The sequence below is a fragment of the Streptomyces sp. NPDC090021 genome (assembly GCF_044748225.1).
Lineage (GTDB): Bacteria > Actinomycetota > Actinomycetes > Streptomycetales > Streptomycetaceae > Streptomyces.
On sequence record NZ_JBIVFO010000001.1, the window covers coordinates 111,158 to 168,026 of the forward strand.

47 protein-coding genes (2 of these 47 cut by a window edge) are annotated in these 56,869 nt (G+C 72.9%); 19 read left to right on the top strand and 28 right to left on the bottom strand.

The window, feature by feature from the left end; translation table 11 throughout:
* From zwf to pgl, 3 genes are all read left to right on the top strand, one after another.
* A protein-coding gene (gene zwf / locus ACIPXC_RS00560; RefSeq protein ID WP_030766695.1) for a glucose-6-phosphate dehydrogenase crosses the window boundary here: on the top strand, window positions 1-1,177 show its 3' portion. It extends 350 nt beyond the left edge of the window; only the last 1,177 of its 1,527 coding nucleotides appear in the window; its start codon lies beyond the left edge, outside the window; the stop codon is at window positions 1,175-1,177.
* Window positions 1,174-2,190 (top strand): glucose-6-phosphate dehydrogenase assembly protein OpcA, encoded by a 1,017-nt coding sequence (gene opcA, locus ACIPXC_RS00565; protein WP_401611744.1) that lies wholly within the window; start codon window positions 1,174-1,176, stop codon window positions 2,188-2,190. Before zwf ends, opcA begins: the two co-directional genes overlap by 4 nt.
* A 244-nt stretch (window positions 2,191-2,434) precedes the next feature.
* Window positions 2,435-3,217: a 6-phosphogluconolactonase gene (gene pgl, locus ACIPXC_RS00570; protein ID WP_401611746.1), complete on the top strand. Its 783-nt coding sequence runs from the start codon at window positions 2,435-2,437 to the stop codon at window positions 3,215-3,217.
* A gap of 70 nt (window positions 3,218-3,287) precedes the next feature.
* Here pgl and pgi read toward each other — a convergent pair whose 3' ends face one another.
* The 12 genes from pgi to ACIPXC_RS00630 form a co-directional block, all read right to left on the bottom strand.
* Entirely contained in the window at window positions 3,288-4,943 is a 1,656-nt protein-coding gene (pgi, locus tag ACIPXC_RS00575) for a glucose-6-phosphate isomerase (protein ID WP_401612014.1), read from the bottom strand.
* A gap of 150 nt (window positions 4,944-5,093) precedes the next feature.
* Entirely contained in the window at window positions 5,094-5,429 is a 336-nt protein-coding gene (locus tag ACIPXC_RS00580) for an RNA polymerase-binding protein RbpA (protein ID WP_010352468.1), read from the bottom strand.
* A 181-nt stretch (window positions 5,430-5,610) separates the two neighbouring features.
* Window positions 5,611-5,841: a preprotein translocase subunit SecG gene (gene secG, locus ACIPXC_RS00585; protein ID WP_030831296.1), complete on the bottom strand. Its 231-nt coding sequence runs from the start codon at window positions 5,839-5,841 to the stop codon at window positions 5,611-5,613.
* Between the two features lie 128 nt (window positions 5,842-5,969).
* Window positions 5,970-6,746: a triose-phosphate isomerase gene (tpiA, locus tag ACIPXC_RS00590; protein WP_401611748.1), complete on the bottom strand. Its 777-nt coding sequence runs from the start codon at window positions 6,744-6,746 to the stop codon at window positions 5,970-5,972.
* Between the two features lie 5 nt (window positions 6,747-6,751).
* Window positions 6,752-7,963 carry a phosphoglycerate kinase gene (locus ACIPXC_RS00595; RefSeq protein ID WP_401611750.1) on the bottom strand — a complete coding sequence of 404 codons (1,212 nt, stop codon included), beginning with the start codon at window positions 7,961-7,963 and terminating at the stop codon, window positions 6,752-6,754.
* Between the two features lie 126 nt (window positions 7,964-8,089).
* The gene (gene gap, locus ACIPXC_RS00600) at window positions 8,090-9,094 is read right to left on the bottom strand and encodes a type I glyceraldehyde-3-phosphate dehydrogenase (RefSeq protein ID WP_401611752.1); all 1,005 of its coding nucleotides are present in this window, start codon (window positions 9,092-9,094) and stop codon (window positions 8,090-8,092) included.
* Window positions 9,095-9,327: 233 nt separating this feature from the next.
* Window positions 9,328-12,288: a M14 family zinc carboxypeptidase gene (locus tag ACIPXC_RS00605; protein WP_401611754.1), complete on the bottom strand. Its 2,961-nt coding sequence runs from the start codon at window positions 12,286-12,288 to the stop codon at window positions 9,328-9,330.
* Between the two features lie 146 nt (window positions 12,289-12,434).
* On the bottom strand, window positions 12,435-13,430 hold the full coding sequence (whiA, locus tag ACIPXC_RS00610; protein WP_030009075.1) for a DNA-binding protein WhiA: 996 nt from the start codon (window positions 13,428-13,430) through the stop codon (window positions 12,435-12,437).
* Window positions 13,421-14,476 carry a uridine diphosphate-N-acetylglucosamine-binding protein YvcK gene (gene yvcK / locus ACIPXC_RS00615; protein ID WP_401611756.1) on the bottom strand — a complete coding sequence of 352 codons (1,056 nt, stop codon included), beginning with the start codon at window positions 14,474-14,476 and terminating at the stop codon, window positions 13,421-13,423. Before yvcK ends, whiA begins: the two co-directional genes overlap by 10 nt.
* On the bottom strand, window positions 14,473-15,420 hold the full coding sequence (rapZ, locus tag ACIPXC_RS00620; protein ID WP_386527314.1) for an RNase adapter RapZ: 948 nt from the start codon (window positions 15,418-15,420) through the stop codon (window positions 14,473-14,475). The genes yvcK and rapZ overlap by 4 nt, the downstream gene beginning before the upstream one ends.
* The gene (gene uvrC, locus ACIPXC_RS00625; RefSeq protein ID WP_401611759.1) at window positions 15,417-17,453 is read right to left on the bottom strand and encodes an excinuclease ABC subunit UvrC; all 2,037 of its coding nucleotides are present in this window, start codon (window positions 17,451-17,453) and stop codon (window positions 15,417-15,419) included. The genes rapZ and uvrC overlap by 4 nt, the downstream gene beginning before the upstream one ends.
* A gap of 249 nt (window positions 17,454-17,702) precedes the next feature.
* A complete protein-coding gene (locus tag ACIPXC_RS00630; RefSeq protein WP_401611761.1) occupies window positions 17,703-18,134 on the bottom strand; it encodes a Rieske (2Fe-2S) protein in 432 nt (143 codons plus the stop codon).
* Window positions 18,135-18,279: 145 nt separating this feature from the next.
* On the opposite strand from ACIPXC_RS00630, the gene ACIPXC_RS00635 reads away from it, so the two are divergent.
* Entirely contained in the window at window positions 18,280-19,161 is an 882-nt protein-coding gene (locus ACIPXC_RS00635) for a carbohydrate kinase (RefSeq protein ID WP_401611763.1), read from the top strand.
* A gap of 409 nt (window positions 19,162-19,570) precedes the next feature.
* Here the strand turns inward: ACIPXC_RS00635 and uvrA are convergent, their stop codons facing one another.
* Window positions 19,571-22,552, bottom strand: a complete 2,982-nt coding sequence (uvrA, locus tag ACIPXC_RS00640) for an excinuclease ABC subunit UvrA (protein ID WP_401611765.1) — start codon at window positions 22,550-22,552, stop codon at window positions 19,571-19,573.
* A 186-nt stretch (window positions 22,553-22,738) separates the two neighbouring features.
* On the opposite strand from uvrA, the gene ACIPXC_RS00645 reads away from it, so the two are divergent.
* The 3 genes from ACIPXC_RS00645 (at window position 22,739) to ACIPXC_RS00655 (ending at window position 25,629) form a co-directional block, all read left to right on the top strand.
* Entirely contained in the window at window positions 22,739-23,428 is a 690-nt protein-coding gene (locus ACIPXC_RS00645) for a maleylpyruvate isomerase family mycothiol-dependent enzyme (protein ID WP_401611767.1), read from the top strand.
* Window positions 23,429-23,451: 23 nt separating this feature from the next.
* A complete protein-coding gene (locus ACIPXC_RS00650; RefSeq protein ID WP_030963993.1) occupies window positions 23,452-24,108 on the top strand; it encodes an MBL fold metallo-hydrolase in 657 nt (218 codons plus the stop codon).
* Window positions 24,109-24,303: 195 nt separating this feature from the next.
* Window positions 24,304-25,629 carry an MFS transporter gene (locus ACIPXC_RS00655; protein WP_401611769.1) on the top strand — a complete coding sequence of 442 codons (1,326 nt, stop codon included), beginning with the start codon at window positions 24,304-24,306 and terminating at the stop codon, window positions 25,627-25,629.
* Window positions 25,630-25,656: 27 nt separating this feature from the next.
* On the opposite strand, the gene ACIPXC_RS00660 is transcribed toward ACIPXC_RS00655, so the two are convergent.
* The 4 genes from ACIPXC_RS00660 to uvrB all read right to left on the bottom strand — a co-directional run bounded on the left by ACIPXC_RS00660 (window position 25,657) and on the right by uvrB (window position 31,733).
* Entirely contained in the window at window positions 25,657-26,640 is a 984-nt protein-coding gene (locus ACIPXC_RS00660; protein WP_401611772.1) for a TerC family protein, read from the bottom strand.
* Window positions 26,641-26,879: 239 nt separating this feature from the next.
* Window positions 26,880-28,838: a TerD family protein gene (locus tag ACIPXC_RS00665; protein WP_401611774.1), complete on the bottom strand. Its 1,959-nt coding sequence runs from the start codon at window positions 28,836-28,838 to the stop codon at window positions 26,880-26,882.
* 44 nt (window positions 28,839-28,882) lie between these two features.
* Window positions 28,883-29,461, bottom strand: a complete 579-nt coding sequence (locus ACIPXC_RS00670) for a TerD family protein (RefSeq protein WP_030963805.1) — start codon at window positions 29,459-29,461, stop codon at window positions 28,883-28,885.
* Window positions 29,462-29,549: 88 nt separating this feature from the next.
* Complete coding sequence (uvrB, locus tag ACIPXC_RS00675) at window positions 29,550-31,733, bottom strand: excinuclease ABC subunit UvrB (protein ID WP_401611776.1); 2,184 nt, start codon at window positions 31,731-31,733, stop codon at window positions 29,550-29,552.
* A 234-nt stretch (window positions 31,734-31,967) separates the two neighbouring features.
* Here uvrB and ACIPXC_RS00680 point away from each other — a divergent pair, with 234 nt between their 5' ends.
* The 3 genes from ACIPXC_RS00680 to ACIPXC_RS00690 all read left to right on the top strand — a co-directional run bounded on the left by ACIPXC_RS00680 (window position 31,968) and on the right by ACIPXC_RS00690 (window position 34,943).
* Window positions 31,968-32,870 carry a glycerophosphodiester phosphodiesterase gene (locus ACIPXC_RS00680; RefSeq protein ID WP_401611779.1) on the top strand — a complete coding sequence of 301 codons (903 nt, stop codon included), beginning with the start codon at window positions 31,968-31,970 and terminating at the stop codon, window positions 32,868-32,870.
* Window positions 32,871-32,918: 48 nt separating this feature from the next.
* The gene (locus ACIPXC_RS00685) at window positions 32,919-33,482 is read left to right on the top strand and encodes a methylated-DNA--[protein]-cysteine S-methyltransferase (protein ID WP_401611782.1); all 564 of its coding nucleotides are present in this window, start codon (window positions 32,919-32,921) and stop codon (window positions 33,480-33,482) included.
* A 255-nt stretch (window positions 33,483-33,737) separates the two neighbouring features.
* Window positions 33,738-34,943 (top strand): MFS transporter, encoded by a 1,206-nt coding sequence (locus ACIPXC_RS00690; RefSeq protein WP_401612017.1) that lies wholly within the window; start codon window positions 33,738-33,740, stop codon window positions 34,941-34,943.
* Here ACIPXC_RS00690 and ACIPXC_RS00695 read toward each other — a convergent pair.
* Entirely contained in the window at window positions 34,933-35,313 is a 381-nt protein-coding gene (locus ACIPXC_RS00695; RefSeq protein WP_401612019.1) for a cupin domain-containing protein, read from the bottom strand. The genes ACIPXC_RS00690 and ACIPXC_RS00695 overlap by 11 nt on opposite strands.
* A 727-nt stretch (window positions 35,314-36,040) precedes the next feature.
* Here ACIPXC_RS00695 and ACIPXC_RS00700 point away from each other — a divergent pair.
* Both ACIPXC_RS00700 and ACIPXC_RS00705 read left to right on the top strand, forming a co-directional pair.
* Complete coding sequence (locus ACIPXC_RS00700) at window positions 36,041-36,985, top strand: pseudouridine-5'-phosphate glycosidase (RefSeq protein ID WP_401611785.1); 945 nt, start codon at window positions 36,041-36,043, stop codon at window positions 36,983-36,985.
* Window positions 36,982-37,887, top strand: coding sequence for a carbohydrate kinase family protein (locus tag ACIPXC_RS00705; RefSeq protein WP_401611788.1), 906 nt, complete (start codon window positions 36,982-36,984; stop codon window positions 37,885-37,887). The genes ACIPXC_RS00700 and ACIPXC_RS00705 overlap by 4 nt, the downstream gene beginning before the upstream one ends.
* A gap of 500 nt (window positions 37,888-38,387) precedes the next feature.
* On the opposite strand, the gene ACIPXC_RS00710 is transcribed toward ACIPXC_RS00705, so the two are convergent.
* On the bottom strand, window positions 38,388-39,035 hold the full coding sequence (locus tag ACIPXC_RS00710) for a uridine kinase (protein ID WP_401611791.1): 648 nt from the start codon (window positions 39,033-39,035) through the stop codon (window positions 38,388-38,390).
* 92 nt (window positions 39,036-39,127) lie between these two features.
* Here ACIPXC_RS00710 and ACIPXC_RS00715 point away from each other — a divergent pair, with 92 nt between their 5' ends.
* Window positions 39,128-40,582 (top strand): WGR domain-containing protein, encoded by a 1,455-nt coding sequence (locus ACIPXC_RS00715; RefSeq protein ID WP_401611793.1) that lies wholly within the window; start codon window positions 39,128-39,130, stop codon window positions 40,580-40,582.
* 28 nt (window positions 40,583-40,610) lie between these two features.
* Here ACIPXC_RS00715 and ACIPXC_RS00720 read toward each other — a convergent pair whose 3' ends face one another.
* A complete protein-coding gene (locus ACIPXC_RS00720) occupies window positions 40,611-41,009 on the bottom strand; it encodes a cupin domain-containing protein (protein WP_401611795.1) in 399 nt (132 codons plus the stop codon).
* A 148-nt stretch (window positions 41,010-41,157) separates the two neighbouring features.
* Between ACIPXC_RS00720 and ACIPXC_RS00725 the strand changes: the two genes are divergently transcribed.
* Window positions 41,158-41,826, top strand: coding sequence for a DUF2293 domain-containing protein (locus ACIPXC_RS00725; protein ID WP_401611797.1), 669 nt, complete (start codon window positions 41,158-41,160; stop codon window positions 41,824-41,826).
* Here the strand turns inward: ACIPXC_RS00725 and ACIPXC_RS00730 are convergent.
* Entirely contained in the window at window positions 41,819-42,499 is a 681-nt protein-coding gene (locus tag ACIPXC_RS00730) for a chaplin (RefSeq protein ID WP_401611799.1), read from the bottom strand. The two genes, ACIPXC_RS00725 and ACIPXC_RS00730, sit on opposite strands and share 8 nt — an antisense overlap.
* A 126-nt stretch (window positions 42,500-42,625) precedes the next feature.
* Between ACIPXC_RS00730 and ACIPXC_RS00735 the strand changes: the two genes are divergently transcribed.
* Window positions 42,626-43,174 (top strand): hypothetical protein, encoded by a 549-nt coding sequence (locus ACIPXC_RS00735; protein WP_401611801.1) that lies wholly within the window; start codon window positions 42,626-42,628, stop codon window positions 43,172-43,174.
* Here ACIPXC_RS00735 and ACIPXC_RS00740 read toward each other — a convergent pair.
* The 3 genes from ACIPXC_RS00740 to ACIPXC_RS00750 all read right to left on the bottom strand — a co-directional run bounded on the left by ACIPXC_RS00740 (window position 43,155) and on the right by ACIPXC_RS00750 (window position 48,705).
* The gene (locus ACIPXC_RS00740) at window positions 43,155-44,360 is read right to left on the bottom strand and encodes an SWIM zinc finger family protein (protein WP_401611803.1); all 1,206 of its coding nucleotides are present in this window, start codon (window positions 44,358-44,360) and stop codon (window positions 43,155-43,157) included. The two genes, ACIPXC_RS00735 and ACIPXC_RS00740, sit on opposite strands and share 20 nt — an antisense overlap.
* Window positions 44,357-47,176: a DEAD/DEAH box helicase gene (locus ACIPXC_RS00745; protein WP_401612022.1), complete on the bottom strand. Its 2,820-nt coding sequence runs from the start codon at window positions 47,174-47,176 to the stop codon at window positions 44,357-44,359. The genes ACIPXC_RS00740 and ACIPXC_RS00745 overlap by 4 nt, the downstream gene beginning before the upstream one ends.
* A gap of 209 nt (window positions 47,177-47,385) precedes the next feature.
* Entirely contained in the window at window positions 47,386-48,705 is a 1,320-nt protein-coding gene (locus tag ACIPXC_RS00750) for a helix-turn-helix domain-containing protein (protein WP_401611805.1), read from the bottom strand.
* A 170-nt stretch (window positions 48,706-48,875) separates the two neighbouring features.
* On the opposite strand from ACIPXC_RS00750, the gene ACIPXC_RS00755 reads away from it, so the two are divergent.
* Window positions 48,876-49,493 carry a hypothetical protein gene (locus ACIPXC_RS00755; RefSeq protein WP_401611808.1) on the top strand — a complete coding sequence of 206 codons (618 nt, stop codon included), beginning with the start codon at window positions 48,876-48,878 and terminating at the stop codon, window positions 49,491-49,493.
* A gap of 55 nt (window positions 49,494-49,548) precedes the next feature.
* Window positions 49,549-49,809: a DUF6343 family protein gene (locus ACIPXC_RS00760; protein ID WP_401611811.1), complete on the top strand. Its 261-nt coding sequence runs from the start codon at window positions 49,549-49,551 to the stop codon at window positions 49,807-49,809.
* 151 nt (window positions 49,810-49,960) lie between these two features.
* Here the strand turns inward: ACIPXC_RS00760 and ACIPXC_RS00765 are convergent, their stop codons facing one another.
* The 4 genes from ACIPXC_RS00765 to rpsA form a co-directional block, all read right to left on the bottom strand.
* Window positions 49,961-50,347: a tetratricopeptide repeat protein gene (locus ACIPXC_RS00765; protein WP_401611813.1), complete on the bottom strand. Its 387-nt coding sequence runs from the start codon at window positions 50,345-50,347 to the stop codon at window positions 49,961-49,963.
* Between the two features lie 66 nt (window positions 50,348-50,413).
* Window positions 50,414-51,025, bottom strand: coding sequence for a dephospho-CoA kinase (gene coaE / locus ACIPXC_RS00770; protein ID WP_401611815.1), 612 nt, complete (start codon window positions 51,023-51,025; stop codon window positions 50,414-50,416).
* 37 nt (window positions 51,026-51,062) lie between these two features.
* Entirely contained in the window at window positions 51,063-52,001 is a 939-nt protein-coding gene (locus tag ACIPXC_RS00775; RefSeq protein WP_401611816.1) for a PAC2 family protein, read from the bottom strand.
* Between the two features lie 232 nt (window positions 52,002-52,233).
* Window positions 52,234-53,742, bottom strand: a complete 1,509-nt coding sequence (rpsA, locus tag ACIPXC_RS00780; RefSeq protein ID WP_030666059.1) for a 30S ribosomal protein S1 — start codon at window positions 53,740-53,742, stop codon at window positions 52,234-52,236.
* Between the two features lie 352 nt (window positions 53,743-54,094).
* Between rpsA and ACIPXC_RS00785 the strand changes: the two genes are divergently transcribed.
* Window positions 54,095-54,943, top strand: a complete 849-nt coding sequence (locus ACIPXC_RS00785) for a class I SAM-dependent methyltransferase (RefSeq protein ID WP_401611818.1) — start codon at window positions 54,095-54,097, stop codon at window positions 54,941-54,943.
* Between the two features lie 4 nt (window positions 54,944-54,947).
* Window positions 54,948-56,869, top strand: partial view of an ATP-dependent RNA helicase gene (locus ACIPXC_RS00790; RefSeq protein ID WP_401611820.1) — the 5' portion only. It continues 1,039 nt past the right edge of the window; 1,922 of the gene's 2,961 nt are visible here — the first part of the coding sequence; its start codon is at window positions 54,948-54,950; the stop codon falls past the right edge of the window.

The following is a 56,869-nucleotide window of genomic DNA, read 5'->3' on the forward strand; positions in this document are numbered from 1 at the left end:
GGCGACGATCGACGAGCTCGACAAGGCGCAGGGCACGGGGGGCAACTTCGCCTTCTACCTGTCCGTCCCGCCGAAGTTCTTCCCCAAGGTGGTCCAGCAGCTCAAGGACCACGGTCTGGCTCAGAAGGAGGGCTCCTGGCGGCGTGCCGTCATCGAGAAGCCCTTCGGCCACGACCTGAAGAGCGCCGAGGAGCTCAACAAGGTCGTCCACGAGGTCTTCCCTCGTGACGAGGTCTTCCGGATCGACCACTACCTCGGCAAGGAGACCGTCCAGAACATCCTGGCGCTCCGCTTCGCCAACACGATGTTCGAGCCGATCTGGAACCGGTCGTACGTCGACCACGTGCAGATCACCATGGCCGAGGACATCGGCATCGGCGGCCGGGCGGGCTACTACGACGGCATCGGCGCGGCCCGTGACGTCATCCAGAACCACCTGCTCCAGCTGCTCGCGCTGACCGCGATGGAGGAGCCCGGCTCCTTCCACCCCAAGGCGCTGGTGGCGGAGAAGCTCAAGGTGCTGACGGCGGTGCAGCTGCCGGAGGACCTGGGCAAGCACACTGTGCGCGGCCAGTACGCGGCGGCGTGGCAGGGCGGCGAGAAGGTCGTCGGGTACCTCGAAGAGGACGGCATCGACCCCAAGTCGAAGACCGACACCTACGCGGCCATCCGCCTGGAGATCAACAACCGCCGCTGGGCGGGCGTCCCCTTCTACCTGCGGACGGGCAAGCGCCTGGGCCGCCGGGTGACGGAGATCGCGGTGGTCTTCAAGCGGGCCCCCTACCTGCCCTTCGAGTCGGGCGCGACCGAGGAGCTCGGGCAGAACGCCCTGGTCATCCGGGTCCAGCCGGACGAGGGCGTGACCGTCCGCTTCGGCTCCAAGGTTCCGGGCACCTCCATGGAGGTCCGGGACGTCACGATGGACTTCGCCTACGGCGAGTCCTTCACGGAGTCGAGCCCCGAGGCGTACGAGCGGCTCATCCTCGACGTGCTCCTCGGCGACGCGAACCTCTTCCCGCGCCACCAGGAGGTCGAACTGTCCTGGAACATCCTCGACCCGATCGAGGAGTACTGGGACAAGCACGGCAAGCCCGCGCAGTACCCGGCGGGCACCTGGGGGCCGGTCGAGGCGGACGAGATGCTCGCACGAGACGGACGGAGCTGGCGCCGGCCATGAAGATCGACCTCACGGAGACCAACTCCAGCAAGATCAACGCCGCGATGGTGCAGGCACGCCGGGACATCGGCACGCCGGCCGTCGGCATGGTCCTCACGCTGGTGATCGTGACCGACGAGGAGAACGCGTACGACGCGCTCAAGTCGGCGAACGACGCGTCCCACGAGCACCCCTCGCGGATCGTCGTCGTCATCAAGCGGGCCAGCCGCTCGCCCCGCAGCCGCCGTGACGCCCGGCTCGACGCGGAAGTCCGCGTCGGGGCGGACGCGGGCAGCGGCGAGACGGTCGTGCTGCGCCTTCACGGCGAACTGGTCGACCACGCCCAGTCGGTGGTTCTCCCGCTGCTCCTTCCGGATGCGCCTGTGGTCGTCTGGTGGCCGGACGGTGCTCCCACGGACCTGGCGGGCGATCCGCTGGGTGCGCTCGGGCAGCGCCGCATCACGGACACGTACTCCTGCGAGGACCCGGTCGGGACGCTCGGCTCCCGGGCCGGGGCGTACGCCCCCGGGGACACGGACCTGTCGTGGACCCGGATCACCCCGTGGCGCTCCATGCTGGCGGCGGCACTGGACCAGCAGGCCCTGACGGTCGTCTCGGCGACCGTGGAGGGCGAGGGCGACAACCCCAGCTGCGAACTGCTGGCCATGTGGCTGGCGGACCGGCTCCAGGTCCCCGTCCGCCGCACGCTGTCGGGGGGGCCGGGTCTGACGGCCGTACGTCTGGCGACCAAGGACGGCGACATCGTCCTGAACCGGGCGGACGGCGGGCTGGCCACGCTGTGCATGCCGGGACAGCCCGACCGGAACGTGGCGCTCAAGCGCCGCGACACGGCCGAGCTCCTGGCGGAGGAGCTGCGCCGGCTGGACCCGGACAACACCTACGAGGCCTCGCTGAAGTACGGAGTGTCCCAGCTGGCGGCGTCCTCGCCGAAGCCCGAGGCCGAGGCTGCGGCAGAGGGGGCTCCGGCCGAGAAGCCGGCCGCCAAGCCGGCGAAGAAGGCGACGGCCAAGTAGCCGGGAACCGCTGCGCGGAGCCGCTCCCCGCCCCGCCCTTTCGCCGTTTCCTGGGGCTCCGCCCCAGACCCCGCGCCTCAAACGCCGGCGAGGCTGGATCTTCCAGCCCGTCCGGCGTTTGAGGACCGGGGTCCGGGGCGGAGAGCCCCGGTTTCGGGAAGGGGCGGGGTGGGGGAAGGGCACCGCGCAGCGCACCCGCGGAACCGCACCCCCGGAACTACCAAGAAGGCGGCAGCACATGGGTATGACGACTCCTCAGGTCGTCGTCCACCGGGACAAGGAACTGATGGCCCAGGCCACCGCGGCCCGGCTCATCACGAAGATCGTGGACGCCCAGACGGCGCGCGGCAGCGCGTCCGTGGTCCTCACGGGCGGGCGCAACGGCAACGGCCTCCTCGCCGCGCTGGCCACCGCCCCGGCCCGCGACGCGATCGACTGGCACCGGCTCGACCTGTGGTGGGGCGACGAGCGGTACCTGCCCGCCGACGACCCCGAGCGCAATCACACGCAGGCCCGGGAGGCCCTCCTGGACTCCGTCCCGGTCGACCCCGCCCGCGTGCACGCCATGCCGGCCTCGGACGGCCCGTACGGCGTCGACGTGGACGCGGCGGCCGCGGCCTACGCGGCCGAGCTGGCGCAGGCGGCCGGACCGGAGGACCACGGTGCGGTGCCCACCTTCGACGTGCTGATGCTGGGCGTCGGCCCGGACACGCACGTGGCCTCGCTCTTCCCCGAGCACCCGGCGACCCGGGAGACCGACCGCACGGTGGTCGGCGTGCACGGCGCACCGAAGCCCCCGCCCACCCGGATCTCGCTGACCCTCCCGGCCATCCGGGCGGCCCGCGAGGTCTGGCTGCTGGCGGCCGGCGAGGACAAGGCCGGAGCGGTCTCCATCGCCCTCGGCGGGGCCGGCGGGGTGCAGGCGCCGGCCGCGGAGGCGTACGGGCGCTCGCGCACCCTGTGGCTGCTGGACCGCGCGGCGGCGGCCAAGCTGCCGTCCGGGATGTACCCCCCGGCCTCCTCCTGACGGTCCGCCCGGCACCGGCCGACGCGAAGGGCCCGCTCTCCCGGGGGAGAGCGGGCCCTTCGCGCGGGCGTCAGCTGCGGCCGCGCAGCTTGCGGTAGGTGTCGACCAGGGCCTTCGTCGAGGCGTCCAGTCCGGGCACGTCCACGCCCTCGGTCAGCGCGGGCTCGACGCGCTTGGCGAGCACCTTGCCGAGCTCGACGCCCCACTGGTCGAAGGAGTCGATGTTCCAGACGGCACCCTGGACGAACACCTTGTGCTCGTACAGCGCGATCAGCTGGCCCAGCACCCCGGGGGTGAGTTCCGTGGCCAGGATGGTGGTCGTCGGGTGGTTGCCGTGGAAGGTCTTGTGCGGGACGAGCGACTCCGGCGCGCCCTCCGCGCGGACCTCGTCGGCCGTCTTGCCGAACGCCAGGGCCTGGGTCTGCGCGAAGAAGTTGGCCATCAGCAGGTCGTGCTGGGCGGCAGGCGCCGCTTCGAGCTCGGCCACCGGGTTCGCGAAGCCGATGAAGTCCGCGGGGATCACCTTCGTCCCCTGGTGGATCAGCTGGTAGTAGGCGTGCTGGCCGTTGGTGCCGGGCGTGCCCCAGACCACCGGGCCGGTCTGCCACTCCACCGGATTGCCGTCGCGGTCCACGGACTTTCCGTTGGACTCCATGTCCAGCTGCTGCAAGTACGCGGTGAAGCGCGAGAGGTAGTGGCTGTACGGGAGCACCGCGTGCGACTGCGCGTCGAAGAACGCGCCGTACCAGATGCCCAACAGGCCCATCAGGAGCGGGGCGTTCTCCTCGGCGGGCGCCGTGCGGAAGTGCTGGTCCATCAGGTGGAAGCCGGCCAGCAGGTCGCGGAAGGCGTCCGGGCCGATCGCGATCATCAGGGAGAGCCCGATGGCGGAGTCGAAGGAGTAGCGCCCGCCGACCCAGTCCCAGAACCCGAACATGTTGGCCGGGTCGATGCCGAACTCGGTGACCTTCTCGGCGTTGGTCGACAGCGCGACGAAGTGCCGTGCCACGGCGGCCTGGTCGCCGCCCAGTCCCGCGAGCAGCCAGCCGCGCGCCGACGTGGCGTTGGTGATGGTCTCGATGGTGGTGAAGGTCTTGGAGGCGATGATGAACAGCGTCTCGGAGGGGTCGAGGTCGCGCACGGCCTCGTGCAGGTCCGCGCCGTCCACGTTGGACACGAAGCGCACGGTCAGGTCGCGGTCGGCGAAGGCGCGCAGGGCCTCGTAGGCCATCGCGGGACCCAGGTCGGAGCCGCCGATGCCGATGTTGACGACGTTCTTGATGCGCTTGCCGGTGAAGCCGGTCCACTTCCCCGACCGGATCTGCTCGGAGAAGGCCGCCATCTTGTCCAGGACCGCGTGCACGCCGGGGACGACGTCCTCGCCGTCCACCTCGACGACGGTGTCCGCCGGTGCCCGCAGCGCGGTGTGCAGGACCGCCCGGTCCTCGGTCGTGTTGATCTTCTCGCCGCGGAACATGGCCTCGCGCAGCTCGGCCACGCCCGTCGCCGCCGCCAGTTCGCGCAGCAGCTCCAGCGTCTCGTCGGTGACGAGGTGCTTGGAGTAGTCGATGTGCAGGTCCCCGACCTGCAGGGTGTAGCCGGCGCCGCGGCCGGGGTTCTTCTCGAACAGCTGCCGCAGGTGCGTGTGCCCGAACTCCTCCCGGTGCTTGCCGAGTGCCAGCCACTGCGGCGTCCGGTTGAGCTTCGTCCTGCTCTCTGCGTTCATCTCGGACATCAACCCGTTTCTTCCGTCCTGTCGTGCCCCGCCGTTGACCAACCTAAGGGATCACAAGCGGCGCAACGCACACAAAGAGGCCCGGCCCCGCAGGAGAGATTCCTGCGGGGCCGGGCCTCACGTCCCTTTGCCCGGGCGGTGTCAGATCTCGCCCCGGAGCTTGGCGAGCGCCTCGGCGAGGATCGCCTCGCCGTCGGCGTCCGAGCGCCGCTCACGCACGTACGCCAGGTGCGTCTTGTACGGCTCGGTGCGCGGCGGTGCGGGCGGGTTGTCCCGGTCCTGGCCGGCCGGGAACCCGCAGCGCGGGCAGTCCCAGGTGTCCGGCACCTGCGCGTCGCTGGCGAAGCTCGGCTGCGTCTCGTGCCCGTTCGAGCACCAGAAGGAGATGCGCAGGCGGGGCGCGGACTCGCCGCGCTCTGCCTCGCCCATCGGCCCCGCTCCGACCCGGCTACCACGGATCGCGTTGCCACTTGCCACGGTCGTAACTCCCTGCGTGAAGGTGCCGCGGAGTGTGAGTGGAGATCCCGCCGCGGAGCGCCCAAGTCTACGTAAGGCCCAACGCACGTCCAGCGAGCGGAGTTACTGATTCCGCGTCGTGAACGCCAGCCTCATGATAGGCCGGGCGATGCCGACCGGACCGCCGGAATGGCGAGAACGGTCAGCTGCCCGACTTCATCACCAGGCCGAGCGCGACGATGCACGCGAACCAGAGCAGACCCACCACGACGGTGATGCGGTCCAGGTTCCGCTCCGCGACGGAGGAACCGCCGACCGACGACTGCATGCCGCCGCCGAACATGTCGGAGAGGCCGCCGCCCTTGCCCTTGTGCATCAGCACGAGCAGCATCAGCAGGGCGCTGAAGACGATCAGGGCGATCGAGAACCCCATAATCACGGCTGATTCCTACTTTCTGGCTTTTCAGGCTTTCCGGCTTGCGGGATGTGCGCGGGGGCCAGTGGCTGGTGGTGCAGCCTCTGGCCCCCGCAAGGGTACGACGGATCGGCCCTACCGCATACTCACTGGTCGCGGAAGCGGACGATCTTGACGAACTCGTCCGCGTCGAGCGCCGCGCCGCCGATCAGGGCGCCGTCGACGTCGGGCTGGGCCATGATCGCCGCGATGTTCCCGGACTTCACGGAGCCGCCGTACTGGATGCGGACCTTGTCGGCCAGCTCCTGCGAGTACAGCTCGGCCAGGCGGCCGCGGATCGCCCCGCAGACCTCCTGGGCGTCCTCGGGGGTGGCGACCTCGCCGGTCCCGATGGCCCAGACGGGCTCGTAGGCGATCACGATGGACTCGACCTGCTCGGCCGGGACACCGGCCAGGCCGCCGTCGAGCTGGGCGAGCGTGTACGGGACCTGCTCGCCGGCCTTGCGGACGTCCAGGCCCTCGCCGACGCACAGGATCGGGGTGATCCCGTGCTTGAAGGCAGCCTTGACCTTGGCGTTGCAGACCTCGTCGGTCTCGCCGTGGTACTGGCGGCGCTCGCTGTGGCCGACGGCCACGTACGTGCACTTCAGCTTCGACAGCATCGGGCCGGAGATCTCGCCGGTGTAGGCACCGGAGTCGTGCGCGGAGATGTCCTGGGCGCCGTACTTGATCTTGAGCTTGTCGCCGTCGACCAGGGTCTGGACGGAGCGCAGGTCGACGAAGGGCGGCAGGACCGCGACCTCGACGGCGTCGTAGTCCTTGTCGGCGAGCGCGAAGGCGAGCTTCTGGACGTGGGCGATGGCCTCAAGGTGGTTGAGGTTCATCTTCCAGTTGCCCGCCATGAGCGGGGTGCGGGTGGTCATGCGGGTCAGCCCTCCAGGGCGGCGAGGCCGGGGAGCGTCTTGCCCTCAAGGTATTCGAGGGAGGCGCCACCACCGGTGGAAATGTGGCCGAAAGCGTTCTCGTCGAAGCCCAGCGTGCGCACGGCGGCGGCCGAGTCGCCACCGCCGACGACGGTGAAGGCGCTGGAGTCGACGAGGGCCTGCGCGATCGCGCGGGTGCCCCCGGCGTAGTCGGGGTGCTCGAAGACGCCCACGGGGCCGTTCCAGAAGACGGTCGCCGCGTCGGCGATCTTCGAGGCGTACAGCTCGCGGGTCTTCGGACCGATGTCCAGACCCTCCTTGTCGGCGGGGATCCTGTCCGCGTCGACGGTCTCGAAGACGGCCGGGGCCTTGGTCTTCAGGTCCGGGAATTCGGTCGAGGCCAGGACGTCGACGGGGAGGACCAGCTCGACGCCGGTCTCCTCGGCACGCCGCATGTACTCCTTGACCTTGTCGACCTGGTCCTTCTGGAGCAGGGAGATGCCGACCTCGTAGCCCTTGGCGTGGAGGAAGGTGTAGGCCATGCCGCCGCCGATCAGCAGGCGGTCGGCCTTGCCGAGGAGCTCGTCGATCACGGCGAGCTTGTCGGAGACCTTGGCGCCGCCGAGGACCACGACGTAGGGACGCTTGACCTCGTCCGTGAGCTTCTTCAGGACGCCGACCTCGGTGGCGATGAGCTGGCCGACCGCGTGGGGGAGCCGCGCGGGCAGGTCGAAGACCGAGGCGTGCTTGCGGTGGACGGCGCCGAAGCCGTCGCCGACGTAGACGTCGGCGAGCTCCGCCAGCTGGTCCGCGAAGGCGCCGCGCTCGGCGTCGTCCTTGGAGGTCTCGCCGGCGTTGAAGCGGAGGTTCTCGATCACGGCGACCTGGCCGTCGGTGAGGGCCGCGACGGTCTCCTTGGCGGAGGATCCGACGGTGTCGGTGGCGAACGCGACGTCCGCGCCCAGCAGTTCACCGAGGCGCGCGGCGGCCGGCGCGAGCGAGAAGGCCGGGTCCGGTGCGCCCTTGGGGCGGCCGAGGTGCGAGGCCACGACGACGCGGGCGCCGGCTTCGGCGAGCTTCGCGATCGTCGGCTGGACGGCGCGGATGCGGCCGTCGTCGGTGATGGTGCCCTCGGCGAGCGGAACGTTCAGGTCCGCGCGGACGAAGACCCGCTTGCCCTTGACGCCTTCGGCGAGCAGTTCGTCGATCGTCTTCATGTGTTTCTGACTCCTTTGGGCGCCCGTGTCGGGGGCGAAGAACGACTGGCAAGCTACAGGGTCCGGGCTGCGCATCGTCGCGCGGCCCGGACCCTGTGCTTCACATCGTGGTGTCAGCCCTGGAACTCAGAGCCGGCCGCCGACGAAGACCGTGAGGTCCACGAGGCGGTTGGAGTAGCCCCACTCGTTGTCGTACCAGCCGACGACCTTGACCTGCTTGCCCTGGACCATGGTCAGGGAGGAGTCGAAGGTGCAGGACGCCGGCCAGTTCACGATGTCGGAGGAGACGATCGCGTCCTCGGTGTAGTCGAGGATGCCCTTCAGCTGGCCCTCGGATGCCTTCTGGAAGGCGGCGTTGATCTCGTCCTTGGTGACCTCGCGGTCGAGCTCCAGCACGAGGTCCGTGACCGAGCCGGTGGGGACCGGGACGCGCATCGCGATGCCGTCCAGCTTGCCCTTGAGCTGCGGCAGGACCAGCGCGGTGGCCTTGGCGGCACCGGTGGAGGTCGGGATGATGTTCTCGGCGGCGGCGCGGGCGCGGCGCAGGTCCGAGTGCGGGAAGTCCAGGATGCGCTGGTCGTTCGTGTACGCGTGGACCGTCGTCATCATGCCCTTGACGATGCCGAAGTTCTCGTCGAGGACCTTGGCCATCGGCGCCACGCAGTTCGTGGTGCAGGACGCGTTGGAGATGACGTGGTGGTGGGCCGCGTCGTACTTGTCCTGGTTGACGCCCATCACGATCGTGATGTCCTCGTCCTTGGCCGGGGCCGAGATGAGGACCTTCTTCGCGCCTGCCGCGAGGTGCTTGGCGGCGTCGGCCTTCTTCGTGAAGATGCCGGTCGACTCGATGACGATGTCGGCGCCCAGTTCGCCCCAGGGGAGGTTCGCGGGGTCGCGCTCGGCGAAGGTCTTGAAGGTGTTGCCGCCGACGGTGATGGTGTCGTCGGTGTGGGACACCTCGGCCTTGAGGCGGCCGAGGATGGTGTCGTACTTGAGAAGGTGCACCAGGGTGGCGTTGTCAGTCAGGTCGTTGACACCGACGATCTCGATGTCCGCTCCCTGCTCCAGGAGGGCCCGGAAATAGTTGCGGCCAATACGGCCAAAACCGTTGATGCCTACGCGGATCGTCACGAACCGATCTCCTCGTTGGTGCGCCGGTGAAAGCGCCGGCGAGCTGAAATGGGATGTCCCCGACCGCTTACGACCCTACCTCTCCGTGAGCTTTTGGGTGACATCGGTCGAGGCCTGACACTCCCCCCACTTCGCCGGGGCCGTCCCTGCCGAGGCCCGCTCCGGACACACCGGCGCGGGCCTCTGGGACCTTGGTCCCGGTCACCGTGGGTGAGCGACGAGGGTGGCGCTGATCAGCGGTTGAGCGAACGGAGCGCCTTCCCTACGAGGAGGGCGCGGTCCGTCGCCGCGGGCAGGTGTTCCAGGCCGAAGCCCAGAAGTACGGTGTCACGCGTGGTCACCGAGGCATAGGAGCGGAACAGCTCCTGCGTCCGGGACCAGTCGCCCGGGACGTCGGGACTTCCGGCGGGTGCGCCCTGCGCGGTCCAGGCGCCGAGGGAGGTCTCGAACCCCTCGACCGCCCGCTCCCCGCCGGCGGTCGACAGGCGCACCTCGTCCGCGAAGACACCGCGTCCGCCCGAGCCGGGGTCGGTGATGGAGGAGAGCGAGAGCTCGACGGACCTGCCCGCGTAGGCACTCAGGTCGAAGGAGACCTGCTTCCAGCCTCCGGAGGACCCGGTGAAGGTGTTCCAGCGGCCGCTGCTGCCGTGCGGGCTGCAGCCGCCGGCGTCCAGGGTGAGGTAGCGGCGCAGGAACGGGTGGCCGTTGATGAAGAACCCGGCCGCGCACTCCTCCGGGACGGCCTGGCTGCTCAGACCGCCGGCCTCCGGCAGCATGGTCCAGTCGTCGCCGCCGGCCGTACGGGCCTCCAGCGCGGCGTGGTCGTACCCCTCCTCGGTGTTCCAGTTGAGGGCGAGCTTCAGCTTCGGCTGGTCGGCGGCGGTCACCCCGGTGAGGTCGATGGTGCGGACGAGCCGCTTCCAGTCGCTGTCGGTGTGGAGGGCCGAGGCCATCCCGGTACCGGCGTAGGGGGCGTACGGGTTCGTGACGCCGGTGTACCGGCCCGCCTGCGCGCTCGTGAACTGCGGGAACTGCGCGGGCGCCAGGGTCTCGGAGGTCACGGTGTACGAGCCGGGGGCGTTGAGCGGGTTGCCCGCGGCGTCACCGAGTCCGCCCTGCGCACCCTGCAGGGTGCCGGTGCCGGCGAAGCCGGTGGCGCCGGGGGTGCTGCTGCGGCCGTAGGCGCCCAGCCAGTACTGGCTGAAGTCGTTGGTCACGGCGCGGCCGACCTGGGCGCTGCCGCCCGCCAGCTCTCCTGCCTCGATCAGCCTGCCGCCCTCGTTCAGGAAGTCGCGGACCGCCAACTGCGTGTCCCCGCCGGGCGACGTGGCTCCCGTGTAGTGCACGGCCGTGCGGAAGTGGGAGAGCACGCCGAGGTGGTGCGGGACGCCCTGTACGGCGACGTCCCAGACCGCGGCGGACCGGCCGTTGGCGCGCAGCGCGTCGACGTACGTCTGCGCGTGCCGGGCGGCGGCGCCCTCCTCGGCGATCACCAGGACGTCCGCGCGCGGGCGCTCGGCCACCGTGTACGTGAAGTGCTCGCTGGAGACCCGTTTGCCGGAGCGGTCGCGGCCGGTGAACCAGACCTCGACCCTGTCGCCCGGCTTCGCGCCCTCGACCTCGGCGCGGTACTCGTCGAACCAGTTGTTGTCCTCGCCGCCGTAGACCTCGCCGCCCTTCCAGGCCTCCAGGTCCTCGTCGTGCGTACGGCCGCCGTTGATGCGGTAGTTGAGCTCCTTGTCCTTCAGCGCCTTGCGGGCCGTGACGGCGACCTCCTGGTCCTGTCCGCGGGCCGCGTAGGAGGTGGTGAAGGGGTCGAGGGTGAAGTCGGCCGCGCTCAGGCCGACGGAGGACGCCGGGCGGTCCGGGCGTGCGGCGCTCTCGCCGACCGCGAGGGCGAAGGGGATGTTCTTGGCGAACTCCGCCTGGATGAGCTTCTCGTCGTCCGGGAAGTTGAAGCCGGAGGCGCAGTCCTCGGGCTTCCACCGGTCGTCCGGGTCGCTCGCCGCGGCGGTCTGGCAGGTGGTCATCTCCGGCGTGAACATCATGATGCCGTTGACGTTGGCGCCGTGGCCGTCGGCCTCGCCGTTGGTGGTGTACAGCTCGGAGGAGACCTGCGGGTGGTAGCCGGGCACGGCCGGGTTCTCGGGGGTGCCGGCGAGGGCCCTGTAGGCCACGTCGTCGGGCGTGGGGGTGGCCACCTGCCAGCCCACGCCGTAGAGGATCAGCTCGGCGGCGGAGTGGTAGTTGACGGCGTACTCGAAGCCGATGCGCTTCTCGAAGGCGTCGAGCGCGACGGTCTCGGGCTCGGAGGAGGCCCTGGGGCCGCGGTAGGTCTCGCCGGCCTGGTTCGGCGAGGAGCCCTCGTTGTCGTAGCCCCACTTGTAGGCGAAGTTGCGGTTGAGGTCGACGCCGTCGCCGGTGGTGATCACCCCGTCGCCGTTGTTGTCGCGCAGGTTCTTGCGCCACAGCCGCCGGCCGTCGGCGGCGTGCGTGTAGTCGTAGCCGTCGGGGTTGGCGCTGAGCAGGAACCACAGCTCGCTGGAGTCCACCAGGCCGGTGACGCGCTGGTCCTTGCCGTAGTTGTCGAGCATGTGGTGCATCAGCCGCCGGGTCATCTCGGGGGTGATCCACTCGCGGGCGTGCTGGTTGGACATGTACAGCACGGAGGGCTTGGCGCCGTCCCTGGTCCTCTTCGCGTTCTTGCTGACCTTGAGCGCGAGGATGTCCTTGCCCTGGACGGTTCTGCCGATGGAGACGACCTTGGTGAGCGCCGGGTGCTCCCGGGCCGTGCGCAGGATCTCCTCCTGGAGGCCGCCCTTGCCGCTGTACGGGCGGAACACGCCGTCGCCGGCCGCCTCGGCCCTGGCCAGGTTCCGGGCCGGGACCTTGCGCTCGGCGAGCTTGACGCCCTGGGCTGCCAGCTCGCCGGCCTGGGCTCCGGTGAGGAAGAGCTCGACCCGGGCGGTCCCGGTCTGCGGGGCGCGCTCGGTGAGCTCGTGGGCGTCCTGGCCGGCCGCGAGGACGAGCGGCACCTGTTCCCGGGTGATGTCGGCGTCGTAGACCCGGACCTCCTCGGCTGCGGACGCGGGGCCGGTGCCGGGCTGGGCCTGGGCGGCCGCGGGCAGTGCGGCGAGCGTGGTTGCCATGACGAGTGCGCTTGCGGCGAGGATGACTCTCGCGCGGTGACTCATGTGCCCCCCTGGGCGTCGTCTGCCACGAAAGGTTCGGACGCCAGACTCAAGACCGCCCATGCTCATGTCAATGGGGCATGCCGCGAAGGGCCCGCCCGAGTGATCGCGCGAGCCCCTTGTGACGTAGCCGTGGAGCGGTGCCCGGGCTATCCGGCCATGTTGTCGGCCATCTCCTCGCTGAGGTCGAGGTTCGACTCGGTGCCCGGGATGCCGAGGTCCTGGGCCCGCTTGTCGGCCATCGCGAGCAGGCGCCGGATCCGGCCGGCGACCGCGTCCTTGGTCAGCGGCGGATCGGCGAGCGCGCCCAGCTCCTCCAGGGAGGCCTGCTTGTGCTCCATGCGCAGCCGGCCGGCCGCCGCGAGGTGCTCGGGAACCTCCTCGCCCAGGATCTCCAGGGCGCGCTGCACACGTGCTCCGGCGGCCACGGCGGCGCGTGCCGAGCGGCGCAGGTTGGCGTCGTCGAAGTTGGCGAGGCGGTTGGCGGTGGCGCGCACCTCGCGCCGCATCCGCCGCTCCTCCCAGGCCAGCACCGACTCGTGCGCGCCGAGCCGGGTGAGCAGGGCGCCGATGGCGTCGCCGTCGCGGACCACGACCCGGTCCACGCCGCGTACCTCACGCGCCTTCGCGGCGATGGAGAGCCTGCGGGCGGCGCCCACCAGGGCCAGGGCGGCCTCCGGGCCGGGGCAGGTGACCTCCAGGGAGGAGGACCGGCCGGGCTCGGTGAGCGAGCCATGGGCCAGGAAGGCGCCGCGCCACGCCGCCTCGGCGTCACAGGTGGCCCCGGAGACCACCTGCGGGGGAAGACCCCGGATGGGGCGTCCCCGGCCGTCCACGAGGCCCGTCTGGCGCGCCAGCTGGTCACCGCCGGCCACGACGCGGACCACGTAGCGGCTGCCGCGGCGCAGTCCGCCGGGCGCCATCACGACGAGGTCCGAGGAGTGGCCGAAGATCTCCAGGATGTCCTTGCGCAGACGTCTGGCGGCGATCCCGGTGTCCAGCTCCGCCTCGATGACGATGCGGCCGCTCACCAGGTGCAGCCCGCCCGCGAACCGAAGGATCGCCGAGACCTCCGCCTTCCTGCAGCAGGTCCGGGTGACGGGCAGGCGGGAGATCTCGTCCTTCACCGCAGGCGTCATCGCCATGGGCCGATCCTTCCATGCATCCGAAAAATACGGTCGTACGCGGCGGCCAGCAGCTCCGGGTCGTGCTTCGGCGAGCCGTCCTGCCTGGCCACGGGGGCCAGCTCGACCGCGGCACCGAACCGTTTCGCGGCATCGGCGAGGGACTCGCGGTCGGGCACGGCGGCCTCGTCGGCCAGCACCACGTCCAGGGCGAGTTTAGGGGCGTGTCGGGCCAAAACCTCCAAATGACGCTGCGGAGAGAAGCCCTCTGTTTCGCCGGGCTGCGGCGCGAGGTTCAGCGAGAGGACCCGCCGGGCCTTCGTCTCCATCAGCGCGTCCAGGAGTTCCGGCACCAGCAGGTGCGGGATCACGGACGAGAACCACGATCCGGGGCCCAGCACCACCCAGTCGGCGTCCAGGACGGCCGCGACGGCCTCCGGCACGGCCGGCGGGGCGCTGGGCACGACCTGTACGGACAGCACCTCGCCCGGGGTCAGCGCCACCGTGGCCTGCCCGCGGACGGTGTCGACGTCCTCGGGGCGGGCCGGGTCGTGGCCCCTGACCAGGGCCTGGAGCTCCAGGGGCACCGCCGACATGGGCAGCACCCGGCCGTGGGCGCCCAGCAGCCGGCCCACCAGGTCGAGGGCCTGGACGGGGTCGCCGAGCTGTTCCCAGAGGGCGACGATCAGCAGGTTGCCGACGGCGTGCCCGTGCAGGTCGCCCTCGGACTGGAAGCGGTGCTGGATGACCCGGGCCCAGGTCTGGCCCCAGTCGTCGTCACCGCACAGCGCGGCCAGCGCCTTGCGCAGGTCGCCGGGCGGCAGCACGCCGAGCTCCTCCCGGAGCCGTCCGCTGGAGCCGCCGTCGTCGGCGACGGTGACCACCGCGGTGAGGTCACCGGTGATCCGGCGCAGGGCGGCGAGGGAGGCCGACAGGCCCTGGCCACCGCCGAGCGCGACCACCTTGGGCGTGGCGCCCCTCCGGCGGCCGGAGCGGCCCGCGCCTTCCTCTCCCCGTCCCGGGGTGAGGCGGCGCAGGCGGCTCAGCCGCGGGGTCCGTGCGGTCACTCGCGCCCCATGTCCCGGTGTACGACGACGGTCTCGACTCCCTCGGAGGCGAGGCGGGCGGCGAGCTTCTCGGACATGGCCACGCTGCGGTGCTTGCCGCCCGTGCACCCGACCGCGATGGTCACGTACCGCTTGCCCTCGCGGCGGTAGCCGGTGGCGATGAGCTGGAGCAGCTCGGTGTAACGGTCGAGGAACTCCTTGGCGCCGGGCTGGCTGAAGACGTACCCCGACACCTCCTCGTTGAGCCCGGTGAAGGGACGCAGTTCCGGGACCCAGTGCGGGTTCGGGATGAAGCGGCAGTCGACGACGAGGTCGGCGTCGACGGGGAGGCCGTACTTGAAGCCGAAGGACATGACGGTGGCCCGCAGCTCGGGCTCCTCGTCCCCGGCGAACCGGGCGTCCATCTTGGCGCGCAGCTCGTGCACGTTGAGGCTGGAGGTGTCGATCACCAGGTCGGCGTCGCCGCGCAGCTCGCGCAGCAGGTCGCGCTCGGCGGCGATGCCGTCGGTGATCCGCCCGTCGCCCTGCAGGGGGTGCGGGCGGCGGACCGACTCGAAGCGGCGCACCAGCGCGTCGTCGGAGGACTCCAGGAAGACGATGCGGCGGGTGACGCCCTTGCTGTCGAGGTCGGCGAGGGACTCGCGCAGCGCGTCGAAGAACTGGCGGCCGCGGACGTCGACGACGACCGCGATCCGGGCCACATTGCCCTGGGAGCGGGCACCGAGCTCCACCATGGTGGGGATCAGCGCCGGCGGGAGGTTGTCGACGACGAACCAGCCGAGGTCCTCCAGACACTTGGCCGCCGTGCTGCGGCCGGCCCCGGACATGCCGGAGATGATCACCAGCTCGGGGATGGCCGCCTCGGCGGTCTCGCCGGGCTCCACTGTCGTGCCCGTACTCACCTGTGCTCCGTCTCGGTCGTGCGTGGTCTCGTGCTCGGTCATTGCTCGGTCCCCCGTTCGGACGATGCTCCCGCCGACGCGGGATTCTCATCCTCAATGATCTCTCCTGTGGCCGTGTTGACGGCTGGACCGGCGGGGACCGCCCCGGCGAGGGCGGCGGCAACGGTCTCGGCCGTCTTCCGTCCTATGCCCGGGACCTCGCAGATCTGGTCGATTGTCGCCTGTCTCAGCTTCTTCACCGAACCGAAGTGCTTCACCAGGGCCTGTTTACGGCTCTCGCCGAGGCCCGGCACCTCGTCCAGCGGCCCCGACTTCAGGCGCTTTCCGCGCTTGCTGCGCTGGTACTGGATGGCGAAGCGGTGGGCTTCGTCACGTACCCGCTGGAGCAGGTAGAGGCCCTCGCTGGTGCGGGGCAGGACGACGGGGTCGTCCTCGCCGGGCAGCCAGACCTCCTCCAGCCGCTTGGCCAGGCCGCAGACGGCGACGTCGTCGATGCCGAGCTCGTCCAGGGCCCGCCTGGCGGCGGCGACCTGCGGCCGGCCGCCGTCGACGACGACGAGCTGGGGCGGGTAGGCGAAGCGCTTGGGCTTCCCGTCGTCCTCGGGCGGCCCGTCCTCGCCGTCCTGGGGGTCCCACTCCCCCGTCTTCGACTTCTCCAGGAGGTAGCGGCGGAAGCGCCGGGAGACCACCTCGTGCATGGACCGGACATCGTCCTGCCCCTCGCCGTGCCAGACCTGTGTGTCTCCGACACGACCTTTGATCTGGAAGCGCCGGTACTCGCTCTTGCGGGCCAGACCGTCCTCGAAGACGACCATGGACGCGACGACGTCGTCCCCCTGGAGGTGGGAGATGTCGAAGCACTCGATGCGCAGCGGTGCGCCGTCCAGCTCCAGGGCCTCGGCGATCTCCTCCAGGGCCCGGGAGCGGGTGGTGAGGTCACCGGCGCGCCGGGTCTTGTGCAGTGCGAGGGACTGCTGCGCGTTGCGGTGGACGGTCTCCATGAGTGCCTTCTTGTCGCCGCGCTGCGGTATCCGCAGGCTGACCTGCGAGCCCCGGCGCGCGGCGAGCCACTGGGCCAGCGCGGGCGCGTCCTCGGGGAGCGCGGGGACCAGGACCTCCTTGGGGACGGCCTCGCCCTGCTCCTCGCCGTAGAGCTGCTGGAGGGCGTGCTCGACGAGCCCGGCCGTGTCGACGGCCTCGACCTTGTCGGTGACCCAGCCGCGCTGGCCGCGGACGCGCCCGCCGCGCACGTGGAAGATCTGCACGGCGGCTTCGAGCTCGTCCTCGGCGACGGCGATCAGGTCCGCGTCGGTGGCGTCGGCGAGCACCACGGCGTTTTTCTCCATGGCGCGGCGCAGCGCCCCGATGTCGTCGCGCAGCCGGGCGGCCTTCTCGTACTCCATGTCCTCGGCCGCGATCTGCATCTCCTTCTCCAGCCGGGAGAGGTAGGCGCCGGTGCGGCCGGCCATGAAGTCGCAGAAGTCCTCGGCCAGTTCGCGGTGCTCCTCGGGGGTGACCCGGCCGACGCAGGGCGCGGAGCACTTGCCGATGTAGCCGAGGAGGCAGGGCCGGCCGATCTGGGCGGAGCGCTTGAACACTCCGGCGGAGCACGTCCGCACCGGGAACACCCGCAGCATCAGGTCGACGGTCTCGCGGATCGCCCAGGCGTGGGCGTACGGACCGAAGTAGCGCACGCCCTTCTTCTTGGGGCCCCGCATGACCTGGACCCGGGGGTACTCCTCGTTCAGCGTGACGGCGAGGGAGGGGTAGCTCTTGTCGTCCCGGTACTTGACGTTGAACCGGGGGTCGTACTCCTTGATCCAGGAATACTCCAGCTGGAGCGCCTCGACCTCGGTGGAGACCACCGTCCACTCCACGGAGGCGGCCGTGGTCACCATGGTGGCGGTACGGGGGTGCAGGCCCGCGACGTCCTGGAAGTAGTTGGCCAGGCGCTGGCGCAGGCTCTTGGCCTTCCCGACGTAGATCACCCGGCGGTGCTCGTCGCGGAATCTGTAGACCCCGGGGGAATCGGGGACCTGCCCCGGCTGGGGGCGGTAGCTGGAAGGGTCGGCCATGCCAACCACCCTACTGGCGCGCGCCGACAACGAACCGTACGCCTCCGGCGCGGGTCTGCGGTCCGTGCGGTCCGTCCGCGGCGCCGGCGCTTCGCCCGCACCGGGCCGGACGCCCCGCGCACCGGCCTGGCGGACCTGACGCCGAACGGCCGGCACCGGGCGGTGCACCTGGTGGAGCAGGCGGTGCGGCGCGGCATCCTCGGGATCGCCTGGGACTGGGACTGAGACGCGCCGCCGCCGGGGCACGGGTCAGCCCGCGACGAGCCTGCCGTTCTCCGCGCGGACCGGCACCTCCGGCAGCGGCTGTTCGGCCGGGCCGCTGAGGACCTTGCCCGTCGCCACGTCGAAGCGACTGCCGTGGCAGGGGCAGTTCCCCTCCCCCTCGACGATCTTGTCGAGGACACAGCCGGCGTGCGTGCACTGGGCGCTGAACGCCTTGTAGCTGCCCTCCGACGGGCAGCTGACGATGAGCTTCCGCTCCCGGTAGAGCTTGGCTCCACCGACCGGGACGTCGGCCGCGGCGCCGAGCTCCACGGGTGCGGTGGGGGTGGCGGGGGTGTTGCCGCCGCTGTTGGTCCGCGTGGAGCAGGCCGTGAGCGCCACCCCGGCGCCGGCGGCGCCCGCGAGCGCGGCTGCGCCCTTGAGGACGGTACGGCGGGCGGCGGACTGCGGCGCGGACATGCGGTTCTCCTGGGGTGCTGCGGGAGCGGGGCGGGGCGGGGCGACGGCGGTGGCGCGGGGGTGCGGGCGGGGGACCCGGTCCGGTGCCCGGCCCCGGTACGGCCCACCCGACGATACCGCCGCCCCATGGAGTACCTTCCTCCGCGTGATCGTCGTCGGCGGAGAAGCCCTCATCGACCTGGTGCCCGCGGCCGGGCCGCCGGGTGCGCTGCTGCCCAGGCCGGGCGGCGGACCGTACAACACGGCGCGTGCGCTCGGGCGGCTCGGCGCCGAGGTCGCCTTCTGCTCCCGCGTCTCGACGGACGGCTTCGGCGAGGACCTGCTGGCCGGACTGCGGGCGGCGGGGGTGGACGTGTCGCTGGTCCAGCGCGGGCCGGAGCCGACCACTCTCGCCGTGCCCTCCCTGGCCCCCGACGGCTCGGCCTCGTACGGGTTCTACGTCGAGGGGACGGCGGACCGCCTGTTCACCCTGCCGCCGGCCCTCCCCGAGGGGGTACGGGCCCTCGGGCTCGGCACCTGCTCGCTGGTCCTGGAGCCCGGCGCGAGCGCGTACGAGGCCCTGCTGCGCCGGGAGGCGCGGCGCGGGCTGCTGACCCTGCTGGACCCCAATATCCGGCCGGCGCTCATCGCGGACCCGGCGGGCCACCGCGCCCGCCTCATGGAGCGGCTGCTGCCGCACACGGGCGTCCTGAAGCTGTCGGAGGAGGACGCGGCCTGGCTGGGCGGCCGGGTCGGCGACTGGCTGGCGGCCGGACCCCGGGCGGTGGTGCTGACCCGTGGAGCGGCGGGTCTGACGGTCTGGACCCGGGAGGGCGCCGAGCACTCGGCCGCGGCCCGCCCGGTCGCGGTGGCGGACACCATTGGGGCGGGGGACACGGTCAACGCGGCCCTGCTGCACCGCCTGGCGGCGGCTCCGGGCGGATCGGTGGACTGGCCGGACGTCCTGGCCTACGCCGCCCACGCGGCGGCCCTGACCTGCACCCGCCCGGGAGCCGATCCCCCGTACGCGGCGGAGCTGAGCGCATAGCGGCCGTTGCCACGGGCATCGCGGCGGCCTGCCGGCCGGCCCGTCCAGGACCGCCTGCCACCGGCCCCGGCTCCCGATCGGCTTCCGCGGGTGGGTGAGTCCGCGCCGCGGCCGGGGGCGCACCCCGACCGGCCTACCGCGCGCCGGCGGGGTCCCCCGCGTCCCCGTCCCGGAGGCTTTCCCGACGGACCCGACGGACCCGACGGACCCGACGGACCCGGCGAGCCCGGCGGACCCGACGGACCCGACGGACCCGACGGACCCGGCGGACCCGGCGAGCCCGACGGACCCGGCGACGGCCGGCCACGCGGTGGGGCGTCCCCGCGCGGCCGCGGACGGCAGGAGGGGTCCGGCACGACTGCCGGCCCCCTCCTGTCCTGCTGAGCCGAGCGCAGGACACCCCCGAGAACTAGGCCTTACGGGCCCGCGTCGTCGTCTTCCTGGCCGCCGTCTTCTTGGCCGGGGCCGCCTTCTTCGCGGCGGCGGCCTTCTTGGCGGGGGCCTTCTTCGCCGCGGCCCGCACCGGGGACGCTGCCGCGTCGGAGACCCGGTCCGCGCCCAGGATGTCCCGCAGGAACTTGCCCGTGTGGCTCGCGCCCACCGAGGCCACCTGCTCGGGCGTGCCCTCGGCCACCACCATGCCGCCGCCGTAACCGCCCTCGGGGCCCATGTCGATGACCCAGTCCGCGGTCTTGATGACGTCCAGGTTGTGCTCGATGACGATCACCGAGTTGCCCTTGTCCACCAGCCCGGACAGCACCTTGATCAGCTTCGAGATGTCCTCGAAGTGGAGACCCGTGGTCGGCTCGTCCAGCACGTAGACCGTCCGGCCCGTCGAACGCTTCTGCAGCTCGGAGGCCAGCTTCACGCGCTGCGCCTCACCGCCCGACAGGGTCGGCGCGGACTGGCCGAGGCGGACGTAGCCCAGTCCGACCTCGTTCAGCGTCTTGAGGTGACGCGCGATCGTCGGCACCGCCTCGAAGAAGCCCAGCGCCTCCTCGATCGGCATGTTCAGGACTTCCGCGATGGACTTGCCCTTGTAGTGGACCTCCAGCGTCTCCCGGTTGTACCGGTCGCCGTGGCAGACCTCGCACGGGACGTAGACGTCCGGCAGGAAGTTCATCTCGATCTTGATCGTGCCGTCGCCGGAGCAGTTCTCGCACCGTCCGCCCTTGACGTTGAAGGAGAAGCGGCCCGGCAGGTAGCCGCGCACCTTCGCCTCCATCGTCTCGGCGAACAGCTTGCGCACGTGGTCGAAGACGCCGGTGTACGTCGCCGGATTCGACCGGGGCGTCCGGCCGATGGGCGACTGGTCGACGTGGACCACCTTGTCGACGAGGTCGTCCCCGTCCACCCGGGTGTGGCGGCCCGGCACCGAGCGGGCGCCGTTCAGCTCCCGCGCCAGGTGGGTGTAGAGGATGTCGTTGACCAGGGTCGACTTTCCGGAGCCCGAGACGCCGGTCACGGCCGTGAGCACGCCCAGCGGGAAGGACACATCGATGTCCCGCAGGTTGTTCTCCTTGGCGCCGTGGACGGTCAGCTTCCGCTCGCCGTTCACGGGCCGGCGGATGTCCGGGATCTCGATGGACCTCTTCCCCGACAGGTACTGCCCGGTCATCGACTCGGTGTTCTTCAGCAGCTCCTTGAGCGAACCGCTGTGGACCACCTTGCCGCCGTGCTCGCCCGCACCCGGACCGATGTCCACGACCCAGTCGGCCACCTTGATGGTGTCTTCGTCGTGCTCGACGACGATGAGGGTGTTGCCCATGTCCCGCAGCCGCACCAGCGTCTCGATCAGCCGGTGGTTGTCGCGCTGGTGCAGGCCGATGGAGGGCTCGTCCAGCACGTAGAGGACGCCGACGAGGCCGGAGCCGATCTGGGTGGCGAGCCGGATGCGCTGCGCCTCGCCGCCGGAGAGGGTGCCGGCGGCCCGGTTGAGGGAGAGGTAGTCCAGACCGACGTCCACGAGGAAGCGGAGCCGCTCGTTGACCTCCTTGAGGACCCGCTCGGCGATCTTCTTGTCGCGGGCGTCGAGGCGCATCCGACCCAGGAAGTCCGCGCACTCGCTGATCGACATGGCGGCGACCTCGGCGATGGACTTCTCCATCACCGTGACGGCGAGCACGATCGGCTTGAGGCGGGTGCCCTCGCAGGTGGGGCAGGGCACCTCGCGCATGTAGCCCTCGAAGCGCTCGCGGCTGGCGTCGCTCTCGGACTCCGCGTGCCGGCGCTTGACGAACGGCACGGCGCCCTCGAAGGCCGTGGTGTAGGCCCTCTCGCGCCCGTACCGGTTGCGGTAGCGGACCTCGATCTGCGTCCGGTGGCCGTACAGCAGGGCCTTCTTCGCGCGGGCGGGCAGCCCGGCCCAGGGGATGTCGGTGCGGAAGCCGAGCTCCCCGGCGAGCGCGCCGATCAGCCGCTGGAAGTAGTCCTTGGTGTGGCCGAGCGCCCACGGCGAGACCGCGCCCTCGTCGAGGGACTTGTCCTCGTCCGGGACGATCAGCTCGGGGTCCACCTCCATGCGCGTGCCGATGCCGGTGCACTCGGGGCAGGCGCCGAAGGGCGAGTTGAAGGAGAAGGAGCGCGGCTCCAGCTCCTCGAAGGAGAGGTCGTCGTAGGGGCAGTAGAGGTGCTCGGAATACATCCGCTCACGCTCGGGGTCGTCCTCGGCGAGGTCGACGAAGTCCAGGATCACCATGCCTCCGGAGAGGCCGAGGGCCGTCTCGACGGAGTCGGTCAGCCGGCGCTTGGCGCTGTCCTTGACCGTGAGGCGGTCGATGACCACCTCGATCGTGTGCTTCTCCTGCTTCTTCAGCGTCGGCGGTTCGGAGAGCTGGATGGTCTCCCCGTCCACCCGCGCCCGGCTGTAGCCCTTGGTCTGCAGGTCGGCGAAGAGGTCGACGAACTCGCCCTTGCGCTCGCGCACGAGCGGCGAGAGCACCTGGAAACGGCTGCCCTCGGGAAGCGCGAGCACCTTGTCCACGATCGCCTGCGGCGACTGGCGCGAGATGGGCCGGCGGCACTCGGGGCAGTGCGGCTTGCCGATGCGGGCGAAGAGGAGGCGGAGGTAGTCGTAGACCTCGGTGATGGTGCCCACCGTCGAGCGCGGGTTGCGCGAGGTGGACTTCTGGTCGATCGAGACGGCCGGGGAGAGGCCCTCGATGAAGTCGACGTCGGGCTTGTCCATCTGCCCCAGGAACTGACGGGCGTACGACGAGAGCGACTCGACGTAGCGGCGCTGCCCCTCGGCGAAGATCGTGTCGAAGGCCAGGGAGGACTTGCCCGACCCGGAGAGTCCGGTGAAGACGATGAGCGAGTCGCGGGGCAGGTCGAGCGAGACGTTCTTCAGGTTGTGCTCGCGAGCGCCACGAACGATGAGACGGTCGGTCACGCCGGTCCGCACCTTTCTTGAGAGAGCGGGGGCACGGGCCCCGGCTGTCCAGGGTATGGGGGGCGCCTCTGCGATGGGATGGAGTCTGACTTCCGAGCGTATAGCACGCACATTCGATTTACGGCACTCCGTAGACCGCTTCACCCGATCGTGTGGCCGTCGGCTCCGAGCACTAGGCTCGAAGCCATGACTGATCATGTGCACGACCTGCAATCTGTACGTGAAGCCACGGACCGACTGCTGACCGCGGTCGCGAAACTGGACAACGGCGCGCTCTCCGAGGAGTCACACCTCCCCGGCTGGACCCGCGGTCACATCCTGGCCCACCTCGCGCGCAACGCCGACGCCCTCCTCAACGTCTTCGAGGGCCGCCCGATGTACGAGAGCGGCGAGGCACGCGACGCGGACATCGCACGCGACGCCGGCCGGCCCCTGGAAGAACACCTGGCGGACCTCCGTGATTCCGCGGCCCGCTTCCTCGCCACCACCGAGCCCGACCAGGACTGGTCCCGCACCGTCGAGCTGCGGGGCGGCGTCACGGACCTGGCCGAGAACGTGCCCTTCCGCCGCTGGGTCGAGGTGGACCTGCACCACGTCGACCTGAACATCGGCTACGAGCTCTCCGACCTGCCGGAGGAGTTCACCGACCGCGAGATCGCCTTCCTCGCCGACCGCTGGTCCGGCCGCCCGGAGGTGCCCGCGACGGCCCTGACCACCGCCGACGGGCGCACCTGGCGCACCGGCTCCGCCGGGGACCCGGCCGTGACCGTCTCCGGCTCCCCGGCCGCACTGCTCGCCTGGCTCGCCGGCCGCGGCGACAAGGGCGCCGCCCTGACCACCACGGGCGGCCCCCTGCCCGCCCTCCCGCCGCTGTAGGCACACACCTCTAGGATCACCACATGACGTACACCGGAGAGGTCAAGGTCGGCGGTCCGGCCGACGTGCACGAGCTCGCGGACCTGATGATTTCCAAGGTCGCGGTGGGTTCGATGAACAACAACGCGTACCTGCTGCGCTGCCGGGCCACCGACGAGCAGCTGCTCATCGACGCGGCAGCCGAACCGCAGACGCTGCTGAACCTGATCGGCGACGACGGCATCGCCTCCGTCGTCACCACCCACCGCCACGGCGACCACTGGGGCGCACTCGCGGAGGTCGTGGCGGCCACCGGGGCGAGGACCTACGCGGGCGCCCACGACGCCGAGGGCATCCCGGTCGCGACCGACGTCCCGGTCGCGGACGGGGACACCGTACGCGTCGGGCGGGTCGAGCTGACCGCGCGCCACCTGGTGGGCCACACCCCCGGCTCGATCGCCCTGATCTACGACGACCCGCACGGCCACGCGCACGTGTTCACCGGCGACTGCCTCTTCCCCGGCGGCGTCGGCAACACCCACGACGACCCGGAGGCCTTCAAGAGCCTCATCGACGACGTGCAGCACAAGCTCTTCGAGCAGCTGCCCGACGAGACCTGGGTCTACCCGGGCCACGGCAACGACACCACGCTCGGTGCGGAGCGTCCGCACCTCGCCGAGTGGCGCGAGCGCGGCTGGTAGGGACGGCAACGCGTCAACTTCCGGACACGGAGCACTCCTTCCGGTCGTTGACGGCCGAACCCGTGTCCCGGCGGACGGGGAGGCGGTATCTGGTGCCGCATGCCACAGGACCCCTCCCCGCCTCCCGCCCCTTCCGCCACCCCCGCTCCTGCGGCCCCACGGGCCGCTGAGGCCGGGGGCCGCTCCGGGCCGGGCATGCCGCGCCTCGCGGCCGCCGCGCTCGCCGGGACCGCCATCGAGTTCTACGACTTCTTCGTGTACGGGACGGCCGCGGCCCTCGTGCTCGGCCCGCTCTTCTTCCCGTCCTTCTCCCCGCTCGCCGGGACCCTCGCCGCCTTCGGCACCTTCGGCGTGGGCTTCCTCGCCCGCCCGCTGGGCTCCGCCGTCTTCGGCCACATTGGCGACCGCTACGGCCGGCGCCCGGTGCTGCTGGCCTCTCTGCTGCTCACCGGCCTCGCCACGGTCGCCGTCGGCTGCGTGCCGACGTACGGGACGATCGGCATCGTCGCACCGGCGCTGCTGCTCCTGCTGCGCTTCCTCCAGGGCCTCGGGCTCGGCGGGGAGTGGGGCGGCGCGGTGCTGCTGACCGCCGAGCACGCGCCGGAGCACCGGCGCGGACTGTGGGCGAGCTTCCCGCAGGTCGGCCCGGCGGTGGGGTTCCTGCTGGCCAACGGTCTGATGCTGGGGCTGTCCGCCTCGCTGACCGACGCCCAGTTCACCTCCTGGGGGTGGCGCGTGCCCTTCTGGGCGGCCGGGCTGCTGGCGCTGGCAGGGTTGTGGCTGCGCCGCTCGGTGGAGGAGACCCCGCAGTTCCGTGCGCTCGCGGCGACCGGACGCCGGGCCGAGGCCCCGCTCGCCGAGGTGCTCCGGGGCCACTGGCGGCTGCTCCTGCTGACCGGCGGGGCCCTCGCGGTGGGCTACGCCGTCTTCTACGCGGTCACCACGTGGTCCCTCGCCTACGCCGCCCAGCACCTCTCCGTGGGCCGCACGACGATGCTGGCCTGCATCATGGCGGCCGTCGCCTTCAAGGGGCTGATGACACCGCTCCTGGCGATGCTGGGTGACCGCTACGGGCGGCGGCCGCTGTGCCTGGCCGGGTGCGCGGCCAGCGCCGTGTGGATGTTCCCGCTGGTGGCGCTGTTGCGGACGGCCGACCCGCTGCTGATGACGCTGGGCTTCGCGGTGGCGTTGCTGGGCATGGTGACGATGTTCGCGGTGGTCGGCGCGTACCTGCCGGAGCTGTACGCCCCGCGGATCCGTTGCACGGGGGCGGCGGTCGGCTACAACCTGGGCGGGGTGCTGGGCGGGGCGCTGACCCCGATCGTGGCGACGGCGCTGGCGGACGGCTCCGGTCCGCCGTGGGGCGTAGCGGCGTACCTGACCGCGATCGCCCTGGTCAGCCTGGCCTGCTTCGCGCTGCTGCCGGAGACCAGCCCCGCGGCGGCGCGCAGGAGGCCGGGCACGGGGACCGCGGGGACGGAAACGGACAGGGGGGCGGCCGAAGCGGCCGCCCCCGTGTAGGCCCGCGGACGCGGTCCGCGGGCCGGGTCAGGCGTCGATGCTCTCGGTGCGGGCGGCGGCCTCGGCCGTCGCCTGCTTCTTCGAGGCGATCAGGCTGGTGATCGTGGTGATGACCAGGACACCGCAGATGACGCCCAGGGAGACGGGGATCGAGATCTCCGGGACGTGCACCCCGGACTCGTGCAGCGCGTGCAGCACCAGCTTGACGCCGATGAAGCCGAGGATGATCGACAGGCCGTAGCTGAGGTGGACCAGCTTCTCCAGCAGGCCGCCGATGAGGAAGTACAGCTGGCGCAGACCCATCAGAGCGAAGGCGTTGGCCGTGAAGACGATGTACGGGTCCTGGGTCAGGCCGAAGATGGCGGGGATCGAGTCCAGCGCGAACAGCACGTCGGTGGTGCCGATGGCGAGCATGACGATCATCAGCGGCGTCAGCACGCGCTTGCCGTTGTTGATGATGAAGAGCTTGGTGCCGTGGTACTGGTCGGCGACGCCGAACTTCTTCTCGACGGACTTCAGGAGGCGGTTCTCCTCGAACTCCTCCTCGTCCTCGTCCTTGCGGGCCTCCTGGATCAGCTTCCACGCGGTGTAGATCAGGAACGCGCCGAAGATGTAGAAGACCCAGCTGAAGCTGGCGATGATCGCGGCACCGGCGGCGATGAAGATCGCGCGCAGCACGAGTGCGATCAGCACGCCGACGAGCAGCACGCGCTGCTGGAGGTGGGAGGGCACCGCGAACTTCGCCATGATCAGGACGAAGACGAAGAGGTTGTCGACGCTCAGGGACTTCTCGGTGATGAAGCCCGCGAAGAACTCCTGGGACGCCTGGGGCGTGCCGAAGAACCAGAGGCCGACACCGAAGAGCGCGGCGAGGACGATCCAGACGACCGTCCAGGTGCCGGCTTCCTTGATCGACACGTCGTGCGGCTTGCGGCCGATGAAGAAATCGGCACCGATGAGCAGGGACAGACCGACAATGGTCGCGACCCAAAGGGCCCAGGAAACTTCCACGGTGAACACGCCTCCGGCGGATGGCTCAGCACTTCGTCAGCGTCATCGCTGCCGGAGGTCTCTTCCACCCGGACGGCCTGGAGGCCGTGGGCCGACGCCCCGGGACCGACCGCGCTCGGGTGCGCGGTGATGGTCCGTATTGACGGGTACGCCGTAGCAGGAAAGCAGGAATACTCCCCTCCGCGCGGACGAGCTTACCCGCCGAAGGCCGCGAAGGTAAAGGGAATGCCAAAAGATGGTCATGGGCGGGTAGTGCGCCGGGCCTCCGCCACCCGGTCGAGCGCCTGGTCGAGGATCCGGCTGCCCGGCGGCGGGACGTCCGGCTCGAAGGTCCAGGCGTGCTGCACCCAGGGGTCGGCGAGGTGGTTGTCCGGAACCGGGGACAGCCGCATCAGCGAGCGCCACAGCGGGTCCAGCAGCGGCCCGTAGGCCGATGCCTCGTCGCGGTCCGCGACCATCAGCAGGTGCACGCCGACCGCCGCGCCCTCGTCGGCGAGGTAGCGCAGCTGGGTGACGGCCCGGTCGTCGAAGCCGTGCGGGAAGTCGTGCACGATGAGCAGCTGCTCGGCTGTGTCCACGTCGGGGGGCAGGTCCTCGGGCGCTCCGGCCCGCAGCGCCATCTGTACGAGGTCCACCCGCCGGGTCAGCTCGGCCAGCGTGCGGGTGACCCCCGCGGCGCCGGCGGCGGGCGGCGCGGCCAGCACCCCGGCCCGTACCAGGGGTGTCAGGGAGGCGGCGCCGGCCCCGGCCGCGTCGATGACGTGGACGGAGAACCGGTCGGCGGGGTGGACCGCGAGCAGTCGCACCGCGTGCGCGACGGCCATGTCCATGGCGGCACGGCGCAGCCGGTCGGTGTCCATGGCCATCGCGGCCTCGGACCCGGTGCGGCCGTTGTCGATCCACAGCCCGCGCTCCAGCGGGAGCCGGACCAGCATGGGGATGCGCAGGTCGGGCCGCTCGGGCAGGTGCAGGTCACCCAGGCGCAGGGCGAGCGGCCCCTCCTCGGGCGTGCGGTGGCCGTGCCATACGGGGTTGTCCCACCGGGCGTAGGAGGCCGGCAGCGCGGGCTCGACGACCTCGGCCTCGGCGATCAGCTGGGCGAGGTCCCGGTCGAGGACGGCCTGGGCCTGGGCGACCAGTTCCTCGCGGCGGGCCCGCGCGGTGTCGCGGGCGGCGTCGCCGGATCCACCCAGGCGGTGGCGCGGGTCGGAGAGGGCGTCGTCGAGCTCGCGGTCCATGCGGTTGTCGGCGAACTCCACGGCGCTGCGGTAGGCGGCGACGGTGCGGGCCAGGTCCTCGAACATGCCCCAGACCTGGTTGTAGAGCCGTTCGTCCATGGACCAGCCACTGGCGTCGCCGGCGACCGGCCGCGGGGGCTGTCCGGGCTCCGCCGCGGCGGCGGGCCGCGGGGCCGGCTCGGGCGGCTCACTGCTGGTGCGGCGGCGGCGCGGGTGGGTGTAGCTGATCGTGGGCGGGGAGCCGTCACCGCCGGGGGCGGGGCCGGGCGTACCGGCGTACGGGACGCCGGGGACCGGGATCGGGTCCGGGGGCTCCGGGGCGGAAGCAGGCGCCTGGGCGGGGGTCTGCGGGGCGCGCAGGTCGCCGACGAGGGTGGGCATGGCGGCGAGCGTCGCGTCGGCCTCCTTCGCCGGGGCGGCCGTGCGCAGGGCGGTGGCGGCCAGCTCCCGGGCGGCCGGCACGGACAGCCCGCCGTCGGCGAGCAGGGCGCCGAGGCCGTCGGCGTAGCCCTGGCCGACGGCCCGGACCTTCCAGGCGTCCTGGCGCCGGTACAGCTCCAGGGCGACCACGGCGGTCTCGGCTTCCAGTCCGGTCAGGGTGTAGCCGGCGATCTCGGTGCCGCCGTCGGCGGCGGCCACGGTCACGTGGGAGGCCGGGACCGCTCCGAAGCGGACCGGGCCGCCGGGTGGCAGCACGAGCAGCACGCCGACGCGGTGGACGTCCGCCGCGACGGCGTCGAGGTCCACCGCGAAGGAGTGCCGGTCGGCGAGTTCCGCCGGCGCGTCCACGCCCGGGAGGGACCTGGCGCCCGGGTGGGCGAGGGCCGCGCCGCCGGAGAGCCGGCCCTGTTCGTCGGCGAGCGAGGCCAGGGCCAGCACGGGCGTACCCGCCGAGACCCTGATCTCCACCCGGCTTTGGGACACGGGGTGGTTCTGCCCCCGGACCAGTTCGGCCGTCATCGTGCAGCCCCTCCCCCGTGCCTTCTTCTCTTCTTCCGGTACGGCTACAGGTGCGGCAGGATCGCCGGCATCAGGTCCTGGAAGGTCCGGCCGTTGGCCGGGTTGCCCAGGGCCGTCATCTGCCAGCCGGATCCCACGCGGGACACCTTGGCCATGATCTGCGCGGTGTACGCGCCGCCGCCGTCGAGGGTGTAGCGGGCCAGCTCCTGGCCGTTGGTCTCGTCGACGATGCGGCAGAAGGCGTTCTGCACCTCCTGGAACGTCTGGCCGGTGAAGGAGTTCACCGTGAAGACGATCTGGTCGATGTGGACCGGCACGCGCTGGAGGTCGACGAGGATCGCCTCGTCGTCCCCGCCCTGGCCGACGCCGCCGACCAGGTTGTCACCGGTGTGGCGCACCGAGCCGTCGTCGCTCTGCAGGTGGCGGAAAAAGACCACGTCGACCGGCTGCTTGTCGGCGAAGAGCACCGCCGACGCGTCGAGGTCGATCTCCCGCGTCCGCGAGCCGAACAGTCCGCGGCGCTTGGCCGCCTGCCAGCCCAGGCCCATCCGGACCGCGGTCAGCGTCCCTCCGTCCGACTTCTGCAGACTGATGGCCTGGCCCTTGGTCATGTTGACCGTCACGCGCGTCCCCTCTCCGTAGCCCGCCCCAGTTGACTGGTGCGCAGCGTGTTCCTGCGGCTGTGACCCAACCCTACTGACACCCCCGGACTCAGGCGAGGCCCGCTTCCTTCATCTGCCGGAGCTCCTTCTTCAGCTCGCCGACCTCGTCCCGGATCCGGGCCGCGACCTCGAACTGGAGCTCCGCCGCGGCGGCGCGCATGCGGTCGGTCATCTGCTCGATGAGCGAGGCCAGTTCGGCGGCGGGCCGGTCGGTGAGCACCTCGGCCGCCGTGCCGCCCCTGGCCGGTTTCGTTCCCTTGGCGCCCTTGACACCCTTGGCGCCCTTGGCACCCGCCGGGGCGTGGGGGGCGGGACCACCGAGCGCCGGCACCGGCGCCTTGGCGCCCTTGCCCTCCTTCGACTGCCGGTATCCGGTGCCGAGGAGCTGTTCGGTGTCGAGTTCCTCGCGGGCGATGGTGGCGACGATGTCGTTGATCTTCTTGCGGAGCGGCTGCGGGTCGATCCCGTTCGCCGTGTTGTAGGCGATCTGCTTCTCGCGGCGCCGGTTGGTCTCCTCGATCGCCTTCTCCATGCCCGGCGTGACCTTGTCCGCGTACATGTGGACCTGGCCGGAGACGTTGCGCGCGGCGCGGCCGATGGTCTGGATCAGGGAGGTGCCCGACCGCAGGAAGCCCTCCTTGTCGGCGTCGAGGATCGCCACCAGGGACACCTCGGGCAGGTCGAGGCCCTCGCGCAGCAGGTTGATGCCGACCAGGACGTCGTACTCGCCGGCCCGCAGCTCGCGCAGCAGCTCGATGCGGCGCAGGGTGTCGACGTCACTGTGCAGGTAGCGGACCTGGATGCCGAGCTCCAGGAAGTAGTCCGTGAGGTCCTCGGCCATCTTCTTGGTGAGGGTGGTGACCAGGACCCGCTCGTCCTTCTCCACCCGCTCGCGGATCTCGTGCACCAGGTCGTCGATCTGGCCCTCGGTGGGCTTGACCACGACCTCGGGGTCGATGAGGCCGGTGGGGCGGATGATCTGCTCGACGAAGCCGTCGCCGCGGGAGAGCTCGTACTTTCCGGGGGTCGCCGACAGGTAGACGGTCTGGCCGATGCGCTCCTGGAACTCCTCCCACTTCAGCGGCCGGTTGTCGAGCGCGGACGGCAGGCGGAAGCCGTGGTCGACCAGGGTCCGCTTGCGGGACGCGTCGCCCTCGTACATGGCGCCGATCTGCGGGACGGTGACGTGCGACTCGTCGATGACCAGGAGGAAGTCCTCCGGGAAGTAGTCGATGAGGGTGTTGGGCGCCGATCCCCGCTCGCGGTCGTCCATGTGCAGCGAGTAGTTCTCGATGCCGGAGCAGGAGCCGATCTGGCGCATCATCTCCAGGTCGTAGGTGGTGCGCATGCGCAGGCGCTGCGCCTCCAGCATCTTGCCCTGCTTCTCCAGCTCGTCGAGGCGCTCGGCCAGCTCGGCCTCGATGCCGTTGATCGCCTTCTCCATGCGCTCCGGGCCGGCGACGTAGTGGCTGGCGGGGAAGACGTAGAGCTCGCGGTCCTCGCTGATGACCTCGCCGGTCAGCGGGTGCAGGGTGGAGAGGGCCTCGATCTCGTCGCCGAACATCTCGATGCGGACGGCCAGTTCCTCGTAGACCGGGAAGATCTCGATGGTGTCGCCGCGCACCCGGAAGGTGCCGCGGGTGAAGGCGACGTCGTTGCGCGTGTACTGGATGTCGACGAAGCGGCGCAGCATCTGGTCCCGGTCGATCTCCTCGCCGACCTTGAGAGCGACCATCCGGTCGACGTACTCCTGCGGCGTGCCGAGGCCGTAGATGCAGGACACGGATGCGACGACGACCACGTCCCGCCGGGTCAGCAGGGAATTGGTGGCGGAGTGGCGCAGCCGCTCGACCTCCTCGTTGATCGAGGAGTCCTTCTCGATGTACGTGTCCGACTGCGGTACGTAGGCCTCGGGCTGGTAGTAGTCGTAGTAGGAGACGAAGTACTCGACGGCGTTGTTCGGCAGGAGCTCGCGGAACTCGTTCGCCAGCTGGGCGGCGAGCGTCTTGTTCGGCGCCATGACCAGGGTGGGGCGCTGGAGCTTCTCGATCATCCAGGCGGTGGTCGCCGACTTGCCGGTGCCGGTCGCACCCAGCAGGACGACATCCTTCTCACCTGCACGGATGCGCTTCTCCAGCTCGGCGATGGCCGCCGGCTGGTCGCCGCTGGGCTGGTAGGGGCTGACGACCTCGAAAGGCGCCACCGTGCGTTCGATCTTCGATACGGGCCGCATGAGTCCACCGTACGACCCCCCACCGACACTCACGTCTCCCCGCCGGGCCGAGGCGCGCTGCGGGCCGGCCCGCCGGTCCGCGCCGACGTCATCCGTTCTGGTCCGTTTGTCGTAGTTCGGTGGCGGCTCGGTGATCTTCAACCCCATGATCGCGGTGAAGTGCATCGCCACAACGTCTGCCGCTCCGCGCCCGTCTGACGCAGGAACAGGGCTCACGACCCGAGGAGAACGCACATGTACGTCCGACCCGCCGCCGCGGCCGCCGCCGCAGTCCTGGGCTTCACCCTCACCCTGCTGGGCGGGACGGCGTCCTACGCCGCCACCGGCCCCGGATCCGCCGCCGGGCCGCTGGGCCTGGAGGGTCCCGTCGTGTACGCGCACCGGGGGGCTTCCGCGTACGCCCCGGAGAACACCCTGGAAGCGGTCGACCTGGCGATGCGCATGGGGTTCGACTGGGTCGAGAACGACGTGCAGCGCACCAAGGACGGCGAGCTGGTGGTGATCCACGACGACACCCTGGCCCGGACCACCGACGTCGAACAGGTCTTCCCCGACCGCAGGCCCTGGCGGGTCAAGGACTTCACGGCGGCCGAGATCTCCCGGCTGGACGCGGGCAGCTGGTTCGGCGAGGAGTACGCGGGCGCCTTCGTACCGACGCTGCGCCAGTACCTCGACCGGGTGCAGCGCAACCGGCAGCGGCTGCTGCTGGAGATCAAGAAGCCGGAGCTCTACCCGGGGATCGAGGAGCAGACCCTGAGGGTGCTGGGCGAGGCGGGCTGGCTCGACGCGCGCCACGTCTCGCAGCGCCTGGTGGTGCAGAGCTTCAGCGCCGACTGCGTGCGCATCGTGCACGGGCTGCGCCCCGACCTGGTGACGGCGTTCCTGGGCACCCCGCCCGTGGCGGAGCTGCCCCGGTACGCGGAGTTCACCGACCGGATCAACCCCTGGCACACCACCATCTCCGCCGACTGGGTCGCGGCCGTGCACGGCCTGCTCGGGGCCCACGGCCGGGCGATGGAGGTGGACACCTGGATCGTGGACGACGCGGCGACCGCCCGGAAGGTGCGGGACATGGGCGTGGACGGGATCATCACCAACGCCCCGGACGTGGTCCGGGAGGCGGTCGGCGGCTTCTGAGTCCACGCACGGCCGCGAGTTGTCGCAGGCGCGCCGTACCGTGGACGCGTGGACAGCACCGAGCGGCCCCGCGGACCGCACCTCGAATGGACCGTCGTCGCCAGTGACATCGGCCCCCTGTTCCTGGCCGCCACCCCCGAGGGGCTGGTCCGGGTCGAGTTCCATGCCGGGCCGGACCGGATCGACCGGATGGCAGGACCACTGGTCTCCCGGCTCGGGGCCGACGCCCGGCGGCCCGCGCCGGGCGAGGAGGAGCTGCTGGCCGAGCCGGTGCGCCAGCTCGCCGCGTACTTCGCCGGTGCCCTGAGGCGCTTCGACCTGCCGCTGGACTGGCGCCTCAGCTCCGGCTTCAACCGGCAGGTGCTCCAGGAGCTGGACCGTTCCGTGCCCTACGGATCGGTCGTCGGCTACGGGGAGCTGGCGGCCCGCGTCGGCCAGCCCGGCGCCGCCCAGGCCGTCGGCAACGCCATGGGGTCGAACCCGCTGCCGCTGGTGGTGCCCTGCCACCGGGTCGTGGAGAACGACGGCGGCATCGGCGGTTTCGGGGGCGGACTGGAGACCAAGCGGCAGCTCCTCGCGTTGGAGGGAGTGCTTCCGCAGCCGCTGTTCTGAGCCCCCCGTGGCGGCCGTGCCCTGCGGGACCGGCCGCCGCGACGGCCCGGTTCCGCAGGGCGGTAAGGGGTGGCACACTGCGGCGGTGAGTACTGCTGCAGCCGCACCCGGCCCCACCGCGTCCTCGGCGACCCGCACCGCGCACCCGCGAGGGCGGGGTCCGGCGTGACCGCCACGCCCGGCACGGACCGCCCCGCCCCACCGCTCGCCCTCCCGGACCTCGCACGCCTGCGGAAGCGCACCTCCCGGGTGCTCATGGCCGGCCAGGTTCTCGGCGGCCTCGGCGTGCCCATCAGCATCGCCCTGGCCCCTGTGCTCGCCACCGAGGTCAGCGGCACCGAAGCACTGTCCGGCTTCGCCTCCACCGCCTCGGTGATCGGCACCGCCCTGGTCTCGCTGCCGCTCGCCGCCCTGATGACCGCGCGCGGCCGACGCCCCGGCCTGGTCCTGGCGTACGGGATCGGCGCCCTCGGGGCGGGCCTCGTCGTCCTCGCCGCCACGGTCCGGAGCTTCCCGCTGCTGCTGCTCGGCATGGCCGCCTTCGGCGCCGCCTCCTCCGCCAACCTCCAGGCCCGGTTCGCCGCGGCGGACCTCGCCGCCCCGGACCGCCGGGCCCGGGCCATCTCGCTCGTCGTGTGGTCGTCCACCCTCGGCGCGGTACTCGGACCCAACCTGTCCGCTCCGGCGAGCCGCAGCTTCGCCGGCACCTCCATACCCGAGACGGCGGGTCCCTTCGTATGGGCCGCCGTCGTCTTCGTGCTGACCGGCACGCTGATCGCCGTACTCCTGCGCCCCGACCCGCTGCTGACGGCGCGGGCACTCGCCGCGCCCGAGGAGCGGGCCCGCGAGGGCCACTCGATCCGCGCCGGGATCGCCGCCGTGCGCGCCTCGCCGCGGGCCCGGCTCGCCCTCCTCACCGTCGCCGTGTCCCACACCACCATGGTCTCGATCATGGTCATGACCCCGGTGGACCTGGGCCACCACGGCGCCGGGCTGGAACTCGTCGGACTGGTGATCAGCGGTCACATCGCCGGAATGTTCGCCTTCTCCCCGCTCATGGGATGGCTCGCGGACCGGTTCGGCCGGCTCACCGTGATCGGCCTCGCCGCGGGACTGCTGTCGGTCGCGGCGCTGCTCGCGGGGACGGCCGGGCCCAGCCACGGCCGCAGCGCGCTCGGCCTCTTCCTGCTCGGCCTCGGCTGGTCCGCCGGCATGGTGTCCGGCTCGGCCCTGCTGACCGACTCGGTGCCGCAGGCGGCGCGGGCCGCCGTGCAGGGCCTGAGCGACCTCACCATGAACACGGCCGCGGGCGTCGGCGGAGCCGCCGCCGGCGTGATCATGTCCCAGGCGGGCTACGGCTGGCTCAACGCCGTCGGGGCCTCGCTGCTGCTGCCGATGGCGGCGCTCGCCCTGTTCACCGCGCGGCGTCACCCCGCGGATCCCCAAGGGATCAGTAGCTGATGTGGTAGGCCTTGCGGAGCGTCTCGTGAACGGTCCACACGGTCCTGTCGCCCTCCCGCAGGACGCAGGCCGAGCCCGGGCCCAGCTCCAGGGTCGCGCCGCCCTCGACCTCGACGGTGGCTCGTCCGCCGACCACCACGAACAGCTCGTTCGCCTCGACGTCGGTGACCACGCCCGGGGTGATCTGCCAGATCCCGCGGACCTGCTTGCCGTCGGGCGACTCCCACAGGACCTTGCCCGTGACCACCGGATCGCCGGAGACGATCTGCCCGGGGTCGAGGTCCTCCGGCTCCAGCTCCACGTCCGCCACGGTGACGGCGAAGGAGGCGGGGACGGGGACGGGGACGGCAGAGTGATCACTGGTGCTCATGGCGCGCCAGCCTAGTGCGGACCGCCCGCCCGGCGCGGTGACCACAGCGTCCAGGAACGGACCGGCCCACGAGGCACCCTGTCCAGTGGGACCGGGACGGGCGGCGTTGCGGAGCAGCTGGTGGGAGCCGGTGTCCGCCGGTGCGTGCCAGGCGGTGCCGCACAGGCCCGCCTCCCGGGCGAACCGCGCGGTCCGCTCCCGCCTGAGCGCCCGGTACGTGGCGCGCGAGGTCCGGGGCGTCCCGGTGTCACCGGCCCGCAGCAGGTCCCCGTACGGCCGGGTGGACAGCAGCAGCACTCCGCCGGGCCGCGGGACGCGCCGGGTTTCGGCCAGGGCGGCGCGCACGTCCTGCGCGGTCGGCAGGTGGGGCACGACGAGTCCGCGGTCGGCGGCCTCCCGCGCGGCGCGGGCGGCGGCGCGGGGGCTCAGGTCGGTCCCCGTGACCTCGTGGCCCGGCGCGGACAGGCCCGGTGCCTGGGTTCCGATGCCGCAGGCGTGGTCGAGGACGGCGTGCGGTCCGGGGCCCGGCGCGGCGGTGAGCAGGGCGTCGAGGGCCCGGCCCCGCGGGGCGACGGATGCGTGCCGGTCTGCGTGGACGGGCTCGTGGCGGTCGGCGGGTACGTCGTAGAAGCCGCGCGCGTCCCCGGGGGGACGCTACTCGGACAGCTTGGGACGGGAGTGACGGGAGTGCGTTTGGAGGCGGTGATCCCGTGCCATGGATGGGGACATGTCACAGCACAGAGCAGCTGCATCGCCGTCCGGTGGACCGGTCCTGTCGGAAGAGGTGCGCGAGGCGCTCACGCAGGGCAGGCCCGTGGTGGCCCTGGAGTCGACGATCATCGCGCACGGTCTGCCCCGCCCCCGCAACCTGGAGGTGGGCCTCGAACTGGAGGAACTGGTCCGCTCACAGGGCGCGGTTCCGGCGACGATCGCGGTCGTGGACGGCGTGGCCCGCGCGGGCCTGGACAAGTCCCAGCTGGAGCGGATCGCGGCCGGTGACGGCGTGCGCAAGCTCGGCCACCGCGATCTGGCGCCCGCGCTGGCGACGGGCGCGACCGGGGCGACGACGGTGTCCGCGACGGCCTTCCTCGCTGCCCGGGCGGGCCTGCGCGTCTTCGCGACGGGCGGGCTGGGCGGCGTCCACCGCGAATGGGCGCAGACGCAGGACGAGTCGGCGGACCTCTCCCTGCTGGCGCGGACCCGGATCACGGTGGTGTGCGCGGGGGTGAAGTCCATTCTGGACGTCCCGGCCACGCTGCAGCGGCTGGAGACGCTGGGGGTGGGCGTGCTCGGATTCGGCACGGACCGGTTCCCCGGGTTCTACCTGGCCGATTCCGGCGAGCCGGTGGACTGGACCGTGCACCGGCCCGAGGAGGTCGCGGCGGTGATGGCCGCTCAGGACGCTCTCGGCGGCCCGCAGTCGGCGCTGCTCGTGGCCAATCCGGTGGCGGCCGAGCAGCAGCTGGACCCGCAGCTGCACGACCGGGTCCTGGCCGAGGCCCTCGCCGCCTGCCGCGCGCAGGGGATCACGGGGCAGGCCGTGACCCCGTTCCTGCTGGGGTTCCTGGTACGGGCGACGGCCGGGGCCTCGCTGGAGGCGAACCTGGCGGCGGTACGCGGCAACGTACGGCTCGGCGCCCGGATCGCAGGGGCCTGGGCGGCGCGGGCATGACCGCGGCGGGGGCGCTGCTCGTGGTCGGGGACGTGGTGACGGACGTGGTGGCCATGCATCCGGAGCCGCTGGCCCCGGCCACCGACACCGCGGCCCGTATCCGGACCCTGCCGGGCGGGGCGGGGGCCAACGCGGCGTGCTGGGCCGCCCGTACGGGGAGCGCCGAGGTACGCCTCCTCGCGCGGGTCGGCACGGAAGCGGCGCGGTGGCACGAACGGGCCCTGGTGGACGCGGGGGTGCGGCCCCGGCTGGTGGTCGACGCGGAGGAGCCGACCGGGACGGTGGTGGCCCTCGTGGGCAAGGACGCCGAGCGGACCTTCCTCACCGACAGCGGGGCCTCGCTGCGGCTGTGCCCGGCCGACTGGGCTCCGTCCTTGCTGGACGGGGCGGCGCATCTGCACCTGTCGGGCTATCTGTTCTTCGCCGACAGCAGCCGGGAGCTGGCCGCGGTCGCGCTGCGGGCGGCGCGGACGCGGGGCGTTCCGGTGAGCGTGGACCCCGCCTCGGCGGGGTTCCTGGCGGCGCTGGGCCCGCAGCGGTTCCTCGACGCCGTGGCGGGGGCGGGGGTCCTGCTGCCGAACGAGGACGAGGCCCGGCTGCTGGCCGGGCTGCCGGAGCGGGCCGGGGTGGCCCGGGCGGCGGCGGAGCTGAGCCGGCGGGTCCCGCTCGTGGTGGTGACCCGGGGCCCGGCGGGGGCGCTGGTGGCAGAGCGGGGCCGGATCACGGCCGAGGTGGCGGCCGCGGAGCCGGCCGGGACGGTGGTGGACTCCACGGGCGCCGGTGACGCCTTCACCGGCGGCTTCCTGGCGGCCCGCCTGGAGGGCGCGGACCCGACGGAGTCGGCCCGCGCGGGCTGCCGCGCGGCGGCTCTGGCCATAACCCACCCGGGCGGCCGCCCGTAGGGGCCCGGTGCGTCGCCTGCGCACGAACGGCGCCGAAGCCCGCACACCCCCGGGCCCCGGGCTTCACCCGCGCGATCGCAGCGCGAGCCCGCACAGCGCCCACCCCCAGCCCCACCGACGATCCAAGCTCAAGCCCGCACAGCACCCACCCCCGGCCCCACCGACGATCGCAGCGCGGTCCCGCACAGCACCCACCCCGGCCCCACCGACGATCCGCGCTCAAGCCCGCACAGCGCCCGCTCCCAACCCGCCGACGATCGCAGCGCGGGTCCGGGCAGCGCCCACCCCCGGCCCCACCGACAATCACAGCGCGAGCCCGCACAGCACCCACCCCCGGCCCCACCGACGATCCGCGCTCAAGCCCGCACAGCGCCCGCTCCCAACCCGCCGACGATCGCAGCGCGGGTCCGGGCAGCGCCCGGGGAACGGCGGAAGGGCGGGGCGGGGAGGAGGCTCCGCACGGCGGAACACCGGCACCGCGCCCGCACCCCCACCCGGCGTCACCGCCCCCGGATCCCGGTCCAGGCGGGATGCCTGGGGTCATCGGCCCGCACCACCGCGTCGGCGGCGGCAGCCGGATCCGCCTCCGCCTCGTACCGGGCGAACGCCGCCCCCGTCCACCGCTCGGACTCCTCGGTCCGCCGCGCGAGCGCCCCCGCCGAGAGCCGGACGTGGACGCTCAGGTCGAAGGGGAACCACCGCCCCAGCAGCAGCGGCCCGTGCACCAGCAGCACACCGCCGGCCGGGAGTTCGACGTAGGGGCTGCGGGTCGCCCGGTCGGTCACCGGATCCCACAGGTCCGGCAGCACCCGCCCGGACCCGCCGGGGTCGCTCGGCCCGAACACCTCCCGCCAGAGCGCGGCCGTGTCGTACCAGCCGTCCAGGTACGCGTCCACGTCCCGGCGGCCGAACTCGAAGCGGAGGGACGCCGGGCGCAGGAAGCCGCCGGTCGGTACCACCAGGACCGGGCGTCCGCGCAGCCGCAGTTCCTCCGCGAGCAGCCCGGCGAGGAGGCCGGTGTCCGCCGCGGGCGCCCCGTCGATGCCCACGCGCTGCCGGACGCCGGGCCCGGGGGCGTTGTCCGGGTCGTCGAGATGACCGGCGAGCCGCTCGGCCATCCGCTGCCATGTGATCGCTTCCCACTGCACCGGCCCATTGTCAGTGGCCGCCCGTAGCTTTTCTCACGAGGGATCACCGCGGAAACGGCGCCGGTGGACCGGTTTTCGGGGAGGGGTCTGTCATGGCTCGGGAGACGACGTATCTGGAGCTGTCGCAGGACGGCGGCGGGGCGCACAAGTTCTACGAGGTGACCGTGGACGGCACGGCCGTCTCCGTGCGCTACGGACGGATCGGCGCGCCCGGCCAGGTGCAGAGTTCCTCGTTCCCGACGGCCGAGAAGGCCCGGGCCGCCGCCGCCAAGAAGATCGGGGAGAAGGTCCGCAAGGGGTACGCCCCGGCCGTGCAGGGCCGGCGCGCCGCCCGGGCGGTGACGCGCCGCCAGGTGACGTCGGCGCCGTCGACGGCACGTGCCGTCGCCCCGGTGCTGTGGCGCTTCCGCACCGGTTCCGCCGCCTTCGGGATCCACGTCGACGAGGACCGCTGCTGGGTCGGCAACCAGGCCGGCGATGTCTACACGTTGAGCCACGGCGGTGAGGTGCTGGCCCGCTATTCGCTGCCGGACGGGGTGAAGTGCCTGGTGGCGGACGAGTTCTGGATATACGCGGGCTGCGACGACGGCACGGTGTACGACCTGTCGTCGAAGGTGCCCTTCGGCGCCTACGGGATCGCGGCGGACGTCGACATCTACTGGCTGGACATCCACGAGGGCGTGCTCAACGTCTCCGACGCGAACGGCGGTCTGACCGTCATCGACCACGAGGACGAGCACCAGTGGTCGCGGAAGTCCTCCGGGACCGGTGCGTGGATGGTGCGGGCCGACGAGCGGGCGGTCTACCACGGGCACAGCGCCGGTGTGACGGCCTATGCGGTGGACGGCACCGGGCAGTTGTGGCACAGCGCCACCCCGGGCGGGGTCCTGTTCGGCTGGCAGGAGGAGCACTCGGTGTACGCGGGTACGGTCCGCAACACCGTGCAGCGGCTGTCGAAGGCGTCGGGGGCGACGGAGGCCACCTACCGGTGCGACGCGGCGGTGTATTCGTGCGCGACTTCGCCGGACGGCCGCCATGTCTTCGCGGGTGACTCCTCCTCCTCGGTCTACTGCTTCGGCGCGAACGGGAACCGGCTGTGGAAGCTGGGGACCGGCGGCGGGTCGGCGCTGTCGATGCAGTACCTGGACGGGCGGCTGTACCTGGTGACCACGGACGGCTCCCTGGTCTGCGTGGACGCGAGCGAGCAGGCGATCGCGGCGGCCCAGCAGGGTTCGGTGCCCGCGCCGGTGGACGTGAAGTCGGCTGCCGCGCTGCCGGTGTTCACCCCGGCCGCCTCGGCCTCGGCGGTGGCGACCGTCTCTATGGCCGCGGTGGCCTCGGAGCCGGCGGGCGCCGTGGTGGTGGAGTGCGTCCAGCAGGGCGGCCGGATGCGGGTGCAGGTGGTGTCGAGCGGCTTCGAGCCCTCCTGGAACGTGCAGTTCCCGCGGGGGATCAGGGAGGTCGGTGCCCGGTACGTGGTCGACGGCCTGCACGCGGCGTCCGGGGGCTTCTACCGGGTCCGCGGGGAGATCCGCCGACTGGTGTGAGCGCGGCCGAGCGGGCCCGGGCGGCGGCTCAGCGGGGGTGGCGGAGGCAGACCTCCGGGGTGGCGCCGGCCGGAGCCGGCGTGGGTATGGAGAAGGGGGTCCCCTCGGGCAGCCGGGGGGTCACGTGGAGGACGACCGGTTCGGTGCCCAGGTTGTGGCCCAGGTGTATGTGTCCGATGCCCGCGGGTTCCACGAAGGCGGTCCCGGGCCGGTGCACCTCGACGCTGAGGTCGTGCAGGACCCGGGTCAGGGTGCCCGCCAGGACGACGGCTTCGAGGCGCACCCGGTGGTAGTGCCAGCCGGTGCAGCCACCGGGCGGGATGACGATCTCCCGGCCTGCGGGGATCGTGGTCACGCATGCCCTGCCGGTGCCCATGCCGAAGCCGGTCACCGGCGGCCGCGCCGTGGTCGTCCGCCGTGCGCCCATCTGCTCCTCCTCCGTGGACCGGCCCCCGTGGTCCACGGTCCGCGGCCCACCGTAGGAGTGATCAGGCCGAATCCGGAAGAGTCGGTGAAACCTCAACCTCCCTTCCCCACCAGGTGATAGGGGAGTCGGACGGCGGTATCACACCGGTATGAGCCTGGTCGTGTTCGAGTCGCTGAAGCAGATCCACTGCGCGGAGTGCCGGCAGGGGCCCCTGCGGCACCTGGTGCGCGAGGCCGGTGTGCCCCGGTGCCTGGACTGCGCGGATCTGGGCCACCTCGTCTACCTGCCGCGCGGGGACGCCGCGCTGACCCGCCGTTCGCGCGAGGCGAGTGCGCTGTGCGCGGTCGTGGTCCGTTTCCACAAGCGGCGCCGTCGGTACGAGCGCCTCGGGCTCCTCGTCGAGGAGGCGGCGCTGGCCGGCGCGGAACGGGCCTGTCTGGCGGACTCCGATGCGCGGGCGCGCCGCCGGGAGCGCGACCGGCTGCGTCGCGCGGCGCAGGACGTCCGCTTCACGGCGGCGTTCGCCGCCGAGATAGTGCGGCTGTTCCCCGGCTGCCCGGCCGACCGGGCCGTGGCGATCGCCACCCATGCCTCGCTGCGCGGCAGCGGCCGGGTGGGCCGCACCGCAGCCGGGCGGGCCCTGGACGAGGCGGCGGTCTCGGTGGCGGTGCGGGCGGCCGTACGGCACACCGACACCGAGTACGACGCCTTGCTGATGGCGGGCGTCCCCCGCTTCGCGGCCCGCGCCCGGCTGGCCGCGCGGATCGACGCCATCCTCGACGGATGGCGCACCGTGCCGCGCAGGGAGGCTAGTTGAGGCGGAAGCGGCGGTAGAGCAGGACGCCTCCGAGGAGCAGGGCACTGCCGGCGGGCACCAGGTAGCCGACGCCGTCGGCGCCGGTGCGGGCGAGCGCCTCGGTGTGCCGCGGCGGCTGGACCTCGGTGACCGGGACGACCGGTGTGACGGGGGTGGCCTGCTCGGCCGGGGTGACCGGCTTCTCGACGACGGGCGGCTGGACGGGCTTGCCGGGGGTGGGCTTCTCAACGTTGACGGACGTGTTGCCGTGCACCGGGTTCCCGATGCCGACCACGTTGACGGAGTTGCCGCTGACGTTCAGCGGGAGGTCGACGGGCAGCTGGATCCCATTGCCCGACAATACGCCCGGAGAATCCTTTCCGCGCCCCTCTGCCACTGCTCCCCCGCCGTTCCCGCTGCCCTGCTCGGCATGGTCGCCGCCCGCGGACTCGTTCGCACAGCTGTTGCCGGCCGCGGGATTCAGCACGCCGACCACGTTCACGGTGTTCCCGCAGGCGTTCACCGGCAGGTGCACGGGCAGTTGGATCAGGTTCCCGGACAGCAGACCCGGCGAGCGCTCGGCCCTGCCGTCCGCGTCCGCGTCGGCGTGGGCGAATCCGCCCACACCGGCGACGGCCAGACCGCCGCCCGCAACGACCGCCGCGATCAGGCCGTTTCGACGACTGCTACGCATCACTTTCCCTGCCTTCCGGTGGATTTCGGGTCCTCGCCCCGTACCGGAGACAACGCCTGCGAACCCATACGGGTTATAGAAGCGGTAGGCATTTCACTCAATCGTGTACTGGGTACTGGGCACTTCATGACTGATCGCCCGCTGCTCCTCCTCGACGTGGACGGCCCCCTCAATCCCTTCCGCTCCCCCTTCGCCGGACTGCGCGGGTACAGGAGCCACCGCATGTGGCCGGAGGTATGGCTGTCCTACCGCGACCCCGAATCCCGCAGGGCACGGCGCGGTGCGCGGGTCCGCCTCCATCCGTCCCACGGCGCCCGGCTGCTGGCCCTGCCCTTCGAGCTCACCTGGGCCACCGCGTGGACGCACCAGGCCAACTCCCTGATCTCCCCGCACATCGGGCTCCCCGGGGACCTGTCCGTCGTCGAATGGCCCGAACTGTTCGCCGAGGACCCCGACGGCCTCTCCTGGAAGACCCGGCACCTGAGGGACTGGGCGGCCGGCCGCCCCTTCGCCTGGGTTGACGACATGATCACCCCGCGGGACCGGGAGTGGGTTGCCGCCCACCATCCGGCCCCGGCCCTCCTGCTGCGCGTGCACCCGCGCCACGGCCTGCGGGACCGCGACTTCACGGCCCTGACCCGCTGGGCGGAGGGCCTCAGCCCTGCAGGGCGCTGACCGGGTCCGCGGCGGGGCGGCCCGTGGGCCACCAGTCCTCGTCGTCCGGCCGGGACTCGTAGGCGTACCAGAGGGCGTCACGGCCGAGCCGGAGCTGGCGGGTGCGGGCCGTCAGGCGGTTGCGCTCGGGGCGGAAGACCCCCTGCGACGCGGCGAGGAGCGCCGGGCGGGCCCGGTCGAAGGGGCCGGCCGGCGGGTCCCAGGCCTCTTCGAGGGCGGCCAGGGCGGCACGGCCGCCCTGGCGCCAGGCCGCCGCGGCCCGTGCGAGGTCGGTGGTGGTCCGCCCGGTGGCGCGGGCCAGGTCCCGGTAGAGGACGCGGGCCGCACCCGTCAGGCCCGCCGTGGGATCCGCGGAGGCCAGCCGGACGGCGTCCTGCCACAGGGTGAGCCCGGCGATCGGGTCCTCGCCGGTGGTGAGCACCGCGAGAGCGCGGGCGGCCGCGTCGGAGGCGAGCTGGTCGAGGACCAGCGGGTCCGGGGCCGCCGGGTCGGCCGGGTAGGCGGGCGGGAGGCCCGCCGCCGCGGGCGCGGCGAGCGGCGCGGGCAGCGGCGGCAGCACCCTCCGGGCGAGCGCCTCCCGGGCCGGGACTCCGGGGAAGTCCGGTGCCGCATCGGGCTGTTCGCGTGCGGCGTGGGCGGCGTTGCGGCGGGTCAGGTCGTCGAGGAGCTCCCGCTCGCCGCGGCCGCGCAGGAGCAGCAGGACGAAGGGGTCCTCGTCGAGGAGGCGGGCCGCCCGGTAGCAGAGGGCGGCGGCGTGCTTGCACGGGGGGCGTCCGACGTCCGGGCAGGAACAGCGCGGGACGAGCTCGCCCGCCCCGGGCAGGACGGTCCCCGCCAGGGACTGCGGGACCTCGCGCTCCAGGAGGGCGCCGAGCGCGGCCGGGTCGGCCGCGACCTCTTCCAGCAGCTCGCTCCACTCGGCGTCCGCGAAGGCGGGCAGGATCAGCTCGGTGCGGTACGGGCGGGGCCTGCTGCCCCGGACGTAGGCGACGATCCGGCCGGGAGTGACGGTCACCGCGTCGACGTGCCCGCCGACGGCGTACCCGCGGCCCCGGGCCAGCCGGGCCGGGTCACGGGAGACCTCCTCCAGCGCGGCCACCCAGGCCCGGCCCCACCAGCTCGCCGCCTCCACCCCGGCGGGCACGGTCTCGAAGGTGCGGCGACGGTCGTCCCGCGCGGTGATCATACGGGCCTCCGCAGGGAGACGAGGTCGGCGAGCTCGCGGTCGGTCAGCTCGGTCAGCGCCGCCTCGCCGGAGCCGAGGACGGCGTCGGCCAGGGCCCGCTTCGCCTCCAGCATCTCGGCGATGCGGTCCTCGACGGTGCCTTCGGCGATGATCCGGTGGACCTGTACGGGCTGGGTCTGGCCGATGCGGTAGGCGCGGTCGGTGGCCTGTTCCTCGACGGCCGGATTCCACCAGCGGTCGAAGTGGACGACATGGCCGGCGCGGGTGAGGTTGAGGCCGGTGCCCGCCGCCTTCAGCGACAGCAGGAAGACCGGTACCTCGCCCGCCTGGAAGCGGTCCACGAGCTCCTCGCGGCGCGCCACCGGGGTGCCGCCGTGCAGGAGCTGCGCGGCGATCCCACGGGCCGCCAGGTGCCGCTCGATGAGCCGGGCCATCGTCACGTACTGCGTGAAGACGAGCACCGAACCGCCCTCGGCGACGATCGTGTCCAGCAGTTCGTCCAGCAGGGCGAGCTTGCCCGAGCGGTGCGCGAGCCTGGGCTGCTCCTCCTTCAGGTACTGCGCGGGGTGGTTGCAGATCTGCTTGAGCGAGGCCAGCAGCTTCATGATCATGCCGCGTCGCTCGATGCCCTCGCTGGACCCGATCACGGCCATCGCCTCGTCCACCGCGGCCTGGTACAGGGAGACCTGCTCACGCGTGAGCGACACCGGGTGGTCGGTCTCCGTCTTCGGCGGCAGCTCGGGCGCGATACCCGGGTCGGACTTCTTGCGGCGCAGCAGGAACGGCCGGACCAGCGCCGCCAGCCGGGCGACCGCCGCCTCGTTGCCGCCGTCCTCCTCCTGCTGGTGCTCCACGGGGCGGGCGTGCCGGGCCCGGAAGGTGGTCAGCGGACCCAGCAGCCCCGGCGTGGTCCAGTCGAGCAGCGCCCACAGCTCGGAGAGGTTGTTCTCCACCGGGGTGCCGGTCAGCGCCACCCGGGCCGGCGCCGGGATGGTGCGCAGCGCCTTCGCGGTCGCCGAGTGGGGGTTCTTGACGTGCTGCGCCTCGTCGGCGACGACCATGCCCCAGCGCTGTTCGGCGAGCAGGGCGGCGCTGGCGCGCATCGTCCCGTAGGTGGTGAGCACGAACCCGCCCGTGCAGGACGTCAGGTCCTCGGTGCTGCGGCCGCCGCCGTGGAAGCGGCGCACGGGGGTGCCCGGCGCGAACTTCTCGATCTCGCGCTGCCAGTTGCCCAGGAGGGAGGCGGGGCACACCACGAGCGTGGGCTCGCGGCGGTCCCGGTGCAGGTGCAGCGCGATCAGGGTGACGGTCTTGCCCAGGCCCATGTCGTCGGCGAGGCAGCCGCCGAGACCGAGGGAGGTCATCAGGTCCAGCCAGGCCAGGCCGCGCGCCTGGTAGTCGCGCAGGGTGGCCTTGAGCGCGGCGGGCCGCGGGAGCGGGGCGAGCTCCGCCGTCAGCCGCTCCCGCAGGGCGGCGAGCGCCCCCACGGGCACCGCCTCGACCTGCTCTCCGTCGACCTCGGCCGTGCCCGACAGTGCGGTGGCCAGCGCGTCGACCGGGTCGAGCAGGCCCAGTTCGCGCTTGCGCGCCTTGCGCACCAGCTCCGGGTCGACCCGTACCCATTGGTCGCGCAGCCGCACGACGGGCCGGTGGGCCTGCGCCAGGGCGTCCATCTCGCCGGGGGTGAGCCGGTCGCCGCCGAGGGCCAGTTCCCAGGAGAAGGCGAAGAGGTGTTCCGCGTCGAAGAAGGCGGTCCCGTCGGTGGCGGACCCGGGCGCGGTGGACCGTACGACGGCGGTCGCCGACAGCGTACGGGCCAGGTCGCGCGGCCAGTGGACCACGACCCCGGCGGCCGCCAGCCGGGTCGCGGCCACCCCCAGCAGGTCCTCCAGCTCGGGGTCGGACAGCGCCAGGGCGTCGGGCACGGGCTGGTCCAGCAGGCGCAGCAGGGGCGGCCAGACCCGCGCGGCCCGGCGCAGCGCGAGCACGGCGTCGATCCGGGCGCGGGGCCCGAAACCGGGCCCGGCCGTGCCGGCCCACAGCTGCCCGGCATCGGTGACGAGCGTCGGGTCGGCGAGGCTGTGCACCTGGACGACGGCGGCACCGGCGCGCCGGGTCTCCTCCCCCTCGGCCTCGTCGAAGAGGCGGAAGGAGGACAGGTCGAGCCGGAGCGAGAGCCCGACTCCGGTGTCGGCCCCGGCCGCGACCTGCGCGGCCCACTCCTGTATCCCGGGGACCCGCTGTGCTTCCCGCGCGGCGAACGGCCGTCCGGCGGCGACGGCCGCCGCCGGGGTGCGGGGCAGGCTGTCGGCGACGGCGTCGAGGAAGGCGCGGACCAGCGCTTCCGGCTCGGGCAGCCGGAGCGGGCGGCGCCCGGCGAGGGGCGTCGCATGCCCCTCGTGGGGCAGGGCGGCGGCGATCGCGCGCAGATGGGCGATGTCGGCGGCGTCGAGCGGGCCCGCCCGCCAGGCGTCGACCTCCTCGGGGGTGAGCCCGGGGAGCAGCCTGCCGCGCGCGGCCAGGGTGAGGGCCTGCGTGGCGGCCGCGCCCCAGGCCCGGGTGGCGGGATGCGCGGCGGGGCTGCGCGGGGCCCGCACGAGCAGGGGCAGGGCGGCGGCCACGGAGAAGGTCACCGCGGGCACGGTCCGGCTGCGGACCCCGGTGCCGTGCGGACGGACGACCGTGAGCGGGCCCGGTGTGCCGGCCTCGGGCAGGGGGTCCCCGTCGGGCGACCAGAAGGCGACCCGGCCCTGGCGGGGGACTGCGGCGGGCAGGAAGACGGCGGCGTGGCGCAGCAGCGCGGAGGCCTGCGGCATCGACTGCTGCGGCTGCTGTGGCTGTGGCTGCGGCAGTGCCCGCGACCACGGCGGCGGCTGCGGCTGCGCAGGCGCCTGCGTCTCCGGCTGCGCTGTCATGGTGTCCCCTCCCTCTCCCTCACGACGTGCTCACACGGTCCTCGCAGACCTTCCGGCCCCTTCGCCACGAGTTTAGGTGCGACCACCGACAACGCCCCTGACCTGCAGCTTCAGCGGGCCCAGCGGCCCTGCTCCAGCGCGTACCCGTAGACCGGCCGGCCGGTCGCGGCGCTCGTGCGCAGCGGGCGTCCTCCGTCGTCGATGCGCAGCGTGCCCGAGTCGGCCGGCGAGGTCCACCTCAGGTCGAGGGACCAGTCACAGTCACAGCCCGTGGTGGTGGCCTCGACCCGCAGGACGACCGGCTCGGCCGCCGAGACCCGCAGGGGAAAGGCCGGGGCCGGCTGCCGGCTCCCCCCGTCGCTCCCGGCGACGGGGCGGGCCAGCGGGCGCGGCGCGTCCAGGTTGACGGCGAAGGCGGCCGGGGTCAGCCCTCCGCCGCAGCCCTGGGACATCTGGTAGACGTTCCAGGCGGGCGGCGTACGGCGGGCACCCACCCGCACCTCCAGGCCCTCCAGGACGACCGCTCCCCCACCCGTGCCGTGCAGGGTGACCTCGACGATCTGGGACCCCGCGTGCACGGCGCGCTGCGCCGATGCCCAGGCGGGCGCGTCCGCCTCCACGGGCGGCGGGGCCACCGAGCCGGGACCCCGCTCGGTCAGGTACGCGTGATCGCAGCCCGCGGCCCACACGTGCGACCGCACCGCCGCCTTCAGGGGCGCCGCCGGTGCCCGGCCGGGCGGCGGGGCGGAGGACGGGGCCGGCGCGGTGGCGGGCCCGCCCTCCGGTACCGACGGCCGCGCCGGACCCGGCTCCGAACCCGGCTCCGAACCCACCGCCGACTCCGGCGGGGCAGCTCCCGCCTCCGCCGGGGGCTGCCCCGCGGAGGCGGGTCCGGAAGGGCCCCGCGCACCGGCCCCGCCCCCCGTCCCCGCACCGGCGGAGGGCGCGCCCGGGTCCGGCCCGGTCACCGCCAGCAGCGCCACGGCCACCGCCCCCGCCGCCAGCCCGGCGGCCGCGACCGCGCCCGCCCTGCGCCGGTACCAGGACGGGCGGGCCCGAGGCCCTGCCGCCGTGGCCGAGCCCACCACCACGGCCGGCTCCGCAGCGACGGGCTCCGGCTCCCGATCCGACTCCGCAGCGACGGCCTGCACCGGCTCCGGCGCGGGCCGGGGCGCGGTCGCCCCCGCGCGCCGCCGGGCGTCCGCCAGCAGCCACGCCCGGTGCAGGTCCACCGCCTCCGCCGCCGAGGCCCCGCAGGCCCGCGCGAAGCGGTCCACCACGGCGAACTCGGCGGGCAGCGCGTCCCCGCTGCAGTAGCGGTGCAGTGTCGACGTACTCGTGTGCAGTCTGCGCGCCAGTACCCCGTAACTCAGCCCGCCGCGTTCCTTCAGCTCCCGCATCAGCCGCGCGAAATCCTCGGCCTCACTCACGGTGTCCCCGCCCCCGTCCCGTGGCTCCGTTCCATGCCTGAGGTGTTCCCCCAGGTGACAGCGTGTACGGGCGTTCCAGTGTCCCGATTTCGCCCCGAACCGTGGCCCCCCGCCCCCGGCCGGGGAACAGTCTCGTCAGGCACACCGATTCGTCCACGGGGAGAACCGACATGTTCCGACGTACCGACACCGCCGCCACCCTCGCGACCGCGCTGGTCGCGGCGGCCGCCACCCTCGCCCTGACCGCCTCGACCTCCGCCGCGGCCGCCACCGCGCCCGGGTTCCTGAACGGCACCGATCTGCCGCCGCACCCGGCGTCCGCCTGGTACGCCGGCGCGATCACCGCGGGGCTGCCCGAGACGGCGCCGTTCTGCCTGGACGGCGCGCTCCCGGCGGCCGGCAGCTGGCACCGCACGTTCGGCACCGAGTTCGACACGGGCGCCGTACAGGTCTCCGTACGGTCCGCCTCGCCCGCCGCGGCCGCCAGGCTCGTCGGCGCGCTGGAGCGCAGGGCCGCCGCCTGCGCCGCCGACTGGCTGCGCACGACCCCGGGCGGCACGGCCTCCTGGCAGGACTACGGGACCCTGCCCGTCGAGGAGGGCGCGCACGTCTACGGAGTCCACACCTCGATCCCGGAGTCCGAGCCGGGGGTGCACCTGTACGGGATCGGGCGCGACGGCTCCACCGTGACCGTCGTGAAGTGGGGACAGATGGGCGACCTGTCCCAGGCCCCGGTCGCCGCCTTCAAGAAGACGACGGCGAAAGCCGTGAACAAGCTCAACCCGTAGCCGCGGGCCCCGGCGCCCGGCCGAGTGGGACCATGGACAGCGAGAGGCGATGGCCATGCGTTCCGGAAACGAGCCGGTGACAGCACGCAGTCCGCTGCGGCTGCGGTTCTGGCTGGGCGTCTGGGGGCTGGTCTGGGCCGCCACCGGGACGGCCGCCTTCTCGCTGGCGGGCCGTCCCGGATGGGCGGCCGCCTGCGGTGCGCTGACTGTCGTGGTGTGCGTGGACCTGTTCATGGTCGTGCGCCACATCCGCCAGGGCCCGCACTACCAGCCCGGCCGGGACATCCCCCCGTACGAGCCGCCAGCGGACCGGTGAGCGGCACACGGACGAACCGGCGGACGGGACCCGCGAAGGACCGCGGACGACCGCGCGGACGAGCGAGGGCGACCGCGCGGACGGACCTGCGAAGGACCGCGGACGAGCGAGGACGGGCGAGGACGACCGCACGGACGACCGCGCGGAGCGGTCAGGCCTGGTCCTCGAAGCGGGCCGCCGCCAGGTAGTCCGGCTGCGGGTCGAGGGCCGCGGCCAGCCGGAAGTGCTTGCGGGCCTGTTCGGGCCGGCCGGCGCGCTCGTGCGTGCGGGCCAGCGCGAAGTGGGCGAAGGCGTTGTCCGGCTCCCGCTCCAGCACCAGCTCGAACTCCAGCTCCGCCGGGCGCAGTTGTGCGGCGGCGAAGAAGGCCCGGGCGCGCAGCAGCCGGGCCGCGGTGTTCTCCGGGTGGGCGGCCACCACCGAGTCGAGCAGCTTGACCGCACCGCGCGGATCGCGTGCGGCGAGCAGCCGCTCGGCCGCCCGGAAGTCGATGACGTGTGTTTCCGGGCTGGACGGCGTGGGGCGTGCGGTCTCGGACACGGTGTGGATCCTTCCCTCTACCGGCGCCTTCAACGCCCCCGCCCCACCCGCTATTCCATGCACACGTCAGGCGGTGCCGCCGCTCGCCGCCCTCGCGGTGAGCTCTTCCCACACCTTGCGTACCTGCGGCTCCAGCGCCTCCAGCGGCCCGTCGTTGTCGATGACGAGGGTGGCCACCGCCAGCCGCTGCTCGCGCGTGGCCTGCGCGGCCATCCGGGCCCGGGCCTCCTCCTCGTCCATCGCACGTAGCGCGGTCAGCCGGGCGAGCTGCGTGGACGGCGCCGCGTCCACCACGACCACCAGGTCGTAGAGGGGCGCGAGGCCGTTCTCGGTGAGGAGCGGTACGTCGTGCACGACGATGGCGTCGGGGCCCGCGGCGGCCTCCAGCTCGGCGGACCGGGCGCCGACCAGCGGGTGCACGATCGCGTTGAGGGTCCGGAGCTTGTCCTGGTCGGCGAAGACGATGGAGCCCAGTCTGGGCCGGTCCAGCGCTCCCTCGGGGGTCAGCACCTCCTCCCCGAAGGCCGCCACGACGGCCGCGAGGCCCGGCGTACCGGGCTCGACGACCTCCCGTGCGATCCGATCGGCGTCGACGACGATCGCCCCGTACCCCGCCAGCAGCCGAGAGACCTCGCTCTTGCCGGCACCGATTCCGCCCGTCAGGCCCACTTTCAGCATGCCCCGAGCTTAGGGCCCCGTACATCCGTGCGGGAGCTCAGCCCTCGCCCTCCCGCTCCGCCAGGAACCGCTCGAACTCGCGGCCGATCTCGTCCGCCGACGGGAGCTCCGCCGGCTCGGCGATCATGTTGCCGCGGGTCGCGGCACCCGCTGCCGCGTCGTACTGGTGCTCCAGCCCCTGCACGAGGCTGACCAGTTCCTCGTCGCCCTCGCGGATCTGCCGGTCGATCTCCGTCTGCGTGCGGTGCGCCTCGGTCCGCAGCGCGTGCGCCACGGCCGGCAGCACCAGGCCGGTCGCCGCCGTGATCGCCTCCAGCACCGTCAGCGCGGCGTCCGGGTACGGGGAGCGCGCCACGTAGTGCGGCACGTGCGCGGCGACACCGAGGACGTCGTGCCCGGCCTGGGACAGGCGGAACTCCACCAGGGACTCCGCGCTCCCGGGCACCTGGGCCTCGTCGAAGGGGCTGCGGTGGCCCGGCATGAGGTCGGTCCGGTTGCCGTGCGGGGTGATGCCGACGGGCCGGGTGTGCGGGACGCCCATCGGGATGCCGTGGAAGTTGACCGAGAGCCGGACCCCGAGGCGCTCGACGATCTGCCGCACGGCGACGGCGAAGCGCTCCCACTCCACGTCCGGCTCCGGGCCGGACAGCAGCAGGAAGGGCGCTCCCGTGGCGTCCTGGACCAGCCGGACCTCCAGCCGCGGCTCCTCGAACCCGGCCCAGTGGTCGCGCTGGAAGGTCAGCAGCGGCCGGCGCGCCCGGTAGTCCACGAGGCGGTCCGCGTCGAAGCGGGCGACCACCTGATGGGGCAGCGTGTCCAGGAGCCGCTCGACGATCTGCTCGCCGGCCTCTCCCGCGTCGATGTACCCCTCGAAGTGGTACAGCATGACCAGCCCGGCCGAGTCCTGGGCGACCGCCAGGTCCGCCACCGCCAGACCCTTGGCATCCCATTCGTACAAGCCCTGTGGATCAAGCACCGCCACCACTCCTCCTCGTCTCGTTCTCTGCCAAGAACGTCCAAGGCGGCGGCGCCATTCCCCAGTTGGCCGCATTCACAGGAACACAGCGGGCCAATGGCCCGATGGCCCGTGGGCCGACGGATCACGGCAGCGCGCCGGGAACGCGGAGAGGCCCGCCCCCCGAAGGGGACGGGCCTCACCGTGATGCTCGATCAGCTCTGCTCACACCGGGGTGCGATGCGCGCTGCGATCAGCTCTGGCCGCCGGCCAGCTTCTCGCGGAGCGCGGCCAGGGCCTCGTCCGACGCCAGGGCGCCGGAGGTCTCGTCCGACTCCGAGGAGTAGGAACCACCCGAGATGCCCGCACCGGCGTTGCCACCGGCGGCCGGGGCGGCAGCGCCCTCGGCGGCAGCGGCCTCGTCGGCCTCGCGGCTCTTGATGACCTGAGCCTGGTGCTGCTCGAAGCGAGCCTGCGCCTCGGCGTACTGGGTCTCCCAGGCCTCGCGCTGCTTCTCGTAGCCCTCGAGCCAGTCGTTGGTCTCGGGGTCGAAGCCCTCGGGGTAGATGTAGTTGCCCTGGTCGTCGTAGGACGCGGCCATGCCGTACAGGGTCGGGTCGAACTCGACCGACGCCGGGTCGGCACCGAAGGACTCGTTGGCCTGCTTCAGGGACAGCGAGATCCGGCGACGCTCCAGGTCGATGTCGATGACCTTGACGAAGATCTCGTCGTTGACCTGGACGACCTGCTCCGGGATCTCCACGTGGCGCTCGGCCAGCTCGGAGATGTGGACCAGACCCTCGATGCCCTCGTCCACGCGGACGAACGCACCGAACGGAACCAGCTTGGTGACCTTGCCCGGGACGACCTGACCGATCTGGTGCGTACGGGCGAACTGCTGCCACGGGTCCTCCTGCGTCGCCTTCAGCGACAGGGAGACACGCTCGCGGTCCATGTCGACGTCGAGGACCTCGACGGTGACTTCCTGACCGACCTCGACGACCTCGGACGGGTGGTCGATGTGCTTCCAGGACAGCTCGGAGACGTGGACGAGACCGTCGACGCCACCCAGGTCCACGAAGGCACCGAAGTTGACGATCGAGGACACGACGCCGGAGCGGACCTGACCCTTCTGCAGGGTGGTGAGGAACGTCTGGCGGACCTCGGACTGGGTCTGCTCCAGCCAGGCACGGCGGGACAGGACCACGTTGTTGCGGTTCTTGTCCAGCTCGATGATCTTCGCCTCGAGCTCCTTGCCCACGTAGGGCTGGAGGTCGCGGACACGGCGCATCTCGACCAGGGAGGCCGGGAGGAAGCCGCGGAGGCCGATGTCGAGGATGAGACCACCCTTGACGACCTCGATGACGGTACCGGTGACGATGCCGTCCTCTTCCTTGATCTTCTCGATCGTGCCCCAGGCACGCTCGTACTGAGCGCGCTTCTTGGACAGGATCAGACGGCCTTCCTTGTCCTCCTTCTGGAGAACCAGGGCCTCGATCTCGTCGCCGACCTTGACGACCTCGTTCGGGTCGACGTCGTGCTTGATCGAGAGCTCGCGGCTCGGGATCACGCCTTCCGTCTTGTAACCGATGTCGAGCAGGACCTCGTCCCGGTCGACCTTCACGATGACGCCGTCGACGATGTCGCCGTCGTTGAAGTACTTGATCGTCTCGTCGATCGCGGCGAGGAAGGCTTCCTCGTTACCGATGTCGTTGACCGCTACCTGCGGAGTGGTAGAGGTGGTCTCGGTGCTGCTCGTCATGTGGGAAAGGGCTCCGGTTACGGACAGAAAGTCGTAGGTACTGCTACGCCGGGAGCCCTTATCGGCATCTGCCGAAGAAGCCGGACAGCCAAGGAAGCCCCTGATCCGCAGCAGCGGGGAGGCCTCGAAAACCGAGGGGACATCAACAGATGCAAGCGCAGCCTGCTAGGTCTGAGGAGCACAGGCTCGCAGCGCAACTTGTAGCATACGGGGGCGGCCGGACAGGGTCAATGCGCGAAGGCCCACACCCCGGACGGATCACCGCACAACCGGCACAATTCATGGGCGGGAACGCTCTGATGGCGGTTCCTGCCACATCCCAAGACATTCGCAGACTACGACGACGGGCCCCATGAACCAAGAGGACGACGCCCCCGAAGACGCGTACCCGGCCGATCCGGGCTCCACGGACGACGCCGAGGCCACACGCCGTGACGCCGGGGAAGCGGAGAGCAGCCGGGCGAGCCGGGGCTGGTGGGACCGCAACGCCGACGAGTACCAGAGCGAGCACGGCGCCTTCCTCGGCGACGACCGCTTCGTCTGGGGCCCCGAGGGCCTCGACGAGGCGGATGCGGCCCTCCTCGGCCCCGCCGCCTCCCTGAAGGACAAGGACGTGCTGGAGATCGGCGCCGGCGCCGCCCAGTGCTCCCGCTGGCTGGCCGCCCAGGGCGCCCGGCCCGTGGCCCTGGACCTCTCCCACCGCCAGCTCCAGCACGCTCTCCGCATCGGCGACGGCCTGGCGCTGGTCGAGGCCGACGCCGGCCGGCTCCCCTTCCGCGACGGCTCCTTCGACCTGGCCTGCTCCGCCTACGGCGCCGTCCCCTTCGTCGCCGACCCGGTGAACGTCATGCGCGAGGTGCACCGCGTCCTGCGCCCCGGCGGCCGCTGGGTCTTCTCCGTGACCCACCCCGTCCGCTGGGCCTTCCCCGACGAGCCCGGCCCCGAGGGTCTGACCGTCTCCGCCTCCTACTTCGACCGGACCCCGTACGTCGAGCAGGACGAGCAGGGGCGCGCCGTGTACGTCGAGCACCACCGCACCGTCGGCGACCGGGTCCGCGACGTGGTCGCGGGCGGCTTCCGCCTCCTCGACCTCGTCGAGCCCGAGTGGCCCGACTGGAACGGCCAGGAGTGGGGCGGCTGGTCCCCGCTGCGCGGCAACCTGATCCCCGGCACCGCGATCTTCGTCTGCGAGAGGGCCTGACCCCTTGATCCGCCAGGCCGCCCTCGACGCCCTCCCCGTACGCGAGGCCCTGCCCGCTCTCGTCGCCGCGCTCGACGCCCACGGCGCCGCGGTACTGTGCGCGCCGCCCGGAACCGGCAAGACGACGCTGGTTCCGCTGGTCCTCGCGGGCCTGGTGGGCGGCGGCCCGCGGCGCCGGGTGGTCGTGGCCGAGCCGCGGCGGATCGCCGCCCGCGCGGCGGCGCGCCGGATGGCCTGGCTGCTGGGCGAGCGGACCGGCGGTTCGGTCGGCTTCACGGTCCGCGGCGAACGGGTGGCCGGGGCCGGCACGGTGGTGGAGGTGGTGACCACCGGGGTGCTGCTCCAGCGGCTCCAGCGCGACCAGGAGCTGTCCGGCGTGGACGTGGTCGTCCTGGACGAGTGCCACGAGCGGCACCTGGACGCCGACACCGTCGCCGCCTTCCTCCTGGACGTACGGGAGACCCTGCGCCCGGAGCTGCGGCTGGTGGCGGCTTCGGCGACGACGGACTCCGCGGGCTGGGCCCGGGTGCTCGGCGGTGCGCCGGTGGTGGAGGCGGCGGGGGTCTCGTACCCGGTGAAGACCGTCTGGGCGCCCCCGGCCCGACCGGTGCGGCCCCCGCACGGGATGCGGGTGGATCCCGCGCAGCTCGCGCACGTGGCCTCGGTGGTCCGGCGGGCGCTGGCGGAACGCTCCGGTGACGTGCTGTGCTTCCTGCCCGGCGTCGGCGAGATCGCCCGGGTGGCGGGGCAGCTGGGCGGGGTGGACGCGGAGGTGCTCCAGGTCCACGGCCGGGCTCCGGCGGCCGTGCAGGACGCGGCGCTGACGGCTTCGGACCACCGCCGGGTGATCCTGGCGACGGCGGTGGCGGAGTCGAGCCTGACCGTTCCCGGGGTGCGGGTGGTGGTCGATTCGGGGCTGGCCCGCGAGCCGAGGGTGGACCATGCCCGCGGGCTGGGTGCGCTGGCGACCGTACGGGCCTCCCGCGCGGCCGGGCGCCAGCGGGCGGGCCGGGCCGGGCGTGAGGCGCCGGGCGTGGTGTACCGCTGCTGGACGGAGGCGGAGGACGGTCGGCTGCCGGCGTTCCCGGCGCCGGAGATCCGCATCGCCGACCTGGCGCAGTTCGCCCTGCAGGCGGCGTGCTGGGGAGACCCGGACGCGGCCGGGCTGGCGCTGCTGGACGCGCCGCCGGCCGGGGCGATGGCCGCGGCGCGGGAGGTGCTCGTGGCCGTCGGCGCGGTGGACGGGGCCGGCCGGCCGAGCGCGCGGGGGCTTCGGATGGCCCGGCTCGGTCTGCACCCGCGGCTGGCGCGGGCCCTGCTGGACGGCAGCGCCGCGCTCGGCGCCCGCCGGGCGGCGGAGGTGGTGGCGCTGCTGAGCGAGGAGCCGCCGCGCGAGTACGGGGACGACCTGGCCGCGGCCTGGCGCGCCGCCCGCGCGGGCGGCGACGGTTACGCGGCGCGCTGGCGCGCGGAGGCGGCCCGCCTGACCCGTGCCGCCGCCCCTGCGGGGAGCGCCCCTGCGGGGAGCGCCGCCGAGTCCGGGGCCGGAGCTGCGGCCGAGCCCCTGGACGGGGCCGCGGGCAGGACCGCCGGAACCGAGGCCGGAGCGGAGACCCGGACCGCTGGCAACACCACCGGGGCCGGGGCGGGGGCCCGGGCTGCGGGCGACACCGCCGGAACCGAGGCCGGGGCGGAGACCCGGACCGCGGGCAGGACCGCCGGAACCGGAGCCGGAGCGGAGACCCGGACCGCGGGCAGCACCACCGGGGCCGGGGCGGAGACCCGGACCGCGGGCAACACCGCCGAAACCGGGGCCGGAGCCCGGGCTGCGGGCAACACCGCCGGGGCCGGGGCGGAGACCCGGGCTGCGGGAAGCGCGCCGGAAGCCGGGGGGCGGGCTCCGGGGCTCCGCGGCTCGACCCGCGC

What these genes read in the sequence shown, in the direction of transcription:
- opcA (WP_401611744.1), top strand. Translation starts at nt 1,174, where the DNA reads ATGAAGATCGACCTCACGGAGACCAACTCCAGCAAGATCAACGCCGCG.
- pgl (WP_401611746.1), top strand. Translation starts at nt 2,435, where the DNA reads ATGACGACTCCTCAGGTCGTCGTCCACCGGGACAAGGAACTGATGGCC.
- pgi (WP_401612014.1), bottom strand. Translation starts at nt 4,943, where the DNA reads ATGAACGCAGAGAGCAGGACGAAGCTCAACCGGACGCCGCAGTGGCTG.
- secG (WP_030831296.1), bottom strand. Translation starts at nt 5,841, where the DNA reads ATGGGGTTCTCGATCGCCCTGATCGTCTTCAGCGCCCTGCTGATGCTG.
- tpiA (WP_401611748.1), bottom strand. Translation starts at nt 6,746, where the DNA reads ATGACCACCCGCACCCCGCTCATGGCGGGCAACTGGAAGATGAACCTC.
- ACIPXC_RS00595 (WP_401611750.1), bottom strand. Translation starts at nt 7,963, where the DNA reads ATGAAGACGATCGACGAACTGCTCGCCGAAGGCGTCAAGGGCAAGCGG.
- ACIPXC_RS00605 (WP_401611754.1), bottom strand. Translation starts at nt 12,288, where the DNA reads ATGAGTCACCGCGCGAGAGTCATCCTCGCCGCAAGCGCACTCGTCATG.
- whiA (WP_030009075.1), bottom strand. Translation starts at nt 13,430, where the DNA reads ATGGCGATGACGCCTGCGGTGAAGGACGAGATCTCCCGCCTGCCCGTC.
- rapZ (WP_386527314.1), bottom strand. Translation starts at nt 15,420, where the DNA reads ATGACCGAGCACGAGACCACGCACGACCGAGACGGAGCACAGGTGAGT.
- uvrC (WP_401611759.1), bottom strand. Translation starts at nt 17,453, where the DNA reads ATGGCCGACCCTTCCAGCTACCGCCCCCAGCCGGGGCAGGTCCCCGAT.
- ACIPXC_RS00630 (WP_401611761.1), bottom strand. Translation starts at nt 18,134, where the DNA reads ATGTCCGCGCCGCAGTCCGCCGCCCGCCGTACCGTCCTCAAGGGCGCA.
- ACIPXC_RS00645 (WP_401611767.1), top strand. Translation starts at nt 22,739, where the DNA reads ATGACTGATCATGTGCACGACCTGCAATCTGTACGTGAAGCCACGGAC.
- ACIPXC_RS00650 (WP_030963993.1), top strand. Translation starts at nt 23,452, where the DNA reads ATGACGTACACCGGAGAGGTCAAGGTCGGCGGTCCGGCCGACGTGCAC.
- ACIPXC_RS00655 (WP_401611769.1), top strand. Translation starts at nt 24,304, where the DNA reads ATGCCGCGCCTCGCGGCCGCCGCGCTCGCCGGGACCGCCATCGAGTTC.
- ACIPXC_RS00665 (WP_401611774.1), bottom strand. Translation starts at nt 28,838, where the DNA reads ATGACGGCCGAACTGGTCCGGGGGCAGAACCACCCCGTGTCCCAAAGC.
- uvrB (WP_401611776.1), bottom strand. Translation starts at nt 31,733, where the DNA reads ATGCGGCCCGTATCGAAGATCGAACGCACGGTGGCGCCTTTCGAGGTC.
- ACIPXC_RS00680 (WP_401611779.1), top strand. Translation starts at nt 31,968, where the DNA reads ATGTACGTCCGACCCGCCGCCGCGGCCGCCGCCGCAGTCCTGGGCTTC.
- ACIPXC_RS00690 (WP_401612017.1), top strand. Translation starts at nt 33,738, where the DNA reads ATGGCCGGCCAGGTTCTCGGCGGCCTCGGCGTGCCCATCAGCATCGCC.
- ACIPXC_RS00695 (WP_401612019.1), bottom strand. Translation starts at nt 35,313, where the DNA reads ATGAGCACCAGTGATCACTCTGCCGTCCCCGTCCCCGTCCCCGCCTCC.
- ACIPXC_RS00700 (WP_401611785.1), top strand. Translation starts at nt 36,041, where the DNA reads ATGTCACAGCACAGAGCAGCTGCATCGCCGTCCGGTGGACCGGTCCTG.
- ACIPXC_RS00705 (WP_401611788.1), top strand. Translation starts at nt 36,982, where the DNA reads ATGACCGCGGCGGGGGCGCTGCTCGTGGTCGGGGACGTGGTGACGGAC.
- ACIPXC_RS00715 (WP_401611793.1), top strand. Translation starts at nt 39,128, where the DNA reads ATGGCTCGGGAGACGACGTATCTGGAGCTGTCGCAGGACGGCGGCGGG.
- ACIPXC_RS00720 (WP_401611795.1), bottom strand. Translation starts at nt 41,009, where the DNA reads ATGGGCGCACGGCGGACGACCACGGCGCGGCCGCCGGTGACCGGCTTC.
- ACIPXC_RS00725 (WP_401611797.1), top strand. Translation starts at nt 41,158, where the DNA reads ATGAGCCTGGTCGTGTTCGAGTCGCTGAAGCAGATCCACTGCGCGGAG.
- ACIPXC_RS00730 (WP_401611799.1), bottom strand. Translation starts at nt 42,499, where the DNA reads ATGCGTAGCAGTCGTCGAAACGGCCTGATCGCGGCGGTCGTTGCGGGC.
- ACIPXC_RS00735 (WP_401611801.1), top strand. Translation starts at nt 42,626, where the DNA reads ATGACTGATCGCCCGCTGCTCCTCCTCGACGTGGACGGCCCCCTCAAT.
- ACIPXC_RS00740 (WP_401611803.1), bottom strand. Translation starts at nt 44,360, where the DNA reads ATGATCACCGCGCGGGACGACCGTCGCCGCACCTTCGAGACCGTGCCC.
- ACIPXC_RS00745 (WP_401612022.1), bottom strand. Translation starts at nt 47,176, where the DNA reads ATGCCGCAGGCCTCCGCGCTGCTGCGCCACGCCGCCGTCTTCCTGCCC.
- ACIPXC_RS00755 (WP_401611808.1), top strand. Translation starts at nt 48,876, where the DNA reads ATGTTCCGACGTACCGACACCGCCGCCACCCTCGCGACCGCGCTGGTC.
- ACIPXC_RS00760 (WP_401611811.1), top strand. Translation starts at nt 49,549, where the DNA reads ATGCGTTCCGGAAACGAGCCGGTGACAGCACGCAGTCCGCTGCGGCTG.
- coaE (WP_401611815.1), bottom strand. Translation starts at nt 51,025, where the DNA reads ATGCTGAAAGTGGGCCTGACGGGCGGAATCGGTGCCGGCAAGAGCGAG.
- rpsA (WP_030666059.1), bottom strand. Translation starts at nt 53,742, where the DNA reads ATGACGAGCAGCACCGAGACCACCTCTACCACTCCGCAGGTAGCGGTC.
- ACIPXC_RS00785 (WP_401611818.1), top strand. Translation starts at nt 54,095, where the DNA reads ATGAACCAAGAGGACGACGCCCCCGAAGACGCGTACCCGGCCGATCCG.